Origin of the sequence: Staphylococcus casei (genome assembly GCF_030294405.1) — a bacterium.
GTDB classification, from domain to species: Bacteria; Bacillota; Bacilli; order Staphylococcales; family Staphylococcaceae; genus Staphylococcus; species Staphylococcus succinus.
In genome coordinates this window covers 634,386-692,056 of sequence record NZ_CP125718.1, presented here as the reverse complement: position 1 = coordinate 692,056, position 57,671 = coordinate 634,386, and the positions used below count along the sequence as shown (strand labels likewise).

Here is a 57,671-nt window from a genome sequence, read left to right as displayed (position 1 = left end):
GTCTGTTATAAATGGCACATCATCAACCATACGACGAATCGTATTCACATTTTGGTCTGCTTCAATTTTTTTAGAAACGAGTAACCAATTAAATTGATCTACCTCAACGGGTAATTTAAAGGTTTGGCCTAGGTAGTCTACACATTTAGATTCATCAACTAATACAATAAACCTATCGGCCATTGCGTCGATGACTTTTTCTCTAAATAATGCACCCCCGCCACCTTTAATCAAATTTAAATTTTCGTCTACTTCATCTGCACCATCAATTGCCACATCAATTTGATCAACATCATTCACATCCACTACTCGAATACCTAATTCTTTTGCTATAAAAGCAGTCTTGTTCGATGTACATACGCCTGTAATATGAATGTTTTCTTGATCTAGTTTGCTAGCAATTTTGGGAACAAGCAATTCTATTGTTGATCCAGAGCCAATACCTACGATCATACCGTCTTTAATTTGGTCTAACGCATCATTAAATGTACTTATTTTCAACTGTTTCTTATCCATAATGCTTCCCCTTTACACACAGTACTTTTCTTTTTATTGTACATGAGATTTATTAAAATACATAGTTAAAAAAAGAATTTTCACTTCTAATTTATTAGTATAGTTTGCATAATCGAAATATTGTTTTAAAATTATAATAATTAGTCTTTAGGGGGAAAATAATGATATATGCCTTAAATGCAATCTCAACTGGTAAAATTCAAGATTTACCTTATAGTAAGAAACGCCCTATGCGTTCAGCACTAAACAAAGAAAAATTTCAAGGTACAATGTTGCTCACTAAAACTGGATTTATTGAAGATGAGCAAGAATATAAAGGCCACGGTGGTCCTAATAAGGCAGTTTGTGTTTACAGTAAAAAGAATTATAAGTTATGGAAAGATGATTTGCCAACTTTACCTAATTACGCTATGTTTGGTGAGAATTTAACTGTCCTTGATTTAGATGAAAAAGATGTTCATTTTGGTGATCAATTCTCACTCGGAGAAGCCATCGTCGAAGTTGCTGAAATCAGAGAGCCTTGTTGGAAAATTCAAGAGAAATATCAAATCCCTGACTTAGTCAAACGTATGTCTCGTTCATGTAGAACAGGCTTTTATTTCAGAGTATTAGAAGAAGGGGTTGTACATGATTCTTCAAATTTAAAATTAATAAAATCAGCTGATAAAACGACATTACTCTCAGTTTTTGAACTTAATGACATTTATTACAATGACAATAAAAACATATCTCGATTAACATACGCCTTAAACAATCCATACTTAACTGACGAACGCATTGCTAAGTTAGAAAAATTCTTAAAACGTGCACAAACTCTTACAAACAAATAAAATCTATTTATATGTTTGTATGGGGTTAATAATCAATTAAAAAGAACACGCCACTTCAATGGCATGTTCTTTTTATATGACTTTATTTATTTTTCAAAAATCTTATAAGACGTTTTAGAGTAGTATGGTGTATTGGCTTCTAGGATTGAAGGTGCTTTATCCCCTAATAAATTAATATCATTAGGTATACATTGCGTTTCAAGTGTAAACCCAGAATGCGCTTTATAATTATTAAAGTCACTTTGCCAACTTGTAGTATCATTAAATGTGAATATCACAATATTGGGCATGTCTGTTTTTACTTTTAATAAAAAATGTTTGTTTTCAACAGTCATTTCATTACTTCCTAAATCAAATGGGTGATCGATACCACCAAAACGATCCATTTGTTCTTTAATTACTGCATCTTCACTATTAAATATATCTTTGAATTGTATATTCTCAGAATTGAATTTATTCACTAAATCCACTGGCTCTAAACTTTGAACAATATTGTCTTCATTCAACAAATACATGTCTAACTTGGAACTCGCAATACTATGATTATCAATAACCTTATTGTCTCTATTCAAGTTAAAGTACACATGATTCATTGGATTAAATATCGTCTTTTCAGTAGCTATCGCCTTATATTCAATTGTCCATTTATGATCAACATCGTACGTATGTATGACTTCTAAATCAATATCTCCAGGGAAATGGTCAACTGAGCTCTTAATTGTAGTTTTAAAAATAATTTTCACTTGTCCAACTTGCTCTTCAACTTCATAATCAAAGAATTGCGTATCAAGTCCGTGTGGACCACCATGAATATTATGTTGGCCATTATTGGAATCAAGTTGATACGTTTTTCCATCTAATTGGAAAGTTGCATCGGCGATTCTACCACCATAGCGACCAATTGTAGCACCAAAATTAAATGGATTTTCTGTGTAAAACTCATCCGCTTCTACTACATTACCAAGTACAATATTATTATCATCAAATTTCCATGAAACTATTCGTGCACCATAATTCGTAAAAACAATTTTCGTTTCCTCATTATCAATTTTTATTAAATCAATTCCATTACTTTGACTTTCTACTTTTGCAAACATCATCAATTACTCCCTTTCAAACCAAACATTTTCTCTTTGTATCAACGCATGGTTTTATCATGAATAAAAATCAATTACAAACGTAACCTATAATACTACAATGCAAATGGGGTTATGTATTGGTTATAGGTAATTCCTAAATTCACTAAAATCATCAACCGACATATCTTCATACTACTGCATGTTTATGTATTCGAATGGGTGCTCCCATGCTTCCCTTAAACATAAGTGCGTTACTTAAAGATAATTTAACATTACTTATAACTTATAGTATGAATGTATTAAGCTTACTTTTAATTCGATATACTCTTATATTGTAACAATTTATACAAATATATATATCTATACTAATCGTCAATTCTAACAAACTATTTCTAAAATTGTTATACTTTTTTACAATACTATGTATTTTCAATGCAAAATTTCTTTCTATTTTAACATTTTCAAATTATAACTCATATATTCCCTATCTATATTTATTATATACTTAGGTTTAAAAAAGAAACGGTTACTTCCCCAATTGGGATTTAACCGTTTCTAACATCAGTTTTTATTAAAGATATGTTTCATAGAATTCATAAAACCTTTATCAAAACTTAGTATCGTATCTTTATAGCTTCGTACTGCTATCCATAACAATACAAAAATAGTTATTATCGATAACCCAATACTCACTAAAATTTCCCAAATAGCAACATCAGGTGTCGAAGCACGTACAAACATTACAAACGGGGAGAGTAAAGGGACGAAGCTTGTGATTTTTGCTAATAAAGTATCTGGATTGGTAGCACTAAAAATTGAGATATAAAAAGCTATCATACTCATTAAAGTCATAGGCATGAGCGCTTGATTAATATCTTCAATACGTGCAGTAATAGATCCTAAGATAGCTGCCAAAATAACATACGACAAAATACCAATAACCCAAGAAACAATACCTACGAGCGTCAACTGTATTGTTAATTCATTAGGTTCTATATTAAATCCTTTTAGCATCTCTCCGATATCAAATACAAAGAAACAAATAACTCCTGTCAATATAATAATCATAATTTGTGTTAAAGCAACTGCAATTACAGCTGAAATCTTAGCAAGTATATGAGTCACTGGAGAGACGCTTGTTATAATCATTTCAATGACGCGTGACGTTTTCTCAGTTGCAATCTCCATCGCAACTTGCCCTGCATAATTGATAATGATAAAGAACATTAACATTATCCCTACATATACCATTACAGTATTAAATGTTTTTTGTGCTTCACTTAAATTTGACTGTCCACCATTATCAGAGATGAGTTCTGATGTCACCTTACTTTGTGATTGTAATTGTTTGAGTTCTTTTGGAGTAAGATCTAAATGCGAAGCTAAAATTTGTGTTTGAATGGTGGTTAAAGTACCTTGTAATTTTTTCTTATCTGCTTCTGATACAGGATCTTTACTCACAATTTTTCCTGATAGATTTTCACCTTTATTTAATTGGATGATATAAGCCTTATCCAAGTTCTTTTGCTCTATTTGATTTTTAGCTTGTTTTTCTGTTACTTTCTTAAACTTAGTATCATCGTCCATTTGATTGCCTTGTGCCTGAATAGCTTTATAAATATCATCATTTGAAGTAACAACGCCTACTTTGTCTGGTCCATCATCAAACATATCCATGATTTTATTAACATTTGAAGCGGCAATTATTAAAATAATGACAATAGTTGTGAATATCACAAATGATTTCGTCTTGATTTTATTTTTGTATGTTAAGGAAAAAGTCGAAAGAAATTTATCCATGCAAATCACCAACTTTATCTATAAAAATCTCATTGAGTGACGGTTCAACAACTTGGAACCTTTTTACAAAACCATATTGTATAACAACCTTATAAATACTTTCAGCAATTGTTTCTGATTCGATCATCACTTTAATCTCTTTTTTATTTCTTTCTACCTGAAGTACACCTGGTAGATTATCAATTTCTTTCATTTCGTGTTCTGTTTCTATAATGACGCTCTTGTTGCCATGGTTAGCCTTCACTTCATTTATGGGCCCTGATACAACTAATTTCCCCTTATTCAATATGCATACATCATCACAAAGTTCTTCTACATGTTCCATTCTGTGTGAACTATAAATTATTGTGGTACCAGCATCATTTAAATCTTGTACTGCTGATTTTAGTAGCTCTACGTTAACAGGATCTAAACCACTGAAAGGCTCATCTAAAATCAGTAACTCAGGATTGTGTAACATACTTGCTAAAAGTTGAATTTTCTGTTGATTGCCTTTTGATAAAGCTTCAATTTTCTTTTCTCGGTTTTCACTAATATCAAAACGATTTAACCAGTAATCTATCGCTTTTGTAATCTCTTTTGCTTTCATACCTTTTAAAGTAGCGAGATAACGTAATTCTTTTTCAACTTTCATCTTAGGGTGTAAGCCTCTTTCTTCCGGTAAATAGCCTATCCTATTATATAAGCTTCGATCAATTACTTTGTCATTATATGTTATTTTTCCTTCAGTAATAGGCGTTAAACCTAATATCATCCTGAAAGTTGTCGTCTTCCCCGCACCATTTCTACCTAGAAAACCCAACATTTTACCTCGGTCTAACGATAATGAAATATCATTGACTGCAGTAAAATCTTTATATCTTTTAGTAATATGTTCGATTTTTAATGACATTTGCTCGACACCTCTCTTTTGAAAATAATATACCTTGATGATACCATTTCAAATTTAAATACACACTACTTTATAGAGTGTTATTTTTCATGTCACTTTCTAATCTTTCATACAATCTATTCCCTCTTTCATCAAAACATATATTCAGTATATAAACTTTACATTATATTATGTAAGCACTATCATTGTATTAAAATAAACTGTTCTCTTATTTTCACTACTAATTATTAGGAGGCTTCACAACATGAGTTATAGTATCGGTATCGATTATGGCACTGCTTCTGGTCGTGTATTCTTAGTGGATACATCGAATGGAGAGATTATTTCTACTTATATCAAAGCATATCCACATGGCACAATTTCAGGTTCATTAAATGGTAAGGAACTTCCGCATCATTATTTTTTACAACATGCAGAAGACTATACAAACATACTGAAAGATGGTGTACAACACGTAATTGATGATAGTAAAGTTGATCCTACGGCTATCATCGGTATCGGTATCGATTTCACAAGTTGTACAATTGTATTTTTAGATGAAACATTTAAACCATTACATATGCACGATGATTTAAAAGATAATCCCCATGCATATGTAAAATTATGGAAACATCATGGCGCACAAGATGAAGCCACCCATATGAAAAAAATCAGTGATGCTATAGATCGTTCTTGGTTAGATTTCTATGGACATAGCGTGAATAGCGAGTGGATGATGCCTAAAATATTAGAAGTCAAACACCAAGCACCAGAAATCTTAGAGCAAACTGCTTATATTATGGAAGCAGGTGATTATTTAGTTAGTTTATTAACTGATAAAAACATTCGTTCTAATTGTGGTATTGGATTTAAAGGCTTTTACAATAAAACTGATGGTTTTAATTATAAATTTTTCAAAGCAGTAGATGCTGAATTACCTGATATTGTTAAATCAAAATGTGAGGGCGAAGTAATTAACATCGGTGAAAGCGCGGGAAGTCTTTCTCCATATTTCCAAAGTTTATGGGGCTTATCTAAAGAAGTTCAAATCTCTCCATATATCATCGATGCACATTCTGGTGTGCTTGGGGTTGGCGCAATTGAACAAGGTGAATTTACTCCAGTCATCGGTACCAGTACATGTCATTTGATGCTTGATGCTAAACAAGAACCGATTCCTGCCATTACAGGTTCAGTGAAAGATGCAATTATTCCAGGTTTATATGCTTATGAAGCAGGACAAGCAGCTGTAGGTGACCTATTTAATTATTCTGCTAGCTTGGCACCCAAACATATTGTTGACGCAGCAGAAGCTAAAAATATGACCGTCATTGAATATTTAGAAATATTGGCCTCTAATATATCTATCGATAAACAGCACGTCACAGTGCTGGATTGGCATAATGGTAATCGTAGTATTTTAAGTGACAGTCACCTCACTGGCAGTATCTTTGGTTTAACATTACAAACACCTTTTGAAATGATTCATCGCGCGTATTTGGAATCTACTGCTTTTGGAACAAAAATGATAATGCAACAATTTGAGAATAATAACATTCCAGTCCATACCGTCTATGCAGCGGGTGGCATTCCTATTAAAAGTAAACTTCTTGTCGATATTTATGCAAATGTACTTAACAAGGAAGTCGTCGTCATAGATTCCAGTAACGCTACTGCATTGGGGGCAGCTATGCTAGGTGCTCATGTTGGCGGCGCTTACGATTCACTAAAATCAACCGTCATGCATATGAAACAACCTGTATATTATCGTAAATATCCTGAACCAACAAAAGTTAAGCAATATGAACGACTATTCGAACGCTATAAAGCTTTACATGATTTATTAGGCATATCACACCCTGAATTATCTTATATCAAATAATAATAATAAAACGTTGTAGCCTTTAATTATATAAGGCTACAACGTTTTATTATCATTTAAAATTATTTGGTGATTTATCTATTATTTTATTTCTTAGATTATATTGGTTTTTAATCTATTTTTTTCTTAATTATAAAGGTCTGCGTAATCATGACTTACTGATTTAAGATGATTACCATATTTATGGCTCGGCCCATATTTGTTTGTCCTTCTCTCGCTATCTAGACAACAAATCACTATATTATAGATACCTACAACCATATACAACATATAACTTACAATAACAATAAGAGTACTTGATAAGTACTGGTATTCAGGATCCTGATAATTTATTATCGACATTAATATATAAGTTATAATTAATAGAGTTAAAAATATAAGTGGGAGTAACATTGTTCTCCCTGTATCATGAAACCGTCTTATTAACATTGCCCAATTCGGAATTAATGTCGCTAAACTATAAATGGCAATATATATCCAACTGATAAATAATAAGATAAGACCTATCATTGCTGTAGTTGAACTATATGTGGAAATGCCTGTAATCATAGTCATTAAACCAATTAATAATAAAATAAGACCCGGAACTATAAAAATAAGATGCCACAATGCCATATACCAATACTCACTTCGACGTGCACGACCTTTAAAGTTAATATAATTCTTCCAAAATAGCTTCAATGCTTGGCCAAAGCCTATTTTTCTCTCCATATAATACCCTCATTTCACATACGTTAGTTCATTAGCTACATTTTAGTTTTGTATTAAATTTTGATACATTATATATAAATGAAATACGTCCCAATATACTCAGTTTAACAAAACACAACGGGATTGATAATATAATTTTACATAATTTTTAATAATTTTAAAAACAAATATTTTTTAAAATTACAATGGAGGCACAATCAATGGACTTCGTAAGTAGAGATACAATTACCATAGCTAAAGATTTATTAGGTGTGCGTATCGTTTTTAAAGATGACCTGCACACTTTTACCGGTTATATAGTAGAAACTGAGGCATACGTAGGCGAACAAGATCAAGCTGCACACGGTTACAAAGGAAAAAGAACACCAAAAGTGGAATCGCTATATAAAAACGGTGGTACAATTTACGCACATGTGATGCATACACATCTTTTAATTAATTTTGTTACTAAAACAGAAGGTGTTCCTGAAGGTGTTTTAATTAGGGCTGTCGAGCCCGAAGAAGGTATTGAAGTCATGCAATTAAATCGAGGTAAAAAAGGGTTCGAATTAACAAATGGTCCTGGGAAATGGACAAAAGCTTTCAATATACCTCGACATTTAGATGGCTCTCGTTTAAATGAAGGTCGTTTGCTGATAGATACAAAACATCGCAAGTATCCTCAAGCCATTGAAGAAAGTGGTCGTATTGGGATTCCAAACAAGGGAGAGTGGACATTTAAACCGCTTCGTTTTACAGTAAAAGGGAATCCTTATGTATCTAGAATGCGAAAATCAGACATGACAAACCCTGACTTTACATGGCGAACATAATACGACAAATATTATTTTATATTGATTTAAAATAAGTTCGTCCCTGTAACAAGGGTATTATTTAATTACACTTAACTCATTCTTATGCCTTGTCATTAATTCTTAACTAGCATTATGAATCTCACATCTGTATAATAACAATCACGGCGTTTTGTAAACGCTTTTAATAATCGTTTTTTTATTTATAAATCATGTACCAATCAGCTTGATTCGTATATTAAGGGGGAATGAAAATGCTAGAATTAGATGCTATTACAACTTTAGCACTGGCATGTGTCTTATATCTTTTAGGTATATTTATAGTTGACCATGTCTCTATACTGAGACGATTATGTATACCGGCACCGGTTATAGGTGGTTTGTTATTCTCGATAGTCGTTGCAGTTTTACAATCAACACATATCATAACAATTAAGCTAGATTCTGAATTTCTTCAGAATTTCTTTATGCTTGCGTTCTTTACAACTATTGGACTCGGCGCGTCACTCAAATTGTTACGCTTAGGTGGAAAAGTCTTAATATTATATTTTATCTTTTGTGGACTACTTGCCGTGTGCCAAAATATTATTGGCGTTTCTTTAGCCAAAGTGCTCAATATACCTGCTTTACTTGGGCTAACAGCAGGTTCAATGTCAATGGAAGGTGGTCATGGTAATGCTGCCGCCTATGGTCAAACGATACAAGGTTTGGGAATAGATTCCGCTTTAACTGCTGCTTTAGCTGCCGCTACATTAGGACTTGTAGCCGGAGGGTTAATTGGAGGACCAGTAGTTAAATACTTAATTAATAAGTACGATCTAAAACCACAACATGCAGATGAAACGACTAAAGATTATGGAAATGTAAGATCAAATCATTATTTACATAAGCGTATGAAACCTACGACTGTCTTCTTTATTCAATTTACAATTGTAGCAATTTGTATGGCAATTGGAACTTACATTGGCAACACTTTTTCTGATTTAACAGGAATTAATATTCCTATATATGTAGGAGCTATGTTTGTTGCCGTAATCATACGAAATATTTCAGAATTTAATAATTTAAATCTTATAGATATGAAGATTGTAGATAGTATAAGTGATGTATCATTAAGTCTTTTCTTATCTATAGCTTTAATGAGTATTCAACTAACTGAAATCTATAAATTAGCTATCCCTTTAATTGTTATTGTATTAGTACAAGTTATATTTATTGTTTTATTCTCAGTATTTGTTGTGTTCCGTGGCTTAGGTAAAAATTATGATGCTGCTGTTATGATTGGTGGTTTCATTGGACACGGTTTAGGTGCTACACCTAACGCAATGGCTAACTTGGATGTCATTACGAAAAAATTTGGTGCTTCACCAAAAGCTTATCTTGTCGTACCAATCGTTGGCGCATTTCTCATAGATTTATTAGGCGTTCCTATCGTTACTACGTTCATTAATATTTTTAAATAGTGAACAGTGACTTCAATAATAAAAGCGCCATCAAACTCAACTGTTTGATGGCGCTTTTTATTATTAAATATTTAAATTTCTTTGTTCAATCCATGATTGAAGTTTAGGACTGAAAATCATTTGTGCATGCCTTAAATCTTCTATGTCTTTAGCATTAAGCATTGTCATAATCTTCTTCATATGATCAGAAAATTGTTCGACATATTCTAATGTCGCTGTAATACCATTATTTTCAACTTGATTTAAAAATGGACGTGACATGCCAACTGCACTTGCACCTAAAGCAAGACACTTCACTGCATCTAATGGTGTACGTACGCCACCACTTGCAAGTATATCCATATCTTGTTGTGCGCCTGTACTTTCTAACATAGACTCAACCGTGGTTTGTCCCCATAACCCAAGATAATCCATATCTTTATAAGCACGTCTTTCATTTTCTATATCAACGAAATTCGTTCCTCCGCGTCCACTGACATCAACATAACGCACACCTATTTCATTTAATTGTTTAATCGTTTCCTTACTCATTCCAAAACCAACTTCTTTAACGATGACAGGCACATCTACGTGCGCTACAATTTGAGATAAATTGTCCATCCAAGTAGAAAACGTTCTATTTCCTTCTGGCATCACAAGCTCTTGTGGTGCATTTACGTGAACTTGAAGTGCTTGCGCATCCAGTAGTTGTACTGATTCTTTTGCTTTATCTACAGGTACATCTGCACCAACATTACTGAATATAATCCCTTGTGGATTCATCTCTCTCACTACAGTAAAAGAAGACGCCATTTTACTATTACGTAATGCTGCATGTGTAGAACCTACAGCCATTGCCATTCCAGTTTCTCTTGCAATAACCCCTAGTTTTTCATTTATTTGTTTTGTCCATTCACTACCACCAGTCATCGCATTAATATACAATGGATGCTCAAGCGTAAAATCTTTCAACTGGCTTTGCAAATTAATATTTTCCACATCAATATTAGGAATAGAGTGATGTACAAACCTAATTTCATCGAAGTCTGAAATTGTAGAATCACTTTGTGCCATTGCAATTTCTACGTGTTCATTTTTTCTTTGTTCCCTTTTTAAATCGCTCATCTTTTTTGCTCCTACTTTCAATACTTTTTATGTTCAAACTATCATTTTCTATGCCTTACAACGAATAATTAAAACCATTGCTTCCGTTTAAAATAGACAATACAAACTAGACTAATCAATAACATTATCGCAAGTACTATATAATAACCATAATGCCACTTCAGTTCTGGCATATGTGTAAAATTCATCCCATAAATACCCGTAATTAATGTTAAAGGTAGAAATACGACAGATACGAGTGTGAGTATCTGCATAATATTATTCATTTTAAACGATGTATAGGAAGCATAATTATCCCTAATCTCATTCGTCATTTCTTGTGACATTTTCAATATGTTTGCCTGCTTAATCATATGATCCTCTATATGTTGAATATACATATGATTTTTATCATCTACAAGTAAAAGACTGTTCTCTTTTATATTATCTACTAATTCACGCATTGGATAAATCAAACGCTTTATTTTTATAATATTAGAGCGTATTTTAAACACATTATCCATAACTGTTTGACTTGCGTTATCATTAACATGTCGATCTTCAAACTCATATACTTTATCTTCGATAGCGTAAATCGGTTCAAAGTATTCATCAACGAATTTATCTAATATATATAAAACGACATCAGCTGCATCTAAGTCATTTTGAAAATGATTAGAAATCGAAGCATTCACCGTATCTAATATATCAAACGGCTTGTGATGATAGGTGACCAGCATGTCACCTTTAATAAATAAATTGAGTGCCTTAATCCCCTCATCTTTATTATCAATACTATGAAATACAAGATATTGATATGAATCATAAGCTTTATACTTAGCTCGTGGCGTTCCATTCACTGTATCATCGATTTCTAATTTATTAAAGTTAAAGTATGATTTTAGTAGTATATCTTCTGATTCAGTTGGCTCATTAAAGTCGCACCATATGAATGTTGCAGCTTGTGGGATCTCATCAAAGTGTGAAACTTCCTTTAACGGGATATCAGCAGTCTGATATTTTATTGTGACACTCATCATTTCACACCTCAGATCATTTTCTTTATTTTACCATGAAATACAACGCGTGTAAGTTTTGAATATCTTTAGTAAACTAGCATTAAACTATAAATTTCAAAATATCATTTTTCATATAATCAAGGAGCTGTTTGGTATGGAAACACCTTTTACAATGCATCAATACGTCACTAAGGATATGATTGATCATAATGACCATGTACATGATGCCAATTATAATATCATATTTAGTGAAGCTATTAATCAATTTAATTATCAGCATGGCTTGTCTTTAAAAGAGCGCAAACTTTTGCACTATACGCTCTTCACAGTAGAAGAACATACTTCTTATCTTTCTGAATTAGTTGAAGGCGATCAATTTAAGATTACAATTTATTTATACAATTATGATGAAAAAAGAGTGCATTTCTTTTCCATTATGACACAAGAAAATGGTACAACTGTAGCTACAAATGAAGTGATGATGCTAGGTATAGATAGCGTAATTAAGAAAACCGCTCCCTTTCCACAGCAATATGCACATCAAATCAAGCAATACTATCGTCAGCAACCGCATATAGACTGGCCAAAACAACTTGGTCACCGAATCAACATACCAAAGTAAGGAGCTGTATTTATATGACACAAAGCATAAATGAAATTGTCCAATTACAACTTTACGATTTATATGATGATACTAAATTTAAACTTAGTGAATTAAATCAAAATAAAAGTTTAGATATTAATGGCCCAGATAGTAAATTAATTAAGCGTGGATTAGATATTAGTTATTTGCAAGGACAGAAAAAAGCCATTGATGCAATTAATACTATTTTAGAAACATACCCTGCCACACAAGATTTCATCAATTACTATAATCAATATGCCAAAAATTATATACAGGAGTTTGAAACATCGAGCACTCAATTTCAAAATATGATACATCCACAAGACGAATTCGAACTTTTTTTAGCAAATCATTATCAGTTAATGGGTCAAAAATCAATTATTAATACAATCAATACACTTGTAAACAACTAATTTAGCGTTAGAAATAGCTAAATTCATATGCAAAAAAGTACACTTCCATTTAAATGAAAGTGTGCTTTTCTATTATCTATGGATATTTATGTTCCAAAGCCTATACTTATTTCTATCTTAAATCCATTTTACGTATTAAGTGTCTCGACTATATGTTTCACTACCTTATGTGACTCTCTTATTGGTAATAATGGAAATGCGTTTACCATTCTCTTATATTCATAGAAATGTATTGATTGTTGTTGTGCGTTCATCATATTCGCTAACCTGTACATATCAGGCAAATAAACCTCTCTTTCACCACCGAACACATATAATGGTGGTAAATTGCTTAACTCTCCATAAATTGGGGAAACTTTAGCATCATTTAGTGATAAACCATCCGCCCAATAATTCATTATTTTTTGCACACTATCTCTATTAATAATGACATCTTTTTTCTCTAATTCTGGCGTTATTGCTTCATTATTTAAGTTAGCATCTAACAATGGAGAAAATAAATAAAGTTTATTTGGCAATGGTTGGTTCTCTATTTTTAATTGCTGTATGAAGCTTAAAGCTAGTGCACCTCCAGTGCCATCCCCCATAACTACAATATCCTCATGACTAACTTCTGAGAGCAACTGTTGGTACACATCTCGAATCGCTTGGAAAGTATCATTTATATGATATTGTGGTGCTTTAGGATATATTGGCATAACTACTTCATATAACGTACTTAATGCCAATTTATCCATGAACCTCCAATGAAATGCAGAAGGCTGTAAAATATTATATCCTCCGTGGATATAAAGTATTTTTTGCTTTTGGCTATGTCTAAATCTAAATCTAAAAAGTTGTATATCACCAATAAATTGTTTATCTAAATCTGACTTAACATTTAAGGTTTCTGGTTGCTTGTGTTTTTCTTTATTTAATTTCAATCGTAGATCTAAAAATGTTTCAAAGTCTTGATTGTCTTTAAACATTATAGATCTATGCGGTAATAAATACTTATTAATAAATTTAGTTGTCAATCCTGATTTCATGTATAATCAACCCCATCTCAGTTTTATAATAAATGTTCAATCCAACGGAATTTTTTAGTATAACTTAGTTTTCAAAATAAATATTATGGTAAAATTAATTTAATGACATTAAAACAATAGTTATAATATAATGCGAGTAACTTAAAAATAGCGCTTTTAAACACTAGATAAATTTAAATTGTTAACACCAATAGTTACTATTTATCAGTTATTGCATATTATAACAAAACAAAAATAAAAGTCATAAAATAAGTCGATGCTATTGTCCCCCTATAGAGAAAGGAGCAATTTATGCCTGAGAATAACCGTCAATTCAAAGATTTCGAACATACACTAACAAGTGAGCCTATGCACAGAGGCAACCCCTATGGAAAAAAGAAAAAATCTTGGATGAGCATGATCATCCAATTTATAGTGCTGATTTTAGTGGCTATTACAGGTTATAGTATGTTTAAAGAACCTATATTTAATCTTGAGTTTGCAAAAGAGGCTGTCACTTTCCATCAACTTACAAACTTTCAAGAAACGGTTAATAATATAACGAATTTAAATATAAACATTGAAAACATTGATAACTTGCAATCTAAAATTGATTTGTTAGTTTTAGTATTTTATGTATTTTTTGCCGCTTGTATCTTGAGTTTAATATTAACTATTTTCACTTTAGTTTTTAATAGAACTATTTTAAAAATTGTTAATTTATTCATTCTGGCAATTATGTTAGTTATTACATTTGGTTTTTCATATCTTATTAAAAATATTGCTGTTCGTATTTCTGATTCAATGAGTCAATACTATGTTACTGTAAAGCCTGAACAAATATTAACAGAATCTGATGCCATTCATAATGCTATTATTCTATTAACTTGTTGCATTGCATTAATTATTATTAGTCTCTTTTTTAGAAATAGAAAACCTAAACTTCACTCATAACCTTTCATGATTAATAGCCCAATCTAATAAAAACAGGAAGCACTCATACATGTGAGGCTTCCTGTTTTTTATCATCTCTTAATTTTCTTTTGACATATAATGTGATTTGCCTTTTAAGAATAAACTTAAAATAAATGCAAGTGCACTTAATCCTGTTGCGATTAAGAATGCGCTATTCACACCATTAATCGAAGCGAGTTTTTGAACAAATTCAAGCACTTGTTGTGTAGCCATTTGATCTCCACCCATTGCTTGTCCAATTTCTTGTAAACGATCTTTTAAGAACGGATTCGTTTTATCAAGATCTTGTGTATATGTTGCTACATGTTCTGTTGTTTGCGTAGACATAACTGTGACTAACAATGCAGTACCAATAGAACCTGCCAATTGTCTTAGTGTATTGGATAAAGCATTACCATGTGAAATTAAACGTGGTGGTAATGAATTCATACCAGCCGTCATAATAGGCATCATGATAAAGCTCATACCGAATGAACGTACAATATAAATCATCATTAAATGACCATATGTCGTATTCATATTCAGTTTAGTCAATTCCCAAGTGGCATAGGTCATAATACCCGTACCTACGAGTGCCAATGGTTTAATACCAATTGTATCTAATAATTTACCCGCTATTGGACCCATTAATCCCATAATTAATGCGCCTGGCAGTAAGAGTAAACCTGATTGAATCGGCGAGAAGCCTCTTAAGTTTTGTAAGTATAGTGGTAAAAGAATCATACCACCAAATAAACTCATTGTAACAATCATATTAATAACTGTTGTTAAGGTGAATCCTGAATATTTCAGTACTTCCATACTTAACATTGGTACACGCATTGTCAATTCGCGAATAACAAATGCTGCGATAAAAATAACACCTAATATGAGTGAAATCACAACAATTGGTGAGCTCCAAGTATTATTACCGGCCTCACTAAAGCCATATAATAAAGCCCCAAAACCTATTGTACTAAATATAATACCTGGTACATCTGCTTTTGGATTTGTTGTAACTTGATAAACTCTGAACCAAATATATGCAATTGCTAATGATACTAATCCGATGATAAACATACCATAAAACATTACATTCCAATGATAGTTCTCAACGATATAACCAGATAATGTTGGTCCGATTGCTGGTGCTAATATCATCGCAATACCTAAAGTACCCATTGCTGCCCCACGTTTTTCTGGTGGGAAGATCGTCATAAATACGTTAGTACCTAATGGCATTAATACACCTGCACCAATCGCTTGTAATACACGACCTGCCATCATCATTGTAAATGAACCTGATAAACCACAGACTAGCGACCCTAGTGTAAACAATGTCATTGCAACTAAAAATAGTTTACGGTAAGAATATTTATTGAATAAATACGCACTGATAGGAATCAAAATTCCGTTCACTAACATAAACCCTGTCATAAGCCACTGACCTGTATTGGCAGAGATATTGAAATCCGTATTTATTCTAGGTAAGGCTACATTAAGTAAAGTTTGGTTTAAAATTGCAATAAACATCCCAAAAATCATCGCAACTAAAACTTTACCTTGTGATGTCCCTTTCCCAAACATAAATGAACTATGTTTTTCTTTAAGCTTTTCATTAACGATAGCTTCTTCTGAATCTGGATTAATACTTTCATGATCAACATCTGTAGATCGTTGATCATCATTCACATCTGTCTCGAATGTTTCATCACCAGATTGTTGTAACTCAGATACTTCTTCTTCATCGTCATTCATCTTGCTTTTTGTTACTGACTCCTCAGTCGATTCTGTAGAATCTGCTCGGTCTTTAACTTTAAATTTAGATTGATAATCTTCGTTAGACGCATTATTTTTATGCTTTGTTTGTTCCATTTGTCGTTTAGCTTGTTTTTTTCGACTTTTAGTGAAAATTACATTAATCAAACCGACAAGAATGAGCGCTATGACTACGTAAATAATAATGAAGGTCATTGTCATTTTAGACCCCCCTTAATTTTTGTGAATTTTAACTTCAGCGTTCATTCCTGGAACAACGTTTTTAGATGGTTTTGAATCAAGTGAAATTTTCACAGGTACAACTTGAGACACTTTAGTATAATTACCATCACTATTTGATGAAGGCATCATTGAGAAGCTTGCAGCTGTTGCTTTACCAACTTCTTCTACTTTACCTTTAAGTTCGGCTTTTTCGCCGTCAAGTTTTACATTTACATCTTTACCTTCTTCAACATCTGCAACATCTTTCTCATCAACATTTGCAGTAATATAAGTATCATCTAAATTATAAGCATAAGCAATTGGAGTCCCAGCTTGAGCCATTGAACCCTCTATACCGTCAGTTTTCACGATTGTACCATTTTGTGGCATTTTAACATCCATATTTTGTGACTGGCCATCTTCACCTTTAGCTGCGATTTTTGCAACTGTGTCGCCCTTACTTAATTTGTCATTGTTTTTAACGTCAAAAGATTTTATTTCTCCAGATGCTGGTGCAGCAATCTTAATTTGCTCTCCATCAACTTTAGCATTGTCAGTACTTACATATCCTGTAGCTTGATTATAAAAGTGGAAACCAACTACTCCTATAATTACAAGTACTACAATGGTAATGACATTTACTAATACCATTTTCTTCATTACACTATTCCTCCTATTTGCTTTTAAATTGCACTTTGTCTATTATAGAGACATGTAAAAAAAAAAAACACCAACACATCATTAAAATGTGTCGGGTAATCATCATAAGTTGTTTTTTTGAAGGAGAAAAAATGAAACAGAATGCCAAAAATAAAATTATCAAAAATATGATTATCCTCTTAGAAGAGCAACCTTTTGAAAATATTACTATTAAAATGATTTGTGCCTATAGTGGTATTAACAGAACTACATTTTATGATTACTTTTTAGATAAATATGATTTGCTATCTACAATTCAAAAACATCATTTACGGAAATATACCCATTTATTAAATGCTTTATACTTTAGCTATGATAAGTCAGAAGTCAATCATTATAAACTATATAAATTCTTCAAAGTTATACTATCTTATATTCGTCGTCATTATGGTTTCTTTCATGCCATTTTAGTCGCTCATCCAAATCGAGATTTATTCTCTGAATACATTCAAACTACCAAAGAAACTTATACAAAAATGTTAGAAGACTACACGACCGTATTAAATAAGAAGCAAGTCGTTATTTATGCTGTGGGTGGACAAATCGGCCTTGTCTATTATTGGATTCGCGAAGGTTGCCCTGAATCGGAAGATGAGTTGGCACAGATTTTACTATCTAATACTATTAAAATGAGACGCTAGTTGATATCAATTAAAACATTTAATCAAAAGATAAGACCACTCAGATTTCTGAGTGGCCTTATCTTTTCTAATTATGTTTGGCGAGGTACATGTCTAAATACAAAATAATTCAATGTTTGTAAACTAATTAATAATATACCAGCAATAATAATAATTGTAATGTAAGGAGTATAGCTTTCTTCCCCCATCATACCTACAAGTGGGGAAACGAGTCCACCTAATAAAGATTGAACTAATCCTAATAAACTAGAAGCACTCCCATTGCCACCTGTGCGTTCTTCCATAGCAATTGAAAAACCTAAGGTAGCCACGCCTGTCACAGGTGCTACAAGAATAATAAAACTTATAAATAACAGCCAAATCGATAAATGTGATAATAAAGTCAACACGACCAAAACAACGCCCAGCAATTGAATCATCGTTAATATCCGTAACAATACTTGTCTATCAATGTAATCCACTAACTTTCCTGTCAGTTGGCTAGAAAATATAAGGCTAATGCCAATAGCAGCAAACATGTAACTGAATTGTTGTGCAGTCATTCCATATATATTTTGTGTAATAAAAGGAGAAGCCGAGATATAACTAAACAACATAATAAATGTTACACCTTGTATTAACATTGGCAATACAAATCGAGGTGTAACTAATAATTGTTTGAAACCTTTAAAAATTCTACCAAGATGTGGACTATCGCGGTGATCAGTTGATAATGATTCTTTAACTTTAAATATAGAGCCAAATAGCATTAACAATCCAAATATCGTTAGTATGACAAAAACCATACGCCATGTTGAAAAAGTTAAAATGATTCCGCCTAAAGCTGGCGCAAGTACTGGGGCAACACCATTTACCAACATGAGTAATGCCAAGAATTTAGTTAATTGTTTTCCACTATATAAATCACTTGAGATGGCTCTTGAGATTACAGCAGCTGCGCCTCCGCAGAATCCTTGCACAAAACGAAGTGCAATCATCAACCAAATATTGTCTACAAATATAATACCGATACTAGCTAACGTAAATAATAACATTGCTATCGCTAATGGTTTTTTACGTCCGATTCCATCAGATATTGGTCCAACGAATAAGTTACCCAACGCCAAACCAATCATAAATAAGGACAGCGTGAGTTGTGTATTTGAAGTTGTCGTGCTAAAATCCGACTGTATTTGAGGCAAGCCAGGTAAGAACATATCAATAGATAATGCTCCTATAGCAGTCAGCGCGCCTAATATAATAATAAACAGTAATGACTGCTTATGTTGTTCCTGATTGTTAGTCATACTCATGCTCCTTGAATTTTATAGTGAACTATTTAATTAGGTTTTAGAGTTATATCATCCACAGATCATTACTCACTTTTTAATACGTTCTTCATTCCGATAAGTTATTTTCTTTGTATGTTGCTATTATTATAGCTTTTGCCAGAACAATTTTAAATAGCTTAAGGTAGATTACTTAATAAAACATAAAAAAGCACTAAGCAAATTGATAAAGTTCTTTGCTTAGTACTTTTAGTTTTATTCAAATATAATCTGATGGAGATGATTTACTCTGAATATTTCACTACTTTTAAATTACTTGCATTATCATTACCCTCTAATTGGTAGTCCACTTCACCATATCGGCCATCTGATTTAATCGTTTGTGCAGTAACATAGAACGTTTTACCTTGCTTTACGATTTCAGTGATTTGTGGTTGTTGAAAATATGATAAAGTTTGTGACGTTACGTTGTTTTTAGTTTCTTTATAACTTTCCGTATCTTTCTTCAAATAAGAAGAAATTAATTTAAAATTACTTTGACTATATGCATTATTTAGCGCTGAAGTGTATTTGCCGAAAAAATTAGTCACTTTATTTCTAAAGCTGTATTCTTCTTTTTCTTTTTTTTCAACATATGCTTTAATCTCATCACTATCAAAATTCAAAGTGACATGCGTTTGATCTTTAAGATTATCCGTTTTAACTATAGTTTCAGTTGATTTAAATGTTCTTTTCTTCGCTTGGCCTTCTGCAGAAATCGTTAATTCTTTTGTTTTTGGATATGGTCCAATTTCTTTAGCCTTTTCATAATCAAACATTTTATCATTTATTTTAATTTTAAGCGTATGTTTATCTATTTCACTCGCACCATTTAAATCTATCAATACATGAGCTTCATTAAAATCTTCATTAACTTCTATTGTTTCATTATTACTATCATTAAAGTTAAATTTAAGTTCCCCATTAAACTGGCCATTAGCCATTTCTTTCTTTGCTTCAAGTATGTAACTACCTGGAATAAAATGACCTAAAGACGTTGCTTTATTTTTATCCGCAATAACCGTTTTTTGTTTATCATCAGCTTTAAATTTATACTTTGTATCGTATTTTGGCTTTACAATTGCCTCTTTTGTTGGTGCAGTAAAATTCATATTATTAAATAAGAAATAACGTCTCCCATTTTTACTGATGCGCAATACTTTTTCACCATTTTTAGCTGTGACAAAATTCGCTTCTTTATTCTCACTCTTATTTAATTGTTTAATTTGACGATTTACATCATTCACAAAGTTTTTCATGCCAACTTCTTTTTTTATATATTTGGTATAAGCCTTAGCCTCATTTTCATCCACACTATTGTCTTGTGTGCTTAATAGCGTAGCAAGCTTCTGTGTATCATTGTTATCTACTGCATTTATTAAGATTTCAGATTGTGCTTCAGGTGAATTGAAATTTTTCAATAAAAAGAAAATAATAATGAGTAGTATAATGATAAAGAATGCAATTCCCCAAGGAATGATTTTACGTGCACTAATGTTTGTGGTTTTACTACTTTCTTTAGATGCTCGTGTCATTTTTTCAGAGTCATTTTGACTAACCTGATACCCACAATGACGACATAATTTCTGTCCATTTCTCATGTTTCCCCCACACTTAGGACACTTTTGCATTTTATCACCTCTTCATACTTACATTTTTTACACCATCACATTATTTTAACATAACATGGGTTGAAACCATACGATTGTATTAACACTGTCACAGTTGAAATAGTATTGTAATTTGGAGAAACTTCCCCTATTTTATTTCTATATTTTTCATTATATAAGGCGTCATAAAAAAATGATATACATATTTAGTCTAATATGTTTGGCTCTATTACGCTGATATCATCCATAAATAAACAAGCTCAAAAATACCACTTCTAATAATAAGAAGAAGTGGTACCCTATCGTAATAACCTATATACCTACTAACATAAATGACGAAGCTAATTATAGCTTCTTCAAATTGTTTTACAAATGGCCTCCAACATTAAAATTCTTTAAACGTTGGTCTATAACTTCTAATACGGAACGCGCTTGTTCAATTTCGGCTTCGGATAAATCATGTAGAATATCACTTACGATGTTACTTATTATAGACTTACTTTCACGGTTAAACTGTTTTCCTTTATCAGTTAATTTTATATACTTTAAACGTTGATCTGCACTTTCTTCAGACTTATCCCACTGAACTAATTCTGCTTGAATTAATTTTTTAATTCTTCGGCTGACAGCAGCTTTATTCACGCCTTGTCTTTCAGTAATTTCTGTTAAAGTCATTGCCTTTTCTTTTTCTAACATCAAGATAACATTCGCTTGCTCTTTTGATATATTATAAACCTCGCGTAATTCTTTTAATAATTTAGCTAACAATGTATTAACATCATTGATAAATTCTCTCATAAATTCTATATGATTTTTTATATTTTTCACCGTATATTGCACCTCTATTATCCGACTAAATACAATTCATTTTTGCTTGTTCAATATTTATATTAATAGTATCAATATTCCCCTCTTTATAAAAGGTGGAAATTTCAGAACTTTCACACTACAAAACGTTGATCAAACAAAACACATGTAATAACATAGATACATTTGATTAATTCAAATGTTTACTCTACATTTAATATACAATAAAAAATCGGGGTGTAACATGGACATTTTGTCATTATTTTGCTGTTTAATTATTCTAATTCATTTCGTAGCCCTATATTTAAATTTAAAATATTCGGCAAACATCCGTTGCTTTATTTCCCAGGCAATATTAGGTTATATAGTTATAATCTTGAATATCGGAAATCACACATTACCACTCGATTTAATCTTTGTCATGGTTATAGGTTGTTTATTACTTCACTTTAAACACAAGCATCTATTCCAAGAACGTCAAAGTGCACTATTTATAAAACGTTTATATACGATTGTTTTTAAAATTATTATCTTTATGGTGGCATGTGCTTATATTACATTGATTCCAAGTGCTATCAATATCATATTTTTATGGTTATCTGCTATCGCTTTTAGTGCACTTTATACTTTTCTGTGCTTTATATCTACTTCTTCAAGTTATCTTAACAACAAACATATCAAACACTTTGATATGATTCTCGTTTTGGGAGCAGGTATATTTAATGAACAAGTCACGCCCATGTTGGCCAGTCGCCTTGATCAAGCATTAACACTCTTTCGCCAACACCCCACTGCACATTTTATTGTGAGTGGGGGCAAAGGCAATGATGAACCTATTTCAGAAGCGTTAGCTATGCGTCGTTATTTAGAAGCACAAGGCGTTGACTCATCACGCATATTAATGGAAGACCAATCTACAAGTACCTATGAAAATATTAAATATACAAAAGCACTTATAGCGCGCACTTATGATATTACACCAAACATCGTCTGTGTAACTAGCCAATTTCATATTATGCGTGCCTTGCGATTCGGACAAAAATTAAACCTTAAATTACATGGTGTCGGCAGTCCTACGCCTTATCATTTTTTTGAAATTGCATTGATTCGTGATTTTTTAGCCTTAATGTATCAATATAAACTTTTATTAACCCTATATTTTGCCTCATTATTTTTAATCTGTGCACTCACATTATGGTATATACCGATATTTTAATGCTTAAGCTATAAATAAGAGGACAACCAGATTGAACTGGTTGCCCTCTTATTAGTTTCTAAACTTTCTGCCTAAGCATATTCCGCTTATATTTCTACTATTAAAGTGCTAAGTTATATTTTATGAATTTACAATAACTCCATTATCTAATTCTATAACTCTATCTGCATAATCAAATAATCGCTTATCATGTGTAATCATAATTCCAATCATTTTTTTATTTCGAATTTGCGATTTTATCATTTCTATAACTTCTGTAGCTCGCTTAGCATCTAAACTTGCTGTTGGTTCATCAGCTAGTATAATTTTGGGATTATTCATGAAAGCACGCATAATTGCTACACGTTGCTTCTCGCCTCCCGATAACATGTGAGGAAAAACGTTCAAACGGTGTGCCAATCCTATTTGAGTTAATAACATCTCCGCTCTTTGTTCCGCTTCTTTTTTTGACATGCCCGCTTCTTTTCCAATCGTTGTCAATTGCGCTTTAACTTTTAAATAAGGTACTAAATGTGAAGATTGGAATATAAATCCAATCTCATTCAATCTTAAATCTGCCGGCTTATTTTTGACAGAATATAAAGGTTCATCATTATATAAAATGTCTCCACTATCTTGTGAAAGTAATCCACCCAAAATAGTAAGCAAAGTGGTCTTACCTGAACCTGATGCACCATTAAGAATTATAAACTCTCCATCATTCACTTCAAAATTTATACCTTTTAATACAGTCGTTTCTGACGTTCCTTTTCCAAATGATTTTTTTATGTCTTTAACTTGTAGCGTCATTAATCTGCACCTCCGATTGCTTCAATAGGATCTACTTTGAATAATTTAATAAATGATAATGCTGCTCCAATAATTGCAACAATAATAAATACAGCTACAACTAATAATAGATTTGAAAGTGTAATATGAAACGGCATTGTTACCGGCATCACTAATGATAAACTACTTACAATTCCAACAGATATGAGTACACCAATCATTGTTGTAATTAATATTTGTATAACTAAAGCGCTCAGTAAATGTTTTGTTTTAATACCTATCGCTTTTAAAATACCTATTTCTGAGATTTTTTGAATCGTCATTACGTAGAAAAATGCGCTCAATACAATGGCTGATATTATAAACAGACTGACAATCATCATGTTTAATGGCGACTGTTCTGCTTGATAACTTGCAATTTCACTTGTAATTTCATCTTCACTAAATGTTTTTATACCAGACATTTGATTAATCTCTTTTTGTTGTTTCTCTGATAAATCTTTTACAGGATACACTGTACTTACTTGTTTATTTAATTTATCGAAACCAGCGTTATTCATCATCACAACTGAACTATGTGAATACATTGTATCATCAAGAATACCCGATACTTTTAATTTCTTACCGCCTTTCACTTTCACAGTATCTCCAATAGTAATACCACCAGCAGTTAATTTATTGTTTAACGCAACTTCATTATTATCATTTGGATAACTGCCTTCTTTTAATTTTGGCTTTTCATTATTAACGGTATTAGTCATGATTACATCTTCTTCATTTTTATCAATATTCAATGTCTGAGAAGCTAATTTTAATGGTTTTTGATCAGTAATATCTTCTATTTTATTTTGTTGTCCTGGCGCAATTAATGATTTTTCAATTTGCGGTTTCTTATTATCTTGTAATATATACTTCTCAGTTTTCATGTTATCTAACATCGATACGTTTTCTCTTGCTAACCCTTGTGCTAATCCACTTATAAACAATACCATTATACCTAGTAGTAAAATGATCAACATGATTAATATAAAACGGAACTTATAAAATTTGATCTCCTGCCATGCTAATTTCATTATTGTTTCTCTCCTTCTCTAAAACTTATAACTAGAGTTTAGGACACTTATATGAACTCAATATGAACAAGAATTGATTTTTCTACTTTTCAAAATTTGTTAAGTATAAAAGTAACGTTTATAATAGCTATAAAATGACTAAGGAGACCTTATACATGACAAGTTGCCTAATCGTCGACGATGACATTAAAATTTTGGAGTATGTTTCAAATTATATTAGTCGTGAAGGTTTGAAAACGATTACCCAATCCAGTGCAGAAGATGCCTTAACTTATCTTGAAACTCAACAGGTGGATATTGCAATCGTTGATATTATGATGGGAGGTATGAGTGGTTTTGAACTTTGTAAACTATTAAAAGAAGACTATAAAATCCCGGTTATTATGCTAACCGCACGTGATGCACTCAGTGACAAAGAACAAGCATACTTTTCAGGTACCGATGATTATGTCACTAAACCTTTTGAAGTCAAAGAACTTATCTTTAGGATTAAAGCAGTACTTAAGCGTTATAACATCAATGCAAATAACGAAATAACTATTGGTAATTTGACATTGAATCAATCATACCTTGAAGTAGCATCTGCCACAAAAGCGATGAATTTGCCAAACAAGGAATTCCAATTGCTTTTTTTACTTGCTTCACATCCAAAACAAGTTTTTAATCGTGATGATTTAATCGAAAAAATTTGGGGATTTGATTACGAAGGAGATGAACGTACTGTCGATGTACATATTAAACGTCTTAGAAAAAGGCTAGAAAAACTAGAAGCCTCTGTAACAATTTATACCGTTCGTGGCTTAGGTTATAAGGTGGATGATTATGTTTAAATCACTCTACACACGCATTGCAGTTTATACAGTTATGGTTATGTTATTTAGTGCGATTGTCAGTTTCTTATGTACTAACATTATTTATCACAACCATTTAAAAGCTAACAATGACACTAAAATCATGCGTACTTTAAAAGATTCAAGTACATATCAAAAAGAATCTAGCATGCACAATTTACCAGCATTTTTTCAACATATGGGGGAAATGAACTATCAAGTCATGACCGTTTCTGAACAAGGTAAAAAAGCTTTTTACGGTACTGCTTTTAGAAAAGATAATATTTCTAAGCAAGAAATACACGCTGTATTACAAGGTCATGATTATCATGGTATTAAAAATCTACCTTACAATCCTTTTGTAACTGGTTTTTTCGAAAATACCACTAAAAATACAGTAGGTATTACTTTTAATCAAAATAATGAAAAGACTGCGGTGTTTATGAGACCCGATATAGGCAAAACATTTAGTGAGTTCAGAATATTTTTAGCTATTTTAATTACTTTATTGCTTATATTTTCAATTATATTAATTATTTCTTCAACTTACTCGATTATTAAACCGATACAACAATTAAAACAAGCAACTAATAGACTTATGCAAGGCAACTTTGACACTTCCATTAATATTACACGTAAAGACGAATTCGGCACGTTACAATATCGTTTTGATAAAATGCGTCTCTCACTCAAACAACTCGATGATATGAGACAACATTTCGTTCAAAATGTGTCACATGAAATTAAAACACCATTAACACACATCCATCACCTACTTGATCAAATGAAATATGCAAAAACGAGTACAGAGCGAGATCAATATATTGGTGATATATATCAAATCACAACACAATTAAGCGAGTTAACTAAAGAATTATTGTTACTTTCAGAAATAGATAACGGGGCTCATTTAGAGTTTAAAGATCGCATCACTTTAAATCAACTCTTAAAACAAATCATTCGTCACGAACAATTTTTAGCAAATCAAAAAGATCTTATCATTATGTCCGATTTAGCAGATGTACAAATTATTGGGAATGAACGACTACTATATCAAGCATTTCAAAATTTAATAACTAATGCGATTAAATATTCAAAACACGGTGGTACCATTGAAGTTACCCTCACACAAAACACTGACACTATCATTTGTACAATTACTGATGATGGACAAGGTATGACAGAAGAAACACAAGCACATTTGTTTGAACGTTTTTATAAAGCGGGTAATAACGATAACAGTAACGGTTTAGGCCTCGCAATTGCTAAAGCTGTTTTTGAACTTCATAGTGGTAGCATTAGTGTGGAGAGTAAAAAAAATAATGGAACTACATTTTCTATCAGTATAGATAATCAATAAAAAAGCGCGCCGTTCTTCTAGAAATACATCTAGAAGAACGGCGCGCTTAATACTATATTACTGTAATTATTTAATACTACAAATTAATCTATTTTTAAATATTCTTTAATTTCTTTATTAACCTGCGTGTAGAGCGCTTCATTTTCAGATAATTTCATACCATACGAAGGCACAAGCGTCTTGATTTTTTCTTCCCAAAGTTGGAATTCATCCTTATAACAACGCTTAAGTAAATCAAGCATAATATCTACAGCAGTAGAAGCTCCTGGTGATGCACCTAATAAAGCAGATAATGATCCATCTTCTGAAGTGATAACTTCTGTACCAAATTGTAAGGTGCCTTTACCACCATTTTCAGTATCTTTAATAACTTGTACGCGTTGACCAGCAACAACTATTTCCCAATCTTCACTCTTAGCATTTGGAACAAATTCACGTAAATCTTCCATACGCTGCTCATTAGATAGCGTGAGTTGTGAAATTAAATATTTTGTTAAATTCATTTCTTTAATACCTGCAGATAACATTGTAATAATATTATTAGGCTTAACAGATTTAATTAAGTCTAAATTTGATCCAGTCTTCATAAACTTAGGTGAGAAACCAGCAAAAGGTCCAAATAACAATGTTCTTTCTCCATCAATGTAACGTGTATCTAAATGCGGTACTGACATTGGTGGCGCACCTACTGAAGCTTTACCATAAACTTTTCCAAGATGTTTCTTTGTAATATCTTCATTTTTACAAACTAAGAATAAACCACTAACTGGGAAACCACCTATGTGTTTAGACTCTTTGATACCTGTTTTTTGTAGTAATTGTAAACTCGCGCCACCTGCACCAATAAATACAAATTTACTTTCAACAACCGTAACTTTGTTTGTTTTTAAGTCTTTTACTTTAACTTCCCAAAGCCCATCCTTACGTTGTTTCAAGTCTTCTACTTCGTGTTCATAGTTTAATTCAACCTGTTTCGCTTCAAGATTTTTAAATAACTTTTTAGTTAATTCACTAAAATTCACATCTGTTCCAGTTTTATCATATGTAATTGCCATAGGAATATGAGACGTGCGCCCTTCCATGATTAATGGCGTCCATTCAGCGATTTTCTCTTTATCATCTGTAAATTCCATATTGTTAAACAAAACGTTTTTATTTAGTCTATCCACACGTCTTTTCAAGAAATCTACGTTACGTACCCCTTGAACAAAACTCATATGTGGTACCGGTTTAATAAATGATTCTGGACTATCAAGCTGACCGGCTTTAACTAAGTAACTCCAAAATTGTTTAGAAATTTGAAATTGTTCATTAATTTTTACAGCTTTATTAATATCTATTGATCCGTCTTTATTTTCGTTTGTATAGTTTAATTCACATAATGCAGAATGCCCTGTCCCCGCATTATTCCACGCATTAGAACTTTCTTCAGCCGGTGTAGCTAATCTTTCAAATACCTTAATTTCTTTCTCAGGTGCAAATTCTTTTAATAAAGTTCCTAATGTTGCGCTCATAATACCGCCACCAATTAAGATGACATCTGTTTTGCTATGTAGTGTACTCATAACAAACACAGTCCCCCTTTATATATGTTTATAGATACGTTATCTTCATCTACTTAAAATTAGAAAACAATCTATTTTCTCATAGAATAAAGCGTTTTCTATAACTAAAAAATAAAAAACTTTTCAACGCTATTTTCATCTTAAAGAACAATGTCATAACGATATAAACCTTCTTAACTACTCTAATTATATACGTTATTGCCCTATGAAAAAAGGGATTTCAGTAATTCTACACAAATTTTGTTAATATGTGTTAACTAGCATCAAAGCCATTCGTCCATCAACGAATGCGCCAAAGATTGATTTCATCCTATTTACCACACTAAAGTGTGTCTTTTTTGATGTTATAAGGTCCTTAAAAACATTTCATGCTATAATGTATTTTAATTTAAGTTTAGACAATTTTGGAGGTTTTCTTATGAAATCAATCACATTTTTCATGCATAATGTTTATGCTATGGGAGGTACGGTTAAATCTATTTCACAATTAGCTAACACACTCGCAGAAAAAGGACATAGTGTAGAGATAATCTCAGTATTTAAAGGAAGCGATCGTCCCTATTTTGATCTTCATAATTCTATAAAGCTAAAGCCTTTAATTAATTATCAATTACATCCATTAAATCTTAAAGACCTTATATTTAATCGCATTAGCAAATACACATCATTATCTAATCCTCGTCTGCTCTCTCAATATGAGCCAGGCATCAACCAATTCTCACATTATATTGAAAAAAAAATGATTAAAGCCATTCACAAAGTGAACACTGATGTAATTGTTGGAACCAGAGCAAGCTTTAATATTTTAATTGCAAAATATGCTAGCAAATCTGTAGATAAAGTTGGTATGGAACATATGAACTTTGATGCTCATCCTGAGGCCTATCAACGTGAAATCTTAAATGCATATACTTATTTAGATAAAGTAACCACCCTTACTTCAGCAGATCAACAAAAATATCAAACGCATATCCAAACTCCTGTATTTGTTGTGCCAAATATTTTAAATGAGCCGAGATTGGATAACACTAAGGAAAAATTAATTACTGCTGCAGGTCGTTTGGAATTTGAAAAGGGATTTGATTTACTAATTAAAAGTATTAATCCTATTCAACACATTGTTCGGCAGTTCGGTTATCAAGTGCATATATATGGTAGTGGTCAAGAAGAAGCTGAATTACAACAACTCATTGATCAATATCAACTGCATGATATCGTAAAATTACAAGGTCCAACACAACAGTTAAATGAGAAACTATCTATTAGCGAAATTACTGTCATCCCTTCTCGAAACGAAGGATTCGGAATGGTTATTTTAGAAGCAATGAACCAAAGTAATATTGTCGTTAGTTTTGATGGTAACGTGGGACCTGATTCAATTATTAAAAATAATGTGAATGGTTACTTAGTAGAACATGACAATGTCGATGCGCTATCAAATAAATTACGGAGACTGATTAATCAAGAATTTAAAGAAACTGTTATTATTCATAATGCCTATCAAACAGTAAAAGCATATGCACCAGCCGCTATTTATCAAAAATTTGAAGCACTGTTAAGTCATAACGCACCACATTAAATAAAAATTTTTAAGCGAAAGTATTTTCAGCATTGCTAAATTATACTTAAACACAACATATCAAGTGTCTTTGAATAATTTAAATAACGCAAAAATACTTTCGCTTATTTTAATGACTTATAAAATTATCTTAAATCATCAAGTTTAAGATGAATGTCCAAATACAAATGAATATTAATAATGCAAAACTATAGCGCAATGTCATTTTTAACAATTCAGATTCTTTACCCACTTGCTTAACTGCAGCTGTCGCAATTGCAATAGATTGCGGAGAAATTAATTTACCTGATACGCCCCCTACAGTATTAGCTGAAACTAATAAAGAGCCGTTTGTACCAATGTTATGGGCAACTGCAGCTTGGATAGGTGCGAATAATGAATTATTATTTACAACTGATCCTGTCATAAAGACACCTAACCATCCAAGTACTGGAGATAATAGTGGAAATACATTTCCAGTTTTAGCAATACTTTCTCCTAATATTGAACTTAATCCAGCATATGTCATTAACTTTGAAATAACCAAAATAAAACATATTGTTAAAATAGATAACCATAATTCTTTAAATGTTTCTTTAAATAAACGACATGCATCTAAAAAATGTACTTGTTTAGACAACAATAAAGTTATTAATATAACAATTAAAATTGCTGTGCCTGTTTGTCCTACGATATTCAATGGCAATACAATCGCTTTGTTAGCAACCTCGCTATAAGTTCCAGGCACTGTTATATTTGCTACTAAATGTGCAAGCGCTCCGTCTGGCTCAAATAAACTTTTAAATTGAGGTGTGCTCCAAATCATAACAATCACTGTCAAAATATAGAAAGGACTCCATGCGTACATTACTGATTTAAATTTATGTTTTACTACAGGCTCTGGCTTAACATCTTTTTGAATTCTAAAAATATGTTTAGGTTGGAATTTTTTAGAAAATAATGCTAATGCGAGCATTGATGCTAACGGTGGAATAATGTCCGCTAATTCAGGTCCAATAAAGAATGTAATCGCACCTTGTAATATTGTATAAGTACTACCTACAACTAATATTGAGGGTAATGTTTCCTTGATACCTTTAAAACCATCTACAATCCATATTAATAAAAATGGAATAAACATATTAACGATTGCTAAAGTCAGTACAGACATTTGTGAAACAGCCATACTTTTAATATCTCCAGTTAAATTCAATGAATCTATGACTGACACCGGTAAGCCAATTGCGCCAAAAGCACCTGCTGAAGCATTAGCAATTAAACATAACATAGCTGCTTGTAAGGGGCCAAATCCAAGTTGTGTAAGTAATAAAGCACATATGGCAATGGGAACCCCAAACCCTGCTGCACCTTCTAAAAATCCATTAAAAGCAAATGCAATTAACAGTAACTGTATACGTTGATCTTGTGAAATACTAGAGATACTGTCTTTAATTGTATGAAATTGTCCAGTTTCATTTGTTATTTTGTAAAGTAACACTGCCATGATTACAATGTAACCAATTGGTAATACACCTTGAAAAAAACCTTCTACAAATGCTCCAGATGCAATTCCAATAGGTAATTTAAAACATGAAATCGCAATGATCAAAGTTACAACTACCGTAGTAATAGCCCCATATATACCTTTCATCTTAAAAACCGTTAAACATAATAAAAATAAAATAATTGGAATTGCTGCCACTATACTAGATAGCAACATGTTGTTAAAAGGATTAAAATTTTCTACAAACATTTTGACTCACTTCCATTTTCTATATTTATTTATATCTAGCTAGAATATGTAAAAGTTATTGTGAATTATTTCACAATTAGATTATATCACTTTTATCGCTAAAAACAATATGTTTTTTAAAATTTACATTAATTTTTTCTACTTGTTTTATATAGTGAATATTTTCAAAAATTAGACATTCATGTTATATAATTTTGTGTTTTAATTTTTCCAGTTATAAGGGATTCTTTTATCTAAAGTATGTGACGTGGTAAAATAAAGGCAACAACTATTGAGTAGAGGGATATTAATGATAAAACAAATTGATTTAGATTCGTGGGACCTTTTAGAAGATCAACTTCAAAAAGCATCTTTAGAAGGATATTCACATATCGTACTAACAAATAATAATATAAAAATATATAAAAACATGATGGCTCATGTGCAATTAGAACCTTGCACTATTGTTCCTGATTATACAATTCATCAACAATATTTAAATGACTGTCGCTATTTCGGTAAAAAAAACATTACTTTTAATGACTGGATTGAAAATATCAATCATTACCCAAATATCATCTTTCATATCGAAACTACCCAGTCGATATTAAGTAGTTTTACGGTCAATCATTTATTCGATTTAGCATTATTATCTTTGCTACAAGATGAAATAATCACAGATAGTCACGTTGTCTTTGATTTCTCTTCAGAACTCGTCACGAGTAAAGAAGTTTGGAAGGATATACATCGATTCGAACCATTAAACACCACAGCTTTTAATTTGAACAAATTAGCTTACGAACATAAACATGCTATGCCATTTAAATCTAGTGAAACACTTTCACCAGAACAAATGCGTTTTACTGATAAGTTATTGAAGGCCACAGGTTTTAAAGTTCCACACTGGATTTTCAACTCAATACATCATCACTTTGTGAAAAAACATCGCGCATTAAGCTATATTTATGAAAAAGATACTTCAAAAATTAAGAGTCATATCGTATTTTTAGGTTTTGATTATGGTTTTAGAGGTAATTCGCGTTATTTATTTAACCATTTTGCGAAGCATTTTACGAAGTTGCCGATTTATTTTATTACTGCTGACGTAAACGGTCCAAATTTTATTAAACCAGATGACCCAAAAGCCAAAGAAATTATTGAGAGTGCACGTGTAGTCATTTTGGAAAGTTATATTCCAGATAATTTAAAACCTAATGGCACAATTATACAACTTTGGCATGGTACTCCAATAAAGAAACTGTTCCTAGATAGTCGAGAACCACAACAAAATTTGAATATATATAATTATCGTGCACGAAAATATAACAAATGGTTACATCAAGATTATTTTATAAGTGATTGTGAAGATATTATTGATTATTTTAAAACAGCATTCCCACAACAACATACACATATATTAAATTGTGGGTATCCAAGAATTAGATATTTATTAGATAAACAATCCGATCAACCTTACCTGTCATTCATTAAGCAAGAGCTAAAACTAGATACTAATAAACCAACTTTACTTTACGCACCAACATGGAAAACTGAAACCAATGAATCAGACTTATTACCTATCAGTGATGGGTTACTTAATAAATATAATGTTATTTTTAAAGGTCATATCGAAGATAACTCTGACTATATACCTGAAAATGCTATCCTTGCTCCTGCTCATATTGAGGTCCAAGATTTATTATTAGTTTCGGATATCGTTTTAACAGACTATTCTTCTATTATCTTTGATGCATTAACTATTGATAAAATTGTGTGTCAGTACACACCTGACCACGAAAAATATATTTCAGAACGGGGTGTGTATGAGGATGTCATGCACTCACTTGCTACAGTAAGATATAGTGACTCAAAAGCATTACTCAATGATTTAATCAGCCATCAAATGAAAGACATACACACTAGCGCATTTGTCAATAAGGATAATCATGCCTTTGAAACAATTTCCCATATAATAAAAAAATGTATTAACACTTAACAATTTTATTGCTTTAACAAGATTGAAAACTATAGCTGCATAAATAAAAAACTGGACATCCTCATCTATATTGAGGTTGTCCAGTTTTTTATTTAATGATATCAAACATAGTCATTATATCTTTTAAAAGTAAGGTGTTTTTACTGTTGATATGCTGGATCTACAACTCTTACAGTACCCTGTTGGTCAACTGTAGCAATAGCATAAGTACCTGGTTGTGCTTGGTTTTGGAAACTAAAGATATAACTATAATTACCTTCACTGCCTTCAACACTATAATCATTGTAATAATTAGACTGACCATTAATTGCATTCACTTCAGCTGTAGCGTTATCTAGTGAATTTTGAAAATTAGGTAAATGTTGTAAAGCGGTTTGATTATTGACACTACCTGATGCAATGTTTTGTGATACTGGTACTGCATTCTGTCCTTGATACGGTACAACATATTGTGCTGTTCCATTATTCGAACTATTGTTATTCGCGTTACTATTGGAATTTGCAGTCGTATCTGAATTACTATTCGAATCGTTTGTATTACTACTGCTTCCATCTGTAGTGCCATCACTGTTGTCATTTGTACCATTTGAACTACCTGCACTGCTACTGCTATTAGTACCATCAGTATCTGAATCTGAGCTACTATCAGTGTTTGATGAGGCATCGTTGTCAGAGTTACTATCGCTATTACTATCATCAGTGCTTGCACTATCCGATTTATCACTACTAGAGTCACCATTTGAATCTTCGCTCGAATTATCTTTATCATCTTTACTTGAGTCTTTGTCTTTATCTGAGCTATCATTATTCTTTTTATCATCATTTTCAGAATCTTTCGACTTATCATCAGAAGATTGTTTATCTTTAGCGCTGTCGTCCTTTTTACTACTATCATCTTCGCCACCATTTGAACATGCTGCTAATGCTAAAGATAATGTTAAGAAACCTGCTAATAGTTTTTTCATGATTGAAAGACCACCTTATTTTTAATCTACATTATTGTTATGTTTTCACAAGTCATCTTCATTACTAGATGAATTTGAAGTAGTTTAAGTATCACTACTTAAACTACTTCTTCTAGACCTTATATCCTATGATTCAGTGCTTGCTGAGTCTTCTGTTGAGCTAGTTGAACCACTGTCGCTCGTTTGACTACTTGATGATCCTTGGTCTGAACTTTCTGAACCACTGTCGCTCGTTTGGCTACTTGATGATCCTTGGTCTGAGCTTTCTGAACCGCTATCGCTTGTTTGGCTACTTGATGATCCTTGGTCTGAACTTCCTGAACCGCTATCACTTGTTTGACTACTTGATGATCCTTGGTCTGAGCTTTCTGAACCGCTATCGCTCGTTTGGCTACTTGAATCGCTATCACTTGATTTACTATCTGAACTACTTGAACTATCTTCGCTATCTTTTTTTTCTTCAGTTTTTTCTTTTGCTTTGTCTTTCGCTTTTTCTTCAGTTTTTTCTTTTTCAGAACCTGCTTTACCACTATCCTCGCCACCATTTGAACATGCTGCAAGTGCTAAAGATAAAGTAAGAAAACCAGCTAAATATTTTTTCATTATTGAAAGACCTCCTAAAATTTTAATACTCAATAACCATGCAATATTTATATATAATTACACAGTCTTATTGAGCATTAGTACGTTATTCACTTGAAAACAATAAATAAACGTTTTTTATTGGAAATCCATCTCTTTTTATAAAAAAATAATACAAGCTAAATAAACTTTAAATATGCTTTACATAAACTTTCATTCCCCTCCTTTCTTTTTTGTAAAAACAAACCAAATGTGTATTATTACTATAACTTATTTTTAGATACTTTTATAGTTCTTTTTCCATAATTAAATCGACATCCTCAACTGATCCGGTATAAAAATAATGTTTCCCCGTTACATTTAGACCCTGTTTTTTATAAAATTCAAAAGCTTGCTTATTTTTTTCATAGACGCCTAACCATATTTTAATTTTATTTAGCTCTTGAGCTTTTTGTATGGCGAATTCAAATACATGCTTACCTCTGCCACCGCCTTGGGCATGAGGTAAGAAATAAATTCGTTGTAGTTCAAGATATGCGTCCCCCATTTTTTCAGTTTGTGCATCGTTTATATTTAATTTAAAATAACCTACAATCTCTTCATTTTCTTTATAAAAATATATAAAAGCCTGTTCATCTAATAGTTCATTTGTTAACTGTTTAACACTATAAGCGGTAGCAAAGTAATGACTAAAATCTTCATCTATATATTGTCCTTCATCTTTAAAAGTGTTTTTAAACGTTTGAATAGACAAATTTCGTAACTGTTCGACTTCTGATAGTTTGACTTTTTCAATACTATAACTCATAAATCATCATCCTTTTAATATAAATATTTATCATTGATTATACTAAAACGAACTTGAAGTTACTACAATTTTTAGAATATTCAAATAATATTTATTTGATTTACAGTAATTAATTTATTTTAAATTAGAATAAAATTTATTTAATTCCAAAATAAAGCGCTTACCTCTAAACACTGTTAAACAGGCATATTGTGTAATATTCAATTACATGATAAAGTGGTTCTAGTTTTTTAATTGTTCTTAAATATATATACATAAAAGGGAGTGCCTAGTGGCAATGACTGAAACATTTAAAGCTTTTGTGGTCGATGAACAAGACGGCAAAGTTACTAACCAAATTAAAAATATAACTATAGATGACCTTCCAGCAGGTGAAGTGCTTATTAAAGTTAAGTATTCAGGAATTAATTATAAAGATGCGCTAGCAACAGTAGAAAATACAAAAGTTGTAAAATCTTACCCTATCGTACCTGGGATTGATTTAGCAGGTGTTGTAGAAAGTTCAGAGACACCAGCGTTTGAACCAGGAGATGAAGTCATCGTTACTGGTTACGATTTAGGAATAAGTCATTTCGGTGGGTTTAGTGAATATGCACGTATCAAAGAAGAATGGATTGTACCATTACCTAAAGATCTAACACTTGAAGAGGCAATGATTTATGGGACAGCTGGGTATACAGCAGGTTTAGCTATTGAAAAATTAGAACACAACGGGCTATCTGTAGAACATGAAGCTGTGCTTGTTAGAGGTGCAACTGGCGGCGTTGGTACATTAGCCGTAATGATGTTAGATTCTATTGGCTATGATGTTATTGCAAGTACTGGTAAAATAAATACTGAAGCTAAACTTAAATCATTAGGTGCAAAAGAAGTCATTCCTCGTATTACAGAAACCGATAATAAACCACTTGGTAAGCGTACTTGGCAGGCAGTGATTGACCCTGTAGGTGGCGAAAGCTTATCACAAATTATCAAACATCTTGATTACAACGGCAGTGTCGCAGTGATTGGAATGACAGGTGGTAATCAATTTGATAGTTCGATATTTCCTTTCATATTAAGAGGTACGAATATCATAGGCGTTGATTCTGTTTATACAGAAATGAGACAACGTAAACATATTTGGCGCAGACTCGCTAAAGATTTAAAACCAGATCAGTTACATGAAATTAAACAAGTCATTAAATTTGATGATATAGAAGAAAATATAAAAAATGTGTTAAAGCATAATAATTCTGGTCGAATTGTTGTTGATTTAGAAGCATAAACAATATAATCTTCATTTCATTATAATGATTGAAGTATACGTTCCATTATAATGAAGCGCTAATGGATTTTGATATGCGCCCTTCAAAGTAGACATAACTTAAGTGTCTATTTTGAAGGGCGTTTTTATATGATTAAAAAACAAATGTTACATATGTTTTCCCTACAATAGCTATTATTTTTAAATATCTATATGTAGATATTTAGACCTACTTTAATTAATATTCTGTATTATTTATACTCCCTTTCTTACTTTTATATCTATTTAAATATGAGCACATTTATATTTTGATAACAAAAGTATTTTGTTTGATATAAACATAAAACAACAAATAAAATTCTTATACTTTAACATTTACAAGCAATAAATGTAAGCGTATACTTATGTGTGTCTAAAACAATCAGGAGGGTTTTTATGGGAATTAAAGTAAGCAAAAAACTCATCTTTTTCCTTGGTGCTTTGGGAGGTTTACTCTATGGTTATGATATGGGAGTAATCTCTGGTGCCTTACTATTTATAAAAGATGATATACCTTTAAACAGTGTTACAGAGGGCCTAGTTGTTGCCTCAATGTTAGTCGGGGCAATCTTTGGTGCAGGTGCAAGTGGCCCATTATCAGATAGGCTCGGACGTAGACGTGTCGTATTTATCATAGCTATTATATATATCGTGGGAGCCCTAATACTAGCATTAGCACCATCGATGCCAATATTAGTTATTGGACGATTAGTTATTGGAGTTGCCGTAGGTGGTTCTACTGCAATTGTGCCTGTATACTTATCAGAAATGGCACCAACGGCACAAAGGGGTTCTTTAAGTTCATTAAACCAATTGATGATTACAATAGGTATTTTATCTTCATATCTAATTAACTATGCTTTCACGCCTATTGAAGGTTGGAGATGGATGCTCGGTTTAGCTGTATTACCTTCACTTATCTTATTAATTGGTGTCATATTCATGCCAGAAAGTCCAAGATGGTTACTTGAACATAAAAGTGAAAAGGCCGCTAGAGATGTAATGGGTCTGACATTTAAACAGAGTGAAATTGATAAAGAAATTGCCGACATGAAAGAAATCAATCGTATTTCAGAAAGTACATGGAAAGTATTAAAGTCTCCATGGTTAAGACCTACATTGATAATTGGAAGTGTATTTGCGCTATTCCAACAAATTATTGGTATAAACGCAATCATTTATTACGCGCCTTCTATATTTAGTAAGGCTGGTTTAGGAGATGCCACTTCTATTTTAGGAACAGTCGGCATCGGGACAGTCAATGTATTAGTTACTATTATTGCCATTATGATTATTGATAAAATTGATCGTAAACGCTTATTAGTAATAGGAAATATTGGTATGGTTGCTTCATTATTAATTATGGCTATTTTAATTTGGGCAATTGGTATCCAATCTTCTTCTTGGATTATTATTATATGTTTAACACTTTTCATTATATTCTTTGGTTTCACATGGGGCCCAGTACTTTGGGTTATGTTACCAGAATTATTTCCAATGCGTGCGCGTGGTGCAGCAACTGGGATAGCCGCATTAGTATTATCAATTGGTAGTCTACTCGTGGCGCAATTCTTCCCTATATTGACTGATGTGTTACCAGTTGAACAAGTATTCTTAATCTTTGCAGTTATTGGTATTGGGGCTTTAGTTTTTGTTGTTAAATACTTACCTGAAACAAGAGGACGTAGTTTAGAGGAAATTGAAGCTGATTTACGTTCTAGAACTAATGCGACTAATGCTCAAATTGATAAAACAGAATAAATTGAATATGATAGAAGATGTTGAGGGATAAGTATCTTCTTAGATAATTTTAAAAAGATGATTTCTACTTAAGTTTTGCAGAAATCATCTTTTTATCTATCTATTGAAAATATTTTATAAAGTACTCACCTAAAACTCTAGTATAGATGCAAAATTAACACTTTGTGCCGCCATCATCACAAGCATGGACAGTCAAAACAATAATATATTGAACATAAAAAAGTACACCTCTGTAACAAAAGGAGGTGTACTTTTATTTTAAAATCAACGATTCATACTCTAAATCATTCTGTTTCAATTCAATATTTTCTATACATTCCACCTGAATAAGGTTCAGTGGTTATAAATCCATACTGAGCATAGAGTTTGTCAGCAGGATAATCGGCTATAAGACTAACATAGGTGCCGGATTCTGCTACAGATGAAATATATGCCATTACATGATTCATAATCGTCTTCCCATATCCCATTCCCTGATAGTTTGGATCTACAGCTATATCAATAATTTGAAAAGCTGTTCCACCATCGCCAATCACTCTGCCCATTCCTATCAGTAATTGATTATCATATATCGTCACATTAAAACAAGCATTAGCCAGACCTTTTTCAGCTGCGATCTGAGATTTTTCACTTAATCCAGCTATTTTTCTCAAATTACAATAATTTGAAACTGTAGGCGCTTCATGTTTTATTTCAATCATGCTTTAACATCTCCTAAAAACACTACAAAATGAGTTATAATCTCTCAAAAGTAAATATTTATGTTTTTGAAAGTAACTGTTTTATCTTTAATTCCCAGTTTTTTATAAATATTTTTTCATGACTATTTGATTAGATGCTTTGAAAACCTCGTTATGACTCGAGACAAAACCTTCTGGTGTAGCTTGAGGTTCAATATATAATTTGGCTAAATTAGCTGCGTTGGCTGCATCACTAAATGCACTAGCAATAAGGTGCGCTTTAGCTTCATGATAAATAATATCGCCACAAGCATACAAACCATTAATACTTGTAGACGTATTACCAAACCCTTTAATTGCATATTCATTAAACATATCTACTTGTGTTGAAGACTGTTCAAGCAAAGTATTTTCTACATCAAATCCATGGCTGATAATTACTTCATCAAAAACCCTTGTTGTTTTCTCTTTTGTCTCAGTATGTTCTAATATCACTTGTTCTATTTTATTATGCGATTGATCACCTATAAGTTGATGTATATGTGTGTTCGGCAACTTATCTATATTTAATTGCCCAAGTATTGCTTTCATGGCTTCATAGCCTTTAATATCTGCTTTGCGATAAATAAGCGTAACACTCTTAGCATATCCACTTAAGTCTTTAGCCCAATCCAAGGCTGAATTACCTGCACCAGAAATTAAAACATCTTTATCCTTAAATTTTTTCAATGACTGAACTACATAGTTTAAATTCGTCAGTTTGTATCTTTCAGCATCCTTAATATCAAGTTGTTTAGGATTAATAATCCCACCACCAATAGCTATAATAACGGATTTAGATTCGTATATATTGCCTTTTGCCGTTTCAACTTCAAAATGCTGTTCATCTATTTTTCTAATATCTATGACACGCTCTTCTAAATTAACATTTGGATTGAAATGCAGACCTTGCGCAATTGTATCTTTTATAACTTCATAACATGGTTTAGGAGCTAATCCCCCGATATCCCAGATAATCTTCTCAGGATAAACTTGCATCTTTCCGCCAAGTTTATCCTGAATATCTATAATGCGTACGCTCATTCCTCTTAATCCAGAATAAAAACTAGCAAATAAGCCAGCCGGACCGCCACCAATAATTATTACATCATCCATAATGCATCCTCCCAAAAATCTATCTTATCTCTTAATCTTCATTATGCTACAATTGATAACTATTATCAATGGAAACGATATTTACAATGTTGTTATAGAATAATATTTACTTAATCACAAAGAAAAACCTAACTATTCTATTGAAATAGCTAGGCTTTTACTTAACATTATCATTTCGTTATATGACACCAGATAAGCCTTACTCATCCTTAGGATCCTTTACAATCGCATTTCTAAGTAGGAAAAACAATAATATGAATCCTGCTGTAAGGGTTGTATGTCCAATTCCTGCAAATCCAGCAAATGATTCAGGTACTGCAAGTCCTAATACTTGATACGTTCCTTTCGTAAACATCATACCTATCGTAGCTAAAACGCCAATGTTATAAATGATAAAGAACCAATTAAACAGATAATAACTGCTTAATTTAAATATTTTTGTTATAGGTAGTAAAATAAGATGCATAAACATTCCCAATATCAGTGTGTGTGTATGTACGACCACAAGTTGCGTATCTCCTGTAAAATGATGTGCAACGGTTAATTCTCGATAATAAAATCCACTCAGTAATCCTAAGATTGTATAAACTAAAAATGCATACAATATTCTGCGCATCGATACTCCTCCTTAATGCTATTATAGGCTAACTCACTAATCATTACAGTGACAAGTTTCATTAAATTTTCTAAGTTTATGACTTATCGCTCTTTTGCTTAAATAATGCTATTAAAGATAAGATAATAGCTATGATAGATACAATCCACAGTGTAATAGGACCATTACTTGCTTGACTACTTTCGCTTAATTCTTTTGAGGTATCACTATTTTTTACAACTTTTGTAACTGGTGCTGGCTTTTCGGCCTTATCGTCACCAATCCATTTTACAGTCTCTCCGTCATCATAAGTTTGGTACGCATCCCATTTAAATGAGCCTTCTTTTTCTGGATTTGCTACTTGAATCGGTAAATCGACAAATTCATTAGGTCCAATCCCTTTATTTGTGGCAGTCCAAGTTATTTTTGTTATGTTCCCATTTTTATCCTTTTTTAATTTATGTTCAAACAAAGGTGTCGGCTCTATTCCTACAACACTTAGTCCTTTAGGAACTTTCAATTCAATTTTAGTCGTATGCGCATCTTTTTCTACAGGAACCCTCACCTCATATTTTTCATATGATCCTGGTTCACTCGTATCTGGGTTTAACGTTACATGAGCATCCGCATTCTTTGACAACGCCACTGCTATCACACAAAACATCATCATTGATATAATTTGTTTTAACATTGTTTTCACTTCCTTATCCTGGAATATTGATTTGACTCATAATAACACCTACAAGTATCAGTAGGAGTCCCAATATGAGTTCTAAATATAAAGCTTTTTTATTCGCACGCTGTCTAATTTTTAAAGCACGTGTGGTTTGGTAAAAACCTAACAACATCATAAGTAATGTTACGAGTGCTTTCACTATAAGTAACGCACTCCATGTTTGAATATTTGACCAAATCCCCAATATATTTGTTTGATCTATAGACATTAACACCCCTGAAATGATAATCAGCATCACAGCCGTTATATTTACTTTTAGCAAGAAATTTCTTATTTGTTTTACATCATATGGTCTATGTGTTTTTACAACATAGACTAAATAAATAAGCGCCCCTGTCCACAATGCAATTCCACTAATATGCATCGTCCTAATCAATATAGACCATAACGGCACACTTTGAGACCATGCATGACCAGACATGCTCAACGTCACTAACAATGATATAGACACTAATATATACCAAATATGCATCATGTTTCGCAATGTGAAGAGGAAGAGCAATACGATGATAGCGATTATAGTTAAGATAAATGGCGTTTGTGATAATGTAGCAGTTTGTAATGTGATTATATCTGTAACAACATCTGAAGAAAGTGTCATAAGATACATCGCCCCTGTCATAACAGTTAGCATAGCTATTATCCAAATGATAGGTCGCTTATATGGATGCGTAGAAAAGTACATTATCTTTTGTCTTTTTGCTAATTGATTCACTAAAAATACTCCTGTTAACACGATAATACTACCTTCAGTAATAAAACGTATAAGTCCAAACCAAAAATCGGCCTTTTCATAAAGCGGTATTGAGGTATCAATATGACCAGCGGTAGCCTTCCCAATTGAAAACTCAAATGAATTACTAATTTCATGTCCATCTGCTGACATCGTATGCCATTGAACACGATGTGTCCCACTGTCTAAATCGTGGACAGTAAATGATAACGTTTGCGTTGAAGCTGATGTATCAGGCTTAATTTCAGATATTTGCTTCCCCTTATCATCAAATAATTTAATACTAGAATACTTTGCATGAACCGGTTCATTAAATTGCAGTTTAATGTTATTGGGTGGGTTATCAACTACACTATTTTCCATAGGTGTCACTTTCTCTAAAGTAGCATGAGCTGAGGCTTGCTGAGTTAATCCTAGAAAAACTGTTGAAAGAATGATAATAAATAATATTATCGTCGTTTTGGAAAACCTATGTGCGAATTGCACGATTATTCCTCCCTAGTTATGTCTTTACACTTAATCATATTAAAATCAAAGCCCATTCACAATATTAATTATAATTTGTCATATTTCAGACAAATTGCTTCAAATAATTATTTGAAATAGTATAACTTACTTGAATAAAACACTTCTCCCTATATTTCATAAACCTTGATAAAAATTTGCAAAGCCAAAAATGCATGCCTAATACTTGGCATATTAGGCATGCATTTTTGGCTTTGCTTCTATTTATTTTCTTCTATTTCTACTTGATCTATTTTATCTACTTTACGTTGGGAACCACCTTCCCAGCTTACGTTAAGATATGCTTCAACGTTTTTTTTAGCAACTTCTATTCCAATAATTTGGGCACCCATCGTTAATATTTGGGCATTATTACTGAGTTGTGCACGTTCTGCTGAGTAATAATCATGTGCTAAAGCAGCTCTAATCCCTTTCAATTTATTAGCTGTAATGGCTACACCTATTCCAGTACCACAAATGAGTATTCCTCTTTCATTGTGACCTTGTTGGATACTTTGCCCTACTTCTACTGCTACATCCGGATAGTCAGTTTCTGCACATTGATGACAACCAAAATCTTCTACTTCATGCCCTAATGATTCAACATGAGCCTTAACTGCTTCTTTTAAATCATATCCATTATGGTCTGCACCAATAGCTATCTTCATACTAATTCCTCCTCATTAATTTGGTTACTTAAATAAATGTTTTAAATGTATCTAACATAAGATAAGAAGACATCGCTCCCGGATCAACATGCCCCTGAGAACGATAACCTAATCTTTTCGAACGCCCCTTGTTCGATACAATATCTTTTGTACTTTCCATTCCAGCTTGAGCATTAGATAAAGCTTCAATATAAGCATTTGCAAATGACTTATTTTGAGATTGTGCATCTTCAAGTGATTTATAAAAAGGCTCTAACGTATCTACCATTGTTTTGTCTCCAATTTCTGCTTTACCTCTATCTTTAATCCCTTTACTAAACGCAATCCAAAAATCATATAAAGCTGTGTCATCTAATTGTGTTTTATTTTTTACTGCAATTGCTGCTTTTAAAAAGCCAGAAGCATATAGCGGACCTACTGAAGAACCAACAGCATCTAAGAATGTTTTACCAACTGCTACACTCATTTTGGCAATGTCATCTTGAGATTGTAATTCATTTTGAATTGTTGTTTTAACTGCCTGATAACCAATATTCATTGTGATTCCATGATCTCCGTCACCTATTTTACGATCTAATTCACACAATTCGTCTTTTTGTTGCTCAAACAACTCTGTTAATTTTAAAATGTATGATTTAAAAGATTGACTTGTTAATACCATAACAACTTCCTCCTACACTTCCTTAAAGTTTGGGCAATCTACTGGATGATCAATGCAAGATTTTAAAGTTTCATCTAATTTCATTAACGTCACTGAAAAACCACCCATTTCCATAGACGTAATAAAATTACCAATATATGATTTATACGTATTGATTTTACGCGCTTTTAATATTGCATCTACCTCTTTGTTAATAATATAAAGTTCCATTTGTGATGTAGCACCTAAACCATTTACGAGTACAACTACATCATCATTTTCCTTATATAAGCCCTCTTTTAAAATATTTTGCATCATAACTTGTACGGTTTCCTTAGCTGTACGAATCGTCGTTTTTTCTATACCAGGTTCACCATGATGACCTAAACCAATTTCCATTTCATTATCTTCTAAATCAAAACTTGGTTTCCCTGTTTGTGGCAAATAGCACGGGCTCAAACCAATTCCCATAGAACGCGTATTATCATTAGCTTGTTGGGCAATACGACGTACTTCTTCTAAATCATAACCAAAGTCAGCGGCCGCTCCTGCAGTTTTATACACTAAAAGTTCTCCCGCTATACCTCTGCGATCATCTATATCTTTAGAAGAAGCGACATCATCATTTCCAATTACAGCAGCTGTTTGAATTTCATCTTCTATTTCAGTCATTTCACTCGCCATTTCAAAATTCATTAAATCTCCAGCATAATTACCATATATATATAACACGCCATGCCCATTATGAATTTCTTTTGTTACAGCTTGAATTGGTATCGGAGATGGGGATGCAAAAATATTACCCACTGCCACACCATCAGCCATTCCTGCGCCTACATAACCTATAAATGCCGGTTCATGACCAGAACCACCACCAATTAATATACTTACTTTGCGATTAGGATTCCGTTTTTTACCTATTAATGCTCTTTGATGGCGTTCTGTTCGTCTAATATATTCAGGATATGCAATTATATAACCTTCCATTAGTTCTTCAATAACATGATCAGGGTTATTAATCATCTTTTTCATTACATTTCTCTCCTTTATTTCTGCGCACTCAAATAATTTTAGTCATTTATGGTACGAGCACTACTTTTAATGATTTATCACCTTTTTTCATTAGCTCAAATCCTTCTTCAAAATCTTTTAGTGCTAGTTGATGCGTTACGACCCCTTCTGTGGGAAAATCATCTTTTTGAATACCGTCAATTACAAGCGGATAACAATAAGGACCTAAATGGCTACCTAATAAATCAAGTTCTTTACGATCAGAAATAATACTCCAATCTACTGTTACAGGCTCTCCAAATACTGAAAATTCTACAAAACGTCCCAGTTTTCTAATTGCACTTAATCCCTGTTCAACTGATTTAGGATGTCCCGTAGCTTCGATATAAATGTCACAACCATAGCCTTCAGTCATATCTTTAATCTCTTTAACAACATCTACTTTGGCCGGATTCATGACTATATCCGCACCAAATTGTTTTGCTAATTCTAAGCGATCTTCTTTCATATCTAATACGACTAATGTCTCTGCTCCAGATTTTTTAGCTGCACCAACCATACCTAAACCTAAAGTGCCTGCTCCAGATAGCACAACGAAATCTCCTAATTTAATATTTGCACGCTGTACTGCATGTAAACTACATGCGTATGGCTCTATTAAAATTGCTTTTTCAATTGGCATATCCTCAGGGACCTTATAATTGATGGCCTCTTTGGTAAATTTCATATATTCAGCCATTCCACCATTCACATTATTTTGGAAACCATATAAATCATGCTTTTCACACATCCAATATTCTCCACGGTTACAAAATCTACATTCCCAACAAGGAACAATTTGTTCAGAAATTACACGATCCCCAATTTCAAAATCTTCAACTGCCTCACCTTTATCTACAATACGCGCGATAAATTCATGACCTGGTATCATTGGTGCCTTAATATATGAGGGTTGTGTTTCATCACCCCAAAAACTTGGCGCACCACCATAAGCTTTAATATCGCCTGCACAAATACCGCAAGCCTCTACTTTAACAACAATTTCTTTTGGGTCATCAATCGTTGGTGTATCGACAGTTTCATATTTATAGTCACCAGGTGCATAAGCTACTACTGCATTCATTTTGTTTGGATAATTTTTATTATTCATCATATCAGCAACTCCCCTTTTGTTAGAAAACGCTTTCATTTACAACTATTATTCTAATATATTTTTTTATTTCTTTCAAATATTTTTTCGTTTATTTTCATTTTGTATTTTTTTGCTTTGTTTATATACAATTCATGTTAAAATGAATTACGATACTGAAGAGGATGTGATTCATATGAAAATGTATGCAGACGAACGTAGAGAACATATCTACACTTATATCAAGTCGCATAAACGTGCTACTGTAAAGCAACTTTCGGACTACTTAAGTGTTACTGAAGCTACTGTGAGAAGTGACCTTAGACGATTAGAAAGTGAAAATAAATTGACACGAACGCATGGTGGCGCAAAAGTTACTGAAAATATAACTTCAAAGTTAAACTTTTCATATCGTTTAACACAAAAGCATACCGAAAAATATAAAATCAGCAAATTTGCGCTGAAGAAAATCCAACCACAGCAATGTATTATGATCGATGCGAGTTCGACAACTTACGAATTAGCCAAACTATTATCAGAAACAACAATGGAACTAACGATTATTACAAATGGCTTAGAAAACGCAGTATTATTAAAAGAAAATCCACACCTAACTGTCTTAGTTGTGGGAGGGTTTGTCTCTCAAGATTCAAATGCAATTACTGGTAATATAGATTCTCAAATTCTGGAAATGTACCATATCGATTATTTCTTTTTATCTGCAAATGGCTTTACATTCCAAAATGGTTTGACTGACTTTTCACTACCAGAAGTACAGCTAAAAAAACAAATGGTTCAAGAAAGTGAAAATGTGATAGCACTTATAGATAAAAGTAAATTCGATGTTTCTTCTACGCTATCATTCGCAAAAATCAGTGATATTACTGAAGTTATAACCGATGAAATGCCAGATAATAAATGGACACATGACATGCCTTTCACATTAACAATTGCTAAATAAATAAAAAGTAACAATGACATAAATATATAAATAAAAAATAGGCACAACTTTATTAAATAAGGTGTGCCTATCTGCATTGATTTTTTCTTAGCTTAATGTGTAATCACTGATTTGCTGTATCTATTTTCTTTATAGGGTACACCTATATTTTCACGCAGTGTGTGACCTTGATGCTGCTTAATGAAGTATCCTTTTGCTTCTAATATAGGTAATACTTCAGTTAAAAAAGCTTCATAAATTTCTCCATAAATATGCGGACCAAAAATAAATCCATCTGCTGCACCTTGTTCAAACCACGCAATCATTAAGTCTGCTACTTCTTCATATGTTCCAGTAAAAGGCGAACGTCGGGCTGTTTCTTCCAAAGCCACATCTCTTAAAGTTAAGTTCCCTTGTTTGGCTCTATTAGCAATGGCATCAGTCGTTGCACGAAAACTATTTTGACCTACTTCTCCTAATTCAGGAAATGGGGCATCTAAATCATATTGACTAAAGTCATGATGATCATAATAACGACCTAAATAGTCTAAAGCATCATCGATTGTGGCTAATGATTTTATTTCATCAAATCGTGCCTCCGCTTCCTCATGCGTTTTCCCAATAACTGGTGCTAACATCGGATAGACTTTAATATCTTCAGGATGCCTTCCAAATGCGACAGCTTGCTCTTTAATATTATCGTAATTACTTTTGGCAATGTCTAAAGACTCACCTAACGTAAATACTGCATCTGCATACTTTGCAGCATATGCTTGACCTTTTGGCGATGCACCTGCTTGAAATATTACTGGTTGCCCTTGTTCTGAACGACTCGCATTTAAAGGCCCCTTCACATTAAAATACTGTCCTTTATAATCTAGTGTATGCATTTTTTGCTTATTGACATACGCATCGTTCTTAACATCAAACGTAAATGCATCATCTTCATATGAATCCCATAATCCCTGTACGACTTGAATATGTTCTTCTGCAATATCATATCTTATATCATGTTCAGGATGCTTACCCTTACTGTAATTATCTGCGCTACCTTCAAGTGGAGATGTCACCACATTCCATCCTGCGCGTCCATGGCTCATCTTATCGATTGTCGCAAGTTGACGTGCGACTGTGAATGGTTCACTATATGACGTTGAAATAGTACCCACTAAGCCAATATACTTTGTTACTGGTGCAAGCGCCGCTAGAAAAGTTAAAGGTTCATGACGATCTAAAAAATGAGGTATCGATTTTTCATGTATATAGAGACCATCTGCAACAAATAAAAAACTAAAGCCTGCTTCTTCTGCTTTTTTAGCAATTTCCAACTGAAACTCAAAATTTGTACTCGCATCATTTGGCACTTCTTTTGATTTCCAAGCATGCATATGACTTCCTGGACCGTTCAACATGATTCCAAAATCTATTTTTCTTTGACTCATACTACCCCTTCTCTCTGAAATTCCTTTTTATAAATAGGTGCAAGTTGCTTAACTGTGTTAACCCTTAGCGCATGTTTATATACTGGCATATGCAACATAAATTCATTTATATTCCCCTCTTCATTGAGTTGATTTAATTGATTTCTTATGTCTTTTGCAGAACCATTAAAAACTTCTATTTGTTTTTCTTCAATTGTAAATGCTTCATTACTTTGCTTTTTAAATGTCTCGACTTGAGACTTTGTATTAACAGTAATTTTTTTACCGTCTTTAAAATGTAAAGCGTAATTTGTTCTACCTTCTTCGACGTTATCTTGATCATCTTGTGTTTCTGTAACAACTGCGGCTACTGCCACAATTACTTTACCTTCAGGGTATATCGATTTATATGTGCTAATTGCTTGTTTCAATACATTAATATTAGAATTAATGAAATACGCATATATAAAGCCAACCTGTTCTTCAGCTGCAAGTTGCGCTGATTGCTCACTGCCTCCAAGTAAGAATATTTTTGGTGCAATTACTTCTTGGTTTCGAATTGAGGTTTGTAACTGATTGTATGCATCATCTTTTGAAAATGACTGTGTATTGAATTGATTTAATAAACGAAATTTAGCTTCAAATGATTTTTGTGGGGCTTTCAATTCATCTTGTAATGCTTGTGTTGATAGAGGAAATCCTCCCGGTGCCTTTCCTATACCTAAATCAACTCTTCCAGGCGCTAAATTACTTATCAAATGAAATTGTTCTATGACTTTAAATGGGCTGTAATGTTGTAACATCACCCCACCTGAACCTACACGTATATTCTGAGTGTGATTGAGAATATGTGTGACTAATATTTCTGGACTCGTCCCCACTACTTCTGGCATATTATGATGCTCAGCAACAAAGTACCGCTTATAATTCAAGTTATCTGCTAATTGTGCTAATTCAACTGAGCGCGCGATACCATCTCTTACAGTTTCATTTATATCAATTGGACTTTGATCAAGAATACTAATAGACGTCATACAATGCCCCCTTAAATCTAATTTTAATTTATAGTAATATTAGCTTTCTCACGACCCTTTGTCAAGTATCCATATCGTTTTACTAAGGATTATAATACTACATACTTTACTAGTTGTAACACTATTAAATATCAATAATTATTTGAGGTTTATCACCGTTACATATAAAGAAACACCTGAAATTTATGTGTGCAGATTTCAAGTGTTTCTTTATTGAAGTTATTTATCAAGTTATATTTACTATCGTTTACAAAGCTGTATAACCTCCATCAACTGTGACAACGCTACCTGTCACAAAAGACGACGCATCTGAAGCTAGGTATAGTGCAGCACCTTGTAATTCTTCAGGCACCCCTGGTCTACCTAGTGGCGTGAAACGCATCCATGTATCTATCATGTCTCCACCTTTTGCAAAGTACGCTTTAGTTAGCTCTGTTTTCATATAGCCAGGAGCAATGGTATTAACACGTATACCATGTTGGGCCCATTCACTAGCTAAACTTTTAGTAAACATAATAACAGCACCTTTAGATGTATTATAAGCAGCTTGAGGTTGTGGTGTATTGACGATAATGCCTGACATGGAAGACGTGTTAATAATCGTTCCTTTTTTCTGCTCAATCATTACTTTTCCAACAGCTTGTGATACTAGAAACATGCTATTAATATTGACATCCATATTTTTTATCCAACGGTCATATGGCATATCTTCAAACTTAACATGCTCATTAATCCCAGCGTTATTGAATAAGATATCAATACGACCAAAATGATCCATAACATCGGTTACCATACGCGCTATATCATCTACATCTGTCACATCTACTTTACAGGCCATTGCTTTATTGCCAGTATCAGTTTCAAATTCTGTTGCCGTGGCTTTAGCTAAATCATAGTTAATGTCAGCTATCACGAGATGCGCTCCTGCTTCTGCTAAACCTTTTCCCATTGCTTTACCTAACCCTGAAGCGCCACCAGTAATGATAGCAACCTGATTATCTAATTTGAACTTATCTAATACACTCATAATAGTAACCTCCATTTATTTCATACGTTATTTATAATTGTAAGATAAATGACTTATGAATAATAGTGTAAACGCTTACCCTACATTATTGTTAATCTTTTATAATAAAAAAACGTAAAGGTTCACAATTCAGAACCTTTACGTTTCTACTACTTTAATCTTCTAAAGAAAAGATATTATATTCAAAGTGCATTTGTAATAACATCGCGTTTAGTAAGCCCATTCAAGCGAATGGGGCGATTGATCATCTGTTTCAAGTTCATCTATATTAATCATAGATTCTGAAATATTTCTAGAATGGTAACCAATACGTTCTAATATTGCAATTAAATCTAAATATAACAAACTACCGTCTGGTGAACATTCACCTGAACTTAATCGCTTAATATGTTTTTTTCTTAAATCATGCTCGAGCATATATGAATCTTTACTCAAATTAACAATTTCATCCTTTTTCACGTTGTCATATACGTTAAACATTTCAACTGTTTTTTCAAAAGAAATATTCACATGATTATATAATTTATCTATACTTTGTTCAGCTTTACCTGAAATTTTAATTGACTCTGTTTCTTTTTTCTTTAAATCTAGTAAATACGCTTGTGATAAACCTGCTACTTTTACCATTGTTCTATTTACATCAAATAATACTGACATTCTTTTGGCATCTTTTTCAGATAATTTTTTCTCTGAAATTTTTGTTAAATATTGTCTAACGTTATCATACATATTCTCCACAGCACCGTGCTTTTGCATGATTTCTTTTTCAGTTTTTACATCATAGCCATTTACATCATTTAACATCGCAAAAGTCATACGCCCAATGTTTTGAATTTCATCTTGTGCTTCTTGTAAAGCAATGCTAGGTGCCCTATCAATAATGCCTTTATCTAAGTGTCTTGGTTTATATTTTTCATTTAAATCTTCACCTGGAATAATTTTTGTCACTATCCACGCTAAGACAAATATAAATGGCAATTGTATTAATGTATTCGTCACATTAAATGTTCCATGTGCAAATGCGATAACCATTTCAGGCTTTAACTGCAATGTACTTTGCATCCATTCCATAACCCATTGATATAACGGTAAAATGGCTAGGAATATCGTTGCGCCTATGACATTAAACAACACATGTACTGCTGCTACACGTTTTGCAGCCATTGAACCTGCTAAACTTGCTAATACAGCTGTAATTGTTGTGCCAATATTGTCGCCTAACAATACAGGTAATGCGCCCTTTAAACTAATTAAATCATTAGCAAAAAATCCTTGTAATATACCAATGGTTGCACTTGAGCTTTGTATAATGACCGTTACTAGCGTACCTGCCACCACACCTAAAATTGGATTCGCTGACATATCTAACATAATTTGATTAAATCCTTTTAAGTTTGCAAGTGGTTTAACGGCACCACTCATTAATTCTAACCCATAAAAAAGCGCTCCAAAACCAAATAGAATCATGCCTATATTTTTGACTTTTCTTTTTTGAATAAAGAAGATTAAAAATGCACCAATTGCTAGAATGGGTAACGCATAAGCACCAATATCAATACCTATAATAAATGCTGTAACCGTTGTGCCTATATTCGCGCCCATTACTACTCCAATTGCTTGACGCATCGTCATGAACCCTGCGCTTACAAGCCCTATCGTGATAACTGTTGTACCTGAACTACTTTGTATTAAGATAGTCACAATCATGCCGGCTAAAACGCCCATGATTGGATTACTCGTAAATTTATTTAAAATACTCCTGAGTCGATCACCAGCAGTTGCTTGAAGACCATCGCCCATTTGTTTAATGCCATATAGAAATATTCCTAACCCACCAATAAAAGTGAAAATTATTTCCATCACAGATGAATCCATTGTCACACCTCTTTTAATTATTTGTAAACTATGTGAAGTGTAACTTATTTTTGTTAATTTAGTGTTAAGCCAACGTTAAAATTTCAATTTTTTCCTTATTAAACTTGTAATAATATTTCGCCATTACATTTATCCTAACTTGCAATCACATTTGAATATGATATCACCTTGTATCAATTTATTTTTAAGTATACTTTAGCGTGTTTTATAATCAAAGAGGGCGCTACTTTTCTTTAATTGAAAAGTAGCGCCCTCTATAAATAAACCTATTGAATTATGACGGTATTTCTGTACGTTTTTCACTATGTTTTCTAACTATTGAAGCAAGTAGCATAGAAAATATTCCAAAAATCATAAATCCAATAAACATCCACATCGTTGCGTTCATTTGTAATGGTTGTCCCATATAGATTAACGCTCTTAAATATTCAGCATAATGTGTGAAGGGATTCCAACTTACGATATAGTCTTGGTAGAACTGTGGTAATAATTGCTTAGGAAATGTGACGAGCTGCATACTAAAGAACATAAGTATAAAGAATATTGGAATTGACTTTATACCTAACCATGTCATCACACCTAATATCAAACCGATAAATCCAAGTATCGCTATAGTGATATAAATAGCAATTTTATTTATATCTGTAAAATCAAATCCTTGAACACCAGACATAAAATAAACGTAACCAAATCCACCGACTAAAGCCGTAATGATTGCTAATATCATTTGCCCTAGAGATGCAATTAAACGTTGTGAAACCTTAATATTATTACTTTTTCTGAAAGCAAAGAATAACAATAAAGAACTAACAATTGAGCTCATCCAGACTGGCATGAACATTAAGAATGGCGCATTACCACTACCTTGATGATCTTTAACTGGATTTACTGTTTGATCATCTATTTTTATAGGATTCGTAATGCCTTCAATATCTGTAGCACTCACTTTCACATGTTGTTTATCCAATGTAGCTAGACTCTGTTTAGAAATTTGTTTATTGAGGTTATCGCCGATACTAGTTAATATATTATTGGCAATTTGAGATGCTTGTAAATTTGCGCCACCGTTTGTTACTGCTTTAAATGTCGCTTGCTCACCTGTAATGTGATTCGCACTATTAGATTTATCCATCTTCTCTTTCATTTGTTGAGCTTGCTCTGGGGGTATCTGTCCAGACTTTATTTTGTCTTCCATTTCTTGTTTCTTACTATCCATGACTACCCGTTGTGTTTGACTCATAGCTTGTTTAGAAAAGTCTTTTTCAAGAATTGCTACACCAAAGTACTTTTGCTCATTTAGTCCTTGGCGTGCTTCTTTTTCGTTATCAACTTTAATCCATTTTATCTTATCTGATTCACTGTCGCTCAATTTATCTTCTAAATTCTCTCCAACGTTGATAGTTTCACCTTGTATATCCGTGCCTTTATCATGATTTACAATCGCAATAGGCATATCTTTAGGCTGCGGATTATAGGCAGGATAAAACGCAGTTGAAAATATAATTAATAATATCAAAATTACTATTGGTGTAATCCATAATAATTTATTTTTAAATATATTCATAACCATAACCTCCTTATATATTATCGTATTGGTGATTCATTACTTTGTTTATTATAATAAGGAACATAAGATATTCAATATGCAATGATTAACGTATTGTTCATTTATCAACATATAGACCTAAATTGTCTATTAAGTAGGGAGGAGCATCTACAATGCAGGAAGATCGACGCGTAAGAAAAACTAAGGCTGCTATAAAACATGCATTTATAAATTTATTAAAAGTAAAAGCATTAGATAACATAACGATACAAGATATTACATCACAGGCTGATATTAATCGTGGTACTTTCTATTTACATTATGAAGATAAATATATTTTACTTTCAAATATGGAAGATGAATATACCTTAGCTTTATCGTCTGCAGTGGATTTTGACAAAGTCATTATGCAGAATGACGATTTAGAGGCTTTTGCTAAGCATTTTACAGAAGACATTTTAAAAAAAGTAGTGACTTATTTATATGATCATATAGATTTCTACAAAGTTATTTTTAGCTTAGAACGTAAAAGTCAAATTGAAAATAAAATTTCTGATATCATGCTGAATAATATGAAAAAACATGTTTCAAAAAACAACACAATTGCAGATATTCCTTTAGACTATTTTCATAGTTATACTGCTGGGGCTATGATTTCATTTATCAAGCATTGGGTACAAGATGAGCAAAGAATGGATCCAGATACTTTAGTTGAACACATATTTAAAATTATCTTTAATGGCCCCTTACGTCTTTTAGTGAGACCACATAATGGATAGTCGATTTAAATAAATCTTGTCATCTATCTATTTCTTCGCTAATATTAAAAAGAATTTTATAAGAAAGGATATATTTGTATTATGATTAATCCATATAAACACGCAAATACACATGAGATTATTGAATCTAAATTGGATGATAATACTTCTTGGATTAATGTCGTCGATCCGACTCGTGAAGAAATAGAGACATTAATGAATTTATATAATATCCCCGAAGACTTTATAAGAGATCCATTAGATTCCGAAGAAAGCGCTCGTGTAGAATATGACGAAGATACTGGTTACTCACTGATTATCGTTGATATTCCCATTGTTAATGACACAAACTTAAAGGTACTTTCATTTATCACCATTCCTTTAGGTATTATCATTGGTAATAAAAAGATACTAACCGTTTGTAATGTAGAGAATGAATTCCTTGAAAATTTTGCACGTCAAAATATGAACTTGCACTTTCATAGTCGTTTTGCACTTAATATCTTATTGACTATTGCTAATCACTACAATAGAAATTTACGTTTACTTAATAAGACACGTTTACGTATCGAACGTAATCTTAAGAATAATGTTACCAACAAACAACTTTATAACTTAATGGAAGTTGAGAAAAGTTTAGTATACTTTCTTGCAGCACTAAAAGGTAATGACGGTATTATAAAAAAACTATTCAGACTTCCTGCAATTAAGCGTTTTGATGAAGATGAAGATTTATTAGAAGATTTAGTGATTGAAAATAACCAAGCGATTGAAACGACTGGGTTGTATACGGATATACTGGAAAGTATAACAACCTCTTATGCTTCACTACTTTCTAATGAAATGAATAATACAATGAAAACACTCACATTATTTACAGTGTTCTTAACATTACCTACTTTAGTTTTTAGCTTTTTTGGTATGAATGTACCTTTACCGATTAATGATCAAAGTTATATTTCATGGCTAGTTGTTATCGGAATATCTTTGGTCATCGTTTCAATTGTTGGTGCTTTTCTATGGCGTAAGCAAAAGTTGTAACAATCGGTTTAGAAACTCAAAAGAGGATCGGCAGAATGTCTGCCGATCCTCTTTTATATTCATACACATTATCAAGTCTGTACTTTCACTTTGGCGTTATTCTACAGCATCCTTATATACTTTCCTATATGAAAGGGCATACGTAATTGCGAACGTTATTATAAATGTAACGATCATCCCAATACCATAGTGTAGCCATCCATTATTTTGACCACTGATTGAAATAAATCCTGGTATGCCTGCTGTACCTAGTGCAATACCTTTCACTTTAAAAAATGATATATAAGCTGATCCTATCCCCGAACCTATAATAGCGCCAATAAATGGGTATCTCAATTTCAAGTTCACGCCAAACATTGCTGGCTCAGTAATACCTAAAAGTGAAGATATACCTGCTGCAGATGCCACACCTTTTAATTTTTTATTATTTTTTACGATAAAGAATGCTGCAATTGCCGCTGCTCCTTGTGAAATATTAGACATTGTTGCGATTGGGAAGATGAAAGATCCTCCTGTCGTTGCACTATCAGCAATAAGTTGTGTTTCTATTGCAATGAAGCTATGATGCATACCCGTTATAACGATAGGTGC

53 protein-coding genes (2 of these 53 cut by a window edge) are annotated in these 57,671 nt (G+C 32.4%); 18 read left to right on the top strand and 35 right to left on the bottom strand.

The window, feature by feature from the left end; all coding sequences use genetic code 11:
- A protein-coding gene (locus QMO72_RS03050) for a ribose 5-phosphate isomerase A (protein WP_199196654.1) crosses the window boundary here: on the bottom strand, positions 1-519 show its 5' portion. Its footprint begins 168 nt before the window's first position; only the first 519 of its 687 coding nucleotides appear in the window; the start codon lies at positions 517-519; its stop codon lies beyond the left edge, outside the window.
- Between the two features lie 158 nt (positions 520-677).
- On the opposite strand from QMO72_RS03050, the gene QMO72_RS03045 reads away from it, so the two are divergent.
- On the top strand, positions 678-1,346 hold the full coding sequence (locus QMO72_RS03045; RefSeq protein ID WP_103266140.1) for an MOSC domain-containing protein: 669 nt from the start codon (positions 678-680) through the stop codon (positions 1,344-1,346).
- 86 nt (positions 1,347-1,432) lie between these two features.
- On the opposite strand, the gene QMO72_RS03040 is transcribed toward QMO72_RS03045, so the two are convergent.
- The 3 genes from QMO72_RS03040 to QMO72_RS03030 form a co-directional block, all read right to left on the bottom strand.
- Positions 1,433-2,443, bottom strand: coding sequence for an aldose epimerase family protein (locus QMO72_RS03040; protein WP_286093235.1), 1,011 nt, complete (start codon positions 2,441-2,443; stop codon positions 1,433-1,435).
- A 543-nt stretch (positions 2,444-2,986) separates the two neighbouring features.
- A complete protein-coding gene (locus QMO72_RS03035; protein WP_103267555.1) occupies positions 2,987-4,225 on the bottom strand; it encodes an ABC transporter permease in 1,239 nt (412 codons plus the stop codon).
- Positions 4,218-5,117 (bottom strand): ABC transporter ATP-binding protein, encoded by a 900-nt coding sequence (locus QMO72_RS03030; RefSeq protein WP_103267556.1) that lies wholly within the window; start codon positions 5,115-5,117, stop codon positions 4,218-4,220. The genes QMO72_RS03035 and QMO72_RS03030 overlap by 8 nt, the downstream gene beginning before the upstream one ends.
- 244 nt (positions 5,118-5,361) lie before the next feature.
- Here QMO72_RS03030 and QMO72_RS03025 point away from each other — a divergent pair, with 244 nt between their 5' ends.
- Positions 5,362-6,978 (top strand): ribulokinase, encoded by a 1,617-nt coding sequence (locus QMO72_RS03025; RefSeq protein ID WP_103267557.1) that lies wholly within the window; start codon positions 5,362-5,364, stop codon positions 6,976-6,978.
- Positions 6,979-7,104: 126 nt separating this feature from the next.
- Here the strand turns inward: QMO72_RS03025 and QMO72_RS03020 are convergent, their stop codons facing one another.
- Positions 7,105-7,689, bottom strand: a complete 585-nt coding sequence (locus tag QMO72_RS03020; RefSeq protein WP_103267558.1) for a DUF805 domain-containing protein — start codon at positions 7,687-7,689, stop codon at positions 7,105-7,107.
- 200 nt (positions 7,690-7,889) lie between these two features.
- Here QMO72_RS03020 and QMO72_RS03015 point away from each other — a divergent pair, with 200 nt between their 5' ends.
- On the top strand, positions 7,890-8,501 hold the full coding sequence (locus QMO72_RS03015) for a DNA-3-methyladenine glycosylase (protein ID WP_103267559.1): 612 nt from the start codon (positions 7,890-7,892) through the stop codon (positions 8,499-8,501).
- Between the two features lie 233 nt (positions 8,502-8,734).
- On the top strand, positions 8,735-9,943 hold the full coding sequence (gltS, locus tag QMO72_RS03010; RefSeq protein WP_103267560.1) for a sodium/glutamate symporter: 1,209 nt from the start codon (positions 8,735-8,737) through the stop codon (positions 9,941-9,943).
- Between the two features lie 63 nt (positions 9,944-10,006).
- Here the strand turns inward: gltS and fni are convergent, their stop codons facing one another.
- Both fni and corA read right to left on the bottom strand, forming a co-directional pair.
- Positions 10,007-11,047 (bottom strand): type 2 isopentenyl-diphosphate Delta-isomerase, encoded by a 1,041-nt coding sequence (gene fni / locus QMO72_RS03005; protein WP_046835761.1) that lies wholly within the window; start codon positions 11,045-11,047, stop codon positions 10,007-10,009.
- Positions 11,048-11,115: 68 nt separating this feature from the next.
- A complete protein-coding gene (gene corA, locus QMO72_RS03000; protein WP_103267561.1) occupies positions 11,116-12,063 on the bottom strand; it encodes a magnesium/cobalt transporter CorA in 948 nt (315 codons plus the stop codon).
- Between the two features lie 136 nt (positions 12,064-12,199).
- Here corA and QMO72_RS02995 point away from each other — a divergent pair, with 136 nt between their 5' ends.
- Both QMO72_RS02995 and QMO72_RS02990 read left to right on the top strand, forming a co-directional pair.
- The gene (locus QMO72_RS02995) at positions 12,200-12,667 is read left to right on the top strand and encodes a thioesterase family protein (RefSeq protein WP_103267562.1); all 468 of its coding nucleotides are present in this window, start codon (positions 12,200-12,202) and stop codon (positions 12,665-12,667) included.
- A 14-nt stretch (positions 12,668-12,681) separates the two neighbouring features.
- Positions 12,682-13,083, top strand: coding sequence for a hypothetical protein (locus tag QMO72_RS02990; RefSeq protein WP_103267563.1), 402 nt, complete (start codon positions 12,682-12,684; stop codon positions 13,081-13,083).
- 128 nt (positions 13,084-13,211) lie between these two features.
- Here the strand turns inward: QMO72_RS02990 and QMO72_RS02985 are convergent, their stop codons facing one another.
- A complete protein-coding gene (locus tag QMO72_RS02985; RefSeq protein ID WP_103267564.1) occupies positions 13,212-14,111 on the bottom strand; it encodes an alpha/beta hydrolase fold domain-containing protein in 900 nt (299 codons plus the stop codon).
- Positions 14,112-14,402: 291 nt separating this feature from the next.
- Between QMO72_RS02985 and QMO72_RS02980 the strand changes: the two genes are divergently transcribed.
- Positions 14,403-15,044: a hypothetical protein gene (locus QMO72_RS02980; RefSeq protein ID WP_069822887.1), complete on the top strand. Its 642-nt coding sequence runs from the start codon at positions 14,403-14,405 to the stop codon at positions 15,042-15,044.
- 78 nt (positions 15,045-15,122) lie between these two features.
- Here the strand turns inward: QMO72_RS02980 and QMO72_RS02975 are convergent, their stop codons facing one another.
- Together QMO72_RS02975 and QMO72_RS02970 are read right to left on the bottom strand one after the other, a co-directional pair.
- Positions 15,123-17,024 carry a DHA2 family efflux MFS transporter permease subunit gene (locus tag QMO72_RS02975; protein ID WP_103267565.1) on the bottom strand — a complete coding sequence of 634 codons (1,902 nt, stop codon included), beginning with the start codon at positions 17,022-17,024 and terminating at the stop codon, positions 15,123-15,125.
- A gap of 12 nt (positions 17,025-17,036) precedes the next feature.
- On the bottom strand, positions 17,037-17,684 hold the full coding sequence (locus QMO72_RS02970) for an HlyD family secretion protein (RefSeq protein WP_069822889.1): 648 nt from the start codon (positions 17,682-17,684) through the stop codon (positions 17,037-17,039).
- Between the two features lie 131 nt (positions 17,685-17,815).
- On the opposite strand from QMO72_RS02970, the gene QMO72_RS02965 reads away from it, so the two are divergent.
- Positions 17,816-18,364, top strand: a complete 549-nt coding sequence (locus QMO72_RS02965; protein WP_103267566.1) for a TetR/AcrR family transcriptional regulator — start codon at positions 17,816-17,818, stop codon at positions 18,362-18,364.
- 71 nt (positions 18,365-18,435) lie between these two features.
- Here QMO72_RS02965 and tcaB read toward each other — a convergent pair whose 3' ends face one another.
- From tcaB to tcaR, 3 genes are all read right to left on the bottom strand, one after another.
- The gene (tcaB, locus tag QMO72_RS02960) at positions 18,436-19,650 is read right to left on the bottom strand and encodes a putative multidrug effflux MFS transporter TcaB (protein ID WP_103267567.1); all 1,215 of its coding nucleotides are present in this window, start codon (positions 19,648-19,650) and stop codon (positions 18,436-18,438) included.
- Between the two features lie 266 nt (positions 19,651-19,916).
- On the bottom strand, positions 19,917-21,302 hold the full coding sequence (tcaA, locus tag QMO72_RS02955) for a membrane-associated protein TcaA (protein WP_103267568.1): 1,386 nt from the start codon (positions 21,300-21,302) through the stop codon (positions 19,917-19,919).
- Between the two features lie 345 nt (positions 21,303-21,647).
- On the bottom strand, positions 21,648-22,109 hold the full coding sequence (gene tcaR, locus QMO72_RS02950) for a MarR family transcriptional regulator TcaR (protein WP_491016610.1): 462 nt from the start codon (positions 22,107-22,109) through the stop codon (positions 21,648-21,650).
- A gap of 223 nt (positions 22,110-22,332) precedes the next feature.
- On the opposite strand from tcaR, the gene QMO72_RS02945 reads away from it, so the two are divergent.
- Complete coding sequence (locus QMO72_RS02945) at positions 22,333-23,304, top strand: YdcF family protein (RefSeq protein WP_103267569.1); 972 nt, start codon at positions 22,333-22,335, stop codon at positions 23,302-23,304.
- Between the two features lie 120 nt (positions 23,305-23,424).
- Here the strand turns inward: QMO72_RS02945 and QMO72_RS02940 are convergent, their stop codons facing one another.
- Together QMO72_RS02940 and QMO72_RS02935 are read right to left on the bottom strand one after the other, a co-directional pair.
- Positions 23,425-24,093, bottom strand: a complete 669-nt coding sequence (locus QMO72_RS02940; protein WP_103267570.1) for an ABC transporter ATP-binding protein — start codon at positions 24,091-24,093, stop codon at positions 23,425-23,427.
- Positions 24,093-25,145, bottom strand: coding sequence for an ABC transporter permease (locus tag QMO72_RS02935; protein WP_103267571.1), 1,053 nt, complete (start codon positions 25,143-25,145; stop codon positions 24,093-24,095). Before QMO72_RS02935 ends, QMO72_RS02940 begins: the two co-directional genes overlap by 1 nt.
- Positions 25,146-25,300: 155 nt before the next feature.
- On the opposite strand from QMO72_RS02935, the gene QMO72_RS02930 reads away from it, so the two are divergent.
- A complete protein-coding gene (locus QMO72_RS02930; RefSeq protein WP_069822897.1) occupies positions 25,301-25,975 on the top strand; it encodes a response regulator transcription factor in 675 nt (224 codons plus the stop codon).
- Positions 25,968-27,335: a HAMP domain-containing sensor histidine kinase gene (locus tag QMO72_RS02925; RefSeq protein ID WP_103267572.1), complete on the top strand. Its 1,368-nt coding sequence runs from the start codon at positions 25,968-25,970 to the stop codon at positions 27,333-27,335. Before QMO72_RS02930 ends, QMO72_RS02925 begins: the two co-directional genes overlap by 8 nt.
- Before the next feature lie 83 nt (positions 27,336-27,418).
- Here the strand turns inward: QMO72_RS02925 and mqo are convergent, their stop codons facing one another.
- A complete protein-coding gene (gene mqo / locus QMO72_RS02920; RefSeq protein WP_103267573.1) occupies positions 27,419-28,900 on the bottom strand; it encodes a malate dehydrogenase (quinone) in 1,482 nt (493 codons plus the stop codon).
- Positions 28,901-29,318: 418 nt separating this feature from the next.
- Between mqo and QMO72_RS02915 the strand changes: the two genes are divergently transcribed.
- Positions 29,319-30,479 (top strand): glycosyltransferase family 4 protein, encoded by a 1,161-nt coding sequence (locus QMO72_RS02915; protein ID WP_103267574.1) that lies wholly within the window; start codon positions 29,319-29,321, stop codon positions 30,477-30,479.
- Positions 30,480-30,609: 130 nt separating this feature from the next.
- Here QMO72_RS02915 and QMO72_RS02910 read toward each other — a convergent pair whose 3' ends face one another.
- Positions 30,610-32,211, bottom strand: coding sequence for an L-lactate permease (locus QMO72_RS02910; protein ID WP_103267575.1), 1,602 nt, complete (start codon positions 32,209-32,211; stop codon positions 30,610-30,612).
- Between the two features lie 289 nt (positions 32,212-32,500).
- On the opposite strand from QMO72_RS02910, the gene QMO72_RS02905 reads away from it, so the two are divergent.
- On the top strand, positions 32,501-34,186 hold the full coding sequence (locus QMO72_RS02905; RefSeq protein WP_103268015.1) for a CDP-glycerol glycerophosphotransferase family protein: 1,686 nt from the start codon (positions 32,501-32,503) through the stop codon (positions 34,184-34,186).
- Positions 34,187-34,326: 140 nt separating this feature from the next.
- Here the strand turns inward: QMO72_RS02905 and QMO72_RS02900 are convergent, their stop codons facing one another.
- From QMO72_RS02900 to QMO72_RS02890, 3 genes are all read right to left on the bottom strand, one after another.
- Positions 34,327-35,151, bottom strand: a complete 825-nt coding sequence (locus QMO72_RS02900; RefSeq protein WP_103268014.1) for a hypothetical protein — start codon at positions 35,149-35,151, stop codon at positions 34,327-34,329.
- 126 nt (positions 35,152-35,277) lie between these two features.
- Positions 35,278-35,754 (bottom strand): hypothetical protein, encoded by a 477-nt coding sequence (locus QMO72_RS02895; RefSeq protein ID WP_103268013.1) that lies wholly within the window; start codon positions 35,752-35,754, stop codon positions 35,278-35,280.
- 265 nt (positions 35,755-36,019) lie between these two features.
- Entirely contained in the window at positions 36,020-36,541 is a 522-nt protein-coding gene (locus QMO72_RS02890; RefSeq protein WP_103268012.1) for a GNAT family N-acetyltransferase, read from the bottom strand.
- 277 nt (positions 36,542-36,818) lie between these two features.
- Between QMO72_RS02890 and QMO72_RS02885 the strand changes: the two genes are divergently transcribed.
- Both QMO72_RS02885 and glcP read left to right on the top strand, forming a co-directional pair.
- Positions 36,819-37,808, top strand: a complete 990-nt coding sequence (locus QMO72_RS02885; RefSeq protein ID WP_103268016.1) for an acrylyl-CoA reductase family protein — start codon at positions 36,819-36,821, stop codon at positions 37,806-37,808.
- 414 nt (positions 37,809-38,222) lie between these two features.
- Positions 38,223-39,587, top strand: coding sequence for a glucose transporter GlcP (glcP, locus tag QMO72_RS02880; RefSeq protein ID WP_199196662.1), 1,365 nt, complete (start codon positions 38,223-38,225; stop codon positions 39,585-39,587).
- Positions 39,588-39,886: 299 nt separating this feature from the next.
- Here the strand turns inward: glcP and QMO72_RS02875 are convergent, their stop codons facing one another.
- From QMO72_RS02875 to QMO72_RS02835, 9 genes are all read right to left on the bottom strand, one after another.
- Positions 39,887-40,288, bottom strand: coding sequence for a GNAT family N-acetyltransferase (locus QMO72_RS02875; RefSeq protein WP_103267675.1), 402 nt, complete (start codon positions 40,286-40,288; stop codon positions 39,887-39,889).
- 102 nt (positions 40,289-40,390) lie between these two features.
- On the bottom strand, positions 40,391-41,422 hold the full coding sequence (locus QMO72_RS02870) for an NAD(P)/FAD-dependent oxidoreductase (protein ID WP_103267674.1): 1,032 nt from the start codon (positions 41,420-41,422) through the stop codon (positions 40,391-40,393).
- 199 nt (positions 41,423-41,621) lie between these two features.
- Positions 41,622-42,038, bottom strand: coding sequence for a DUF2871 domain-containing protein (locus QMO72_RS02865; RefSeq protein ID WP_069822908.1), 417 nt, complete (start codon positions 42,036-42,038; stop codon positions 41,622-41,624).
- A 76-nt stretch (positions 42,039-42,114) separates the two neighbouring features.
- Entirely contained in the window at positions 42,115-42,708 is a 594-nt protein-coding gene (locus QMO72_RS02860) for a YcnI family protein (protein ID WP_103267673.1), read from the bottom strand.
- Between the two features lie 13 nt (positions 42,709-42,721).
- Positions 42,722-43,972: a copper resistance CopC/CopD family protein gene (locus tag QMO72_RS02855; protein ID WP_103267672.1), complete on the bottom strand. Its 1,251-nt coding sequence runs from the start codon at positions 43,970-43,972 to the stop codon at positions 42,722-42,724.
- A 239-nt stretch (positions 43,973-44,211) separates the two neighbouring features.
- A complete protein-coding gene (gene rpiB / locus QMO72_RS02850) occupies positions 44,212-44,658 on the bottom strand; it encodes a ribose 5-phosphate isomerase B (protein WP_069822911.1) in 447 nt (148 codons plus the stop codon).
- A 28-nt stretch (positions 44,659-44,686) separates the two neighbouring features.
- A complete protein-coding gene (gene dhaL / locus QMO72_RS02845; RefSeq protein ID WP_103267671.1) occupies positions 44,687-45,319 on the bottom strand; it encodes a dihydroxyacetone kinase subunit DhaL in 633 nt (210 codons plus the stop codon).
- A gap of 12 nt (positions 45,320-45,331) precedes the next feature.
- Positions 45,332-46,330: a dihydroxyacetone kinase subunit DhaK gene (locus QMO72_RS02840; RefSeq protein WP_103267670.1), complete on the bottom strand. Its 999-nt coding sequence runs from the start codon at positions 46,328-46,330 to the stop codon at positions 45,332-45,334.
- A gap of 46 nt (positions 46,331-46,376) precedes the next feature.
- The gene (locus tag QMO72_RS02835; RefSeq protein WP_103267676.1) at positions 46,377-47,459 is read right to left on the bottom strand and encodes an MDR/zinc-dependent alcohol dehydrogenase-like family protein; all 1,083 of its coding nucleotides are present in this window, start codon (positions 47,457-47,459) and stop codon (positions 46,377-46,379) included.
- A gap of 175 nt (positions 47,460-47,634) precedes the next feature.
- Between QMO72_RS02835 and QMO72_RS02830 the strand changes: the two genes are divergently transcribed.
- The gene (locus tag QMO72_RS02830; protein ID WP_069822914.1) at positions 47,635-48,399 is read left to right on the top strand and encodes a DeoR/GlpR family DNA-binding transcription regulator; all 765 of its coding nucleotides are present in this window, start codon (positions 47,635-47,637) and stop codon (positions 48,397-48,399) included.
- 92 nt (positions 48,400-48,491) lie between these two features.
- Here the strand turns inward: QMO72_RS02830 and QMO72_RS02825 are convergent, their stop codons facing one another.
- From QMO72_RS02825 to QMO72_RS02805, 5 genes are all read right to left on the bottom strand, one after another.
- Positions 48,492-49,820 (bottom strand): LLM class flavin-dependent oxidoreductase, encoded by a 1,329-nt coding sequence (locus QMO72_RS02825; RefSeq protein ID WP_103267669.1) that lies wholly within the window; start codon positions 49,818-49,820, stop codon positions 48,492-48,494.
- Positions 49,817-50,833: an MsnO8 family LLM class oxidoreductase gene (locus QMO72_RS02820; RefSeq protein ID WP_103267668.1), complete on the bottom strand. Its 1,017-nt coding sequence runs from the start codon at positions 50,831-50,833 to the stop codon at positions 49,817-49,819. The genes QMO72_RS02825 and QMO72_RS02820 overlap by 4 nt, the downstream gene beginning before the upstream one ends.
- A 247-nt stretch (positions 50,834-51,080) precedes the next feature.
- Entirely contained in the window at positions 51,081-51,860 is a 780-nt protein-coding gene (locus QMO72_RS02815) for an SDR family NAD(P)-dependent oxidoreductase (RefSeq protein ID WP_103267667.1), read from the bottom strand.
- A gap of 210 nt (positions 51,861-52,070) precedes the next feature.
- Positions 52,071-53,735, bottom strand: coding sequence for a Na/Pi cotransporter family protein (locus QMO72_RS02810; protein WP_103267666.1), 1,665 nt, complete (start codon positions 53,733-53,735; stop codon positions 52,071-52,073).
- A gap of 274 nt (positions 53,736-54,009) precedes the next feature.
- A complete protein-coding gene (locus QMO72_RS02805) occupies positions 54,010-55,299 on the bottom strand; it encodes a YhgE/Pip domain-containing protein (RefSeq protein WP_103267665.1) in 1,290 nt (429 codons plus the stop codon).
- Positions 55,300-55,454: 155 nt separating this feature from the next.
- Here QMO72_RS02805 and QMO72_RS02800 point away from each other — a divergent pair, with 155 nt between their 5' ends.
- Together QMO72_RS02800 and QMO72_RS02795 are read left to right on the top strand one after the other, a co-directional pair.
- On the top strand, positions 55,455-56,060 hold the full coding sequence (locus tag QMO72_RS02800; RefSeq protein ID WP_103267664.1) for a TetR/AcrR family transcriptional regulator C-terminal domain-containing protein: 606 nt from the start codon (positions 55,455-55,457) through the stop codon (positions 56,058-56,060).
- Positions 56,061-56,141: 81 nt separating this feature from the next.
- A complete protein-coding gene (locus QMO72_RS02795) occupies positions 56,142-57,080 on the top strand; it encodes a magnesium transporter CorA family protein (RefSeq protein ID WP_103267663.1) in 939 nt (312 codons plus the stop codon).
- Positions 57,081-57,176: 96 nt separating this feature from the next.
- Here the strand turns inward: QMO72_RS02795 and QMO72_RS02790 are convergent, their stop codons facing one another.
- Positions 57,177-57,671 carry the 3' portion of a sucrose-specific PTS transporter subunit IIBC gene (locus QMO72_RS02790; protein ID WP_103267662.1) on the bottom strand. Its footprint extends 948 nt past the window's final position, so the window shows 495 of its 1,443 coding nt (coding positions 949-1,443); its start codon lies beyond the right edge, outside the window; the stop codon is at positions 57,177-57,179.

Bases quoted from the DNA above. Each gene is read 5' to 3' on its own strand.
- QMO72_RS03015 (WP_103267559.1), top strand. From the start codon at position 7,890: ATGGACTTCGTAAGTAGAGATACAATTACCATAGCTAAAGATTTATTA.
- QMO72_RS02875 (WP_103267675.1), bottom strand. From the start codon at position 40,288: ATGATTGAAATAAAACATGAAGCGCCTACAGTTTCAAATTATTGTAAT.
- tcaB (WP_103267567.1), bottom strand. From the start codon at position 19,650: ATGACTAACAATCAGGAACAACATAAGCAGTCATTACTGTTTATTATT.
- QMO72_RS02890 (WP_103268012.1), bottom strand. From the start codon at position 36,541: ATGAGTTATAGTATTGAAAAAGTCAAACTATCAGAAGTCGAACAGTTA.
- QMO72_RS02970 (WP_069822889.1), bottom strand. From the start codon at position 17,684: ATGAAGAAAATGGTATTAGTAAATGTCATTACCATTGTAGTACTTGTA.
- QMO72_RS02935 (WP_103267571.1), bottom strand. From the start codon at position 25,145: ATGAAATTAGCATGGCAGGAGATCAAATTTTATAAGTTCCGTTTTATA.
- dhaL (WP_103267671.1), bottom strand. From the start codon at position 45,319: ATGGTATTAACAAGTCAATCTTTTAAATCATACATTTTAAAATTAACA.
- QMO72_RS02925 (WP_103267572.1), top strand. From the start codon at position 25,968: ATGTTTAAATCACTCTACACACGCATTGCAGTTTATACAGTTATGGTT.
- QMO72_RS02805 (WP_103267665.1), bottom strand. From the start codon at position 55,299: ATGAATATATTTAAAAATAAATTATTATGGATTACACCAATAGTAATT.
- QMO72_RS03025 (WP_103267557.1), top strand. From the start codon at position 5,362: ATGAGTTATAGTATCGGTATCGATTATGGCACTGCTTCTGGTCGTGTA.
- QMO72_RS02995 (WP_103267562.1), top strand. From the start codon at position 12,200: ATGGAAACACCTTTTACAATGCATCAATACGTCACTAAGGATATGATT.
- QMO72_RS02835 (WP_103267676.1), bottom strand. From the start codon at position 47,459: ATGAATAATAAAAATTATCCAAACAAAATGAATGCAGTAGTAGCTTAT.
- QMO72_RS02885 (WP_103268016.1), top strand. From the start codon at position 36,819: ATGACTGAAACATTTAAAGCTTTTGTGGTCGATGAACAAGACGGCAAA.
- QMO72_RS02910 (WP_103267575.1), bottom strand. From the start codon at position 32,211: ATGTTTGTAGAAAATTTTAATCCTTTTAACAACATGTTGCTATCTAGT.
- glcP (WP_199196662.1), top strand. From the start codon at position 38,223: ATGGGAATTAAAGTAAGCAAAAAACTCATCTTTTTCCTTGGTGCTTTG.
- QMO72_RS02795 (WP_103267663.1), top strand. From the start codon at position 56,142: ATGATTAATCCATATAAACACGCAAATACACATGAGATTATTGAATCT.
- QMO72_RS02990 (WP_103267563.1), top strand. From the start codon at position 12,682: ATGACACAAAGCATAAATGAAATTGTCCAATTACAACTTTACGATTTA.
- QMO72_RS02905 (WP_103268015.1), top strand. From the start codon at position 32,501: ATGATAAAACAAATTGATTTAGATTCGTGGGACCTTTTAGAAGATCAA.
- QMO72_RS02980 (WP_069822887.1), top strand. From the start codon at position 14,403: ATGCCTGAGAATAACCGTCAATTCAAAGATTTCGAACATACACTAACA.
- tcaA (WP_103267568.1), bottom strand. From the start codon at position 21,302: ATGCAAAAGTGTCCTAAGTGTGGGGGAAACATGAGAAATGGACAGAAA.
- QMO72_RS02820 (WP_103267668.1), bottom strand. From the start codon at position 50,833: ATGACGTCTATTAGTATTCTTGATCAAAGTCCAATTGATATAAATGAA.
- QMO72_RS02825 (WP_103267669.1), bottom strand. From the start codon at position 49,820: ATGAGTCAAAGAAAAATAGATTTTGGAATCATGTTGAACGGTCCAGGA.
- QMO72_RS02860 (WP_103267673.1), bottom strand. From the start codon at position 42,708: ATGTTAAAACAAATTATATCAATGATGATGTTTTGTGTGATAGCAGTG.
- QMO72_RS02830 (WP_069822914.1), top strand. From the start codon at position 47,635: ATGAAAATGTATGCAGACGAACGTAGAGAACATATCTACACTTATATC.
- rpiB (WP_069822911.1), bottom strand. From the start codon at position 44,658: ATGAAGATAGCTATTGGTGCAGACCATAATGGATATGATTTAAAAGAA.
- QMO72_RS03040 (WP_286093235.1), bottom strand. From the start codon at position 2,443: ATGTTTGCAAAAGTAGAAAGTCAAAGTAATGGAATTGATTTAATAAAA.
- corA (WP_103267561.1), bottom strand. From the start codon at position 12,063: ATGAGTGTCACAATAAAATATCAGACTGCTGATATCCCGTTAAAGGAA.
- QMO72_RS03030 (WP_103267556.1), bottom strand. From the start codon at position 5,117: ATGTCATTAAAAATCGAACATATTACTAAAAGATATAAAGATTTTACT.
- QMO72_RS02810 (WP_103267666.1), bottom strand. From the start codon at position 53,735: ATGGATTCATCTGTGATGGAAATAATTTTCACTTTTATTGGTGGGTTA.
- QMO72_RS02965 (WP_103267566.1), top strand. From the start codon at position 17,816: ATGAAACAGAATGCCAAAAATAAAATTATCAAAAATATGATTATCCTC.
- QMO72_RS03020 (WP_103267558.1), bottom strand. From the start codon at position 7,689: ATGGAGAGAAAAATAGGCTTTGGCCAAGCATTGAAGCTATTTTGGAAG.
- QMO72_RS02945 (WP_103267569.1), top strand. From the start codon at position 22,333: ATGGACATTTTGTCATTATTTTGCTGTTTAATTATTCTAATTCATTTC.
- QMO72_RS03045 (WP_103266140.1), top strand. From the start codon at position 678: ATGATATATGCCTTAAATGCAATCTCAACTGGTAAAATTCAAGATTTA.
- QMO72_RS02815 (WP_103267667.1), bottom strand. From the start codon at position 51,860: ATGAGTGTATTAGATAAGTTCAAATTAGATAATCAGGTTGCTATCATT.
- QMO72_RS03035 (WP_103267555.1), bottom strand. From the start codon at position 4,225: ATGGATAAATTTCTTTCGACTTTTTCCTTAACATACAAAAATAAAATC.
- gltS (WP_103267560.1), top strand. From the start codon at position 8,735: ATGCTAGAATTAGATGCTATTACAACTTTAGCACTGGCATGTGTCTTA.
- QMO72_RS02915 (WP_103267574.1), top strand. From the start codon at position 29,319: ATGAAATCAATCACATTTTTCATGCATAATGTTTATGCTATGGGAGGT.
- QMO72_RS02865 (WP_069822908.1), bottom strand. From the start codon at position 42,038: ATGCGCAGAATATTGTATGCATTTTTAGTTTATACAATCTTAGGATTA.
- QMO72_RS02930 (WP_069822897.1), top strand. From the start codon at position 25,301: ATGACAAGTTGCCTAATCGTCGACGATGACATTAAAATTTTGGAGTAT.
- QMO72_RS02940 (WP_103267570.1), bottom strand. From the start codon at position 24,093: ATGACGCTACAAGTTAAAGACATAAAAAAATCATTTGGAAAAGGAACG.
- QMO72_RS02800 (WP_103267664.1), top strand. From the start codon at position 55,455: ATGCAGGAAGATCGACGCGTAAGAAAAACTAAGGCTGCTATAAAACAT.
- QMO72_RS02985 (WP_103267564.1), bottom strand. From the start codon at position 14,111: ATGAAATCAGGATTGACAACTAAATTTATTAATAAGTATTTATTACCG.
- QMO72_RS02900 (WP_103268014.1), bottom strand. From the start codon at position 35,151: ATGAAAAAACTATTAGCAGGTTTCTTAACATTATCTTTAGCATTAGCA.
- QMO72_RS02895 (WP_103268013.1), bottom strand. From the start codon at position 35,754: ATGAAAAAATATTTAGCTGGTTTTCTTACTTTATCTTTAGCACTTGCA.
- QMO72_RS02840 (WP_103267670.1), bottom strand. From the start codon at position 46,330: ATGAAAAAGATGATTAATAACCCTGATCATGTTATTGAAGAACTAATG.
- mqo (WP_103267573.1), bottom strand. From the start codon at position 28,900: ATGAGTACACTACATAGCAAAACAGATGTCATCTTAATTGGTGGCGGT.
- QMO72_RS02870 (WP_103267674.1), bottom strand. From the start codon at position 41,422: ATGGATGATGTAATAATTATTGGTGGCGGTCCGGCTGGCTTATTTGCT.
- QMO72_RS02975 (WP_103267565.1), bottom strand. From the start codon at position 17,024: ATGACAATGACCTTCATTATTATTTACGTAGTCATAGCGCTCATTCTT.
- fni (WP_046835761.1), bottom strand. From the start codon at position 11,047: ATGAGCGATTTAAAAAGGGAACAAAGAAAAAATGAACACGTAGAAATT.